Origin of the sequence: Rhizobium aethiopicum, assembly GCF_900094625.1 — a bacterium.
Taxonomy (GTDB): domain Bacteria; phylum Pseudomonadota; class Alphaproteobacteria; order Rhizobiales; family Rhizobiaceae; genus Rhizobium; species Rhizobium aethiopicum.
Map to the genome: position 1 here is coordinate 55,740 of NZ_FMAJ01000005.1, position 57,671 is coordinate 113,410.

51 protein-coding genes (1 of these 51 only partly in view) are annotated in these 57,671 nt (G+C 57.6%); 29 read left to right on the forward strand and 22 right to left on the reverse strand.

The genetic code is table 11. From position 1 onward, the window contains the following. Positions 1–207: 207 nt before the first annotated feature. Positions 208–423, forward strand: a complete 216-nt coding sequence (locus GA0061105_RS12380; protein WP_064692916.1) for a hypothetical protein — start codon at positions 208–210, stop codon at positions 421–423. A gap of 269 nt (positions 424–692) precedes the next feature. Here the strand turns inward: GA0061105_RS12380 and GA0061105_RS12385 are convergent, their stop codons facing one another. Next, positions 693–2,216, reverse strand: coding sequence for an aldehyde dehydrogenase (NADP(+)) (locus GA0061105_RS12385; protein ID WP_092750383.1), 1,524 nt, complete (start codon positions 2,214–2,216; stop codon positions 693–695). A 290-nt stretch (positions 2,217–2,506) separates the two neighbouring features. Continuing rightward, the gene (locus GA0061105_RS12390) at positions 2,507–3,160 is read right to left on the reverse strand and encodes a response regulator transcription factor (protein WP_092750384.1); all 654 of its coding nucleotides are present in this window, start codon (positions 3,158–3,160) and stop codon (positions 2,507–2,509) included. Positions 3,161–3,395: 235 nt separating this feature from the next. Between GA0061105_RS12390 and GA0061105_RS12395 the strand changes: the two genes are divergently transcribed. The 3 genes from GA0061105_RS12395 (at position 3,396) to GA0061105_RS12405 (ending at position 8,992) form a co-directional block, all read left to right on the forward strand. After that, positions 3,396–6,233: an ATP-binding protein gene (locus tag GA0061105_RS12395; protein ID WP_092750385.1), complete on the forward strand. Its 2,838-nt coding sequence runs from the start codon at positions 3,396–3,398 to the stop codon at positions 6,231–6,233. Positions 6,234–6,649: 416 nt separating this feature from the next. Continuing rightward, positions 6,650–7,441 (forward strand): Cof-type HAD-IIB family hydrolase, encoded by a 792-nt coding sequence (locus GA0061105_RS12400; protein WP_092750386.1) that lies wholly within the window; start codon positions 6,650–6,652, stop codon positions 7,439–7,441. A 201-nt stretch (positions 7,442–7,642) separates the two neighbouring features. Beyond that, entirely contained in the window at positions 7,643–8,992 is a 1,350-nt protein-coding gene (locus GA0061105_RS12405) for a glycoside hydrolase family 32 protein (RefSeq protein WP_092750387.1), read from the forward strand. Between the two features lie 380 nt (positions 8,993–9,372). On the opposite strand, the gene GA0061105_RS12410 is transcribed toward GA0061105_RS12405, so the two are convergent. After that, entirely contained in the window at positions 9,373–9,510 is a 138-nt protein-coding gene (locus GA0061105_RS12410) for a DUF1127 domain-containing protein (RefSeq protein ID WP_092750876.1), read from the reverse strand. A 407-nt stretch (positions 9,511–9,917) separates the two neighbouring features. Between GA0061105_RS12410 and GA0061105_RS12415 the strand changes: the two genes are divergently transcribed. Next, on the forward strand, positions 9,918–10,301 hold the full coding sequence (locus GA0061105_RS12415) for a VOC family protein (protein WP_092750388.1): 384 nt from the start codon (positions 9,918–9,920) through the stop codon (positions 10,299–10,301). Between the two features lie 257 nt (positions 10,302–10,558). On the opposite strand, the gene GA0061105_RS12420 is transcribed toward GA0061105_RS12415, so the two are convergent. The 7 genes from GA0061105_RS12420 to GA0061105_RS12450 all read right to left on the reverse strand — a co-directional run bounded on the left by GA0061105_RS12420 (position 10,559) and on the right by GA0061105_RS12450 (position 18,515). Next, positions 10,559–11,221, reverse strand: a complete 663-nt coding sequence (locus GA0061105_RS12420; protein ID WP_092750389.1) for an HAD family hydrolase — start codon at positions 11,219–11,221, stop codon at positions 10,559–10,561. A 19-nt stretch (positions 11,222–11,240) separates the two neighbouring features. Then, the gene (locus GA0061105_RS12425; RefSeq protein WP_092750390.1) at positions 11,241–12,689 is read right to left on the reverse strand and encodes an aspartate ammonia-lyase; all 1,449 of its coding nucleotides are present in this window, start codon (positions 12,687–12,689) and stop codon (positions 11,241–11,243) included. A 93-nt stretch (positions 12,690–12,782) separates the two neighbouring features. Continuing rightward, the gene (locus GA0061105_RS12430) at positions 12,783–14,270 is read right to left on the reverse strand and encodes an aldehyde dehydrogenase family protein (RefSeq protein WP_208601642.1); all 1,488 of its coding nucleotides are present in this window, start codon (positions 14,268–14,270) and stop codon (positions 12,783–12,785) included. Between the two features lie 28 nt (positions 14,271–14,298). After that, positions 14,299–15,384, reverse strand: coding sequence for an ABC transporter ATP-binding protein (locus GA0061105_RS12435; protein WP_092750391.1), 1,086 nt, complete (start codon positions 15,382–15,384; stop codon positions 14,299–14,301). 11 nt (positions 15,385–15,395) lie between these two features. Beyond that, complete coding sequence (locus tag GA0061105_RS12440) at positions 15,396–16,235, reverse strand: carbohydrate ABC transporter permease (RefSeq protein ID WP_092750392.1); 840 nt, start codon at positions 16,233–16,235, stop codon at positions 15,396–15,398. 11 nt (positions 16,236–16,246) lie between these two features. Continuing rightward, the gene (locus GA0061105_RS12445; protein ID WP_092750393.1) at positions 16,247–17,194 is read right to left on the reverse strand and encodes a carbohydrate ABC transporter permease; all 948 of its coding nucleotides are present in this window, start codon (positions 17,192–17,194) and stop codon (positions 16,247–16,249) included. Between the two features lie 58 nt (positions 17,195–17,252). Further along, on the reverse strand, positions 17,253–18,515 hold the full coding sequence (locus GA0061105_RS12450) for an ABC transporter substrate-binding protein (protein ID WP_167358545.1): 1,263 nt from the start codon (positions 18,513–18,515) through the stop codon (positions 17,253–17,255). 234 nt (positions 18,516–18,749) lie between these two features. On the opposite strand from GA0061105_RS12450, the gene GA0061105_RS12455 reads away from it, so the two are divergent. From GA0061105_RS12455 to GA0061105_RS12535, 17 genes are all read left to right on the forward strand, one after another. Next, complete coding sequence (locus GA0061105_RS12455; protein ID WP_092750395.1) at positions 18,750–19,796, forward strand: LacI family DNA-binding transcriptional regulator; 1,047 nt, start codon at positions 18,750–18,752, stop codon at positions 19,794–19,796. Between the two features lie 73 nt (positions 19,797–19,869). After that, positions 19,870–20,904 (forward strand): proline racemase family protein, encoded by a 1,035-nt coding sequence (locus GA0061105_RS12460; protein WP_092750396.1) that lies wholly within the window; start codon positions 19,870–19,872, stop codon positions 20,902–20,904. Positions 20,905–21,000: 96 nt separating this feature from the next. Continuing rightward, positions 21,001–22,659, forward strand: a complete 1,659-nt coding sequence (locus GA0061105_RS12465) for a choline dehydrogenase (RefSeq protein WP_092750880.1) — start codon at positions 21,001–21,003, stop codon at positions 22,657–22,659. An 11-nt stretch (positions 22,660–22,670) separates the two neighbouring features. Continuing rightward, positions 22,671–23,177, forward strand: coding sequence for a cupin domain-containing protein (locus tag GA0061105_RS12470; protein WP_092750397.1), 507 nt, complete (start codon positions 22,671–22,673; stop codon positions 23,175–23,177). 16 nt (positions 23,178–23,193) lie between these two features. After that, the gene (locus tag GA0061105_RS12475; RefSeq protein WP_092750398.1) at positions 23,194–23,982 is read left to right on the forward strand and encodes an alpha/beta fold hydrolase; all 789 of its coding nucleotides are present in this window, start codon (positions 23,194–23,196) and stop codon (positions 23,980–23,982) included. Between the two features lies 1 nt (position 23,983). After that, entirely contained in the window at positions 23,984–24,793 is an 810-nt protein-coding gene (locus tag GA0061105_RS12480) for an aspartate dehydrogenase (RefSeq protein WP_092750399.1), read from the forward strand. A 10-nt stretch (positions 24,794–24,803) separates the two neighbouring features. Beyond that, a complete protein-coding gene (locus GA0061105_RS12485; protein WP_092750882.1) occupies positions 24,804–25,556 on the forward strand; it encodes an SDR family oxidoreductase in 753 nt (250 codons plus the stop codon). A 14-nt stretch (positions 25,557–25,570) separates the two neighbouring features. Then, the gene (locus tag GA0061105_RS12490) at positions 25,571–25,891 is read left to right on the forward strand and encodes an NIPSNAP family protein (protein ID WP_245304296.1); all 321 of its coding nucleotides are present in this window, start codon (positions 25,571–25,573) and stop codon (positions 25,889–25,891) included. Positions 25,892–25,904: 13 nt separating this feature from the next. After that, positions 25,905–26,324: a heme-binding protein gene (locus tag GA0061105_RS12495; RefSeq protein ID WP_092750400.1), complete on the forward strand. Its 420-nt coding sequence runs from the start codon at positions 25,905–25,907 to the stop codon at positions 26,322–26,324. Positions 26,325–26,903: 579 nt separating this feature from the next. Then, the gene (locus GA0061105_RS12500) at positions 26,904–27,785 is read left to right on the forward strand and encodes a dihydrodipicolinate synthase family protein (RefSeq protein ID WP_092750401.1); all 882 of its coding nucleotides are present in this window, start codon (positions 26,904–26,906) and stop codon (positions 27,783–27,785) included. Between the two features lie 85 nt (positions 27,786–27,870). Beyond that, on the forward strand, positions 27,871–29,451 hold the full coding sequence (locus GA0061105_RS12505; RefSeq protein ID WP_245304298.1) for an ABC transporter substrate-binding protein: 1,581 nt from the start codon (positions 27,871–27,873) through the stop codon (positions 29,449–29,451). Between the two features lie 69 nt (positions 29,452–29,520). Beyond that, on the forward strand, positions 29,521–30,492 hold the full coding sequence (locus tag GA0061105_RS12510) for an ABC transporter permease (RefSeq protein WP_092750402.1): 972 nt from the start codon (positions 29,521–29,523) through the stop codon (positions 30,490–30,492). 17 nt (positions 30,493–30,509) lie between these two features. Continuing rightward, positions 30,510–31,346, forward strand: a complete 837-nt coding sequence (locus tag GA0061105_RS12515; protein ID WP_092750403.1) for an ABC transporter permease — start codon at positions 30,510–30,512, stop codon at positions 31,344–31,346. Next, positions 31,339–32,949, forward strand: a complete 1,611-nt coding sequence (locus GA0061105_RS12520; protein WP_245304300.1) for an ABC transporter ATP-binding protein — start codon at positions 31,339–31,341, stop codon at positions 32,947–32,949. Before GA0061105_RS12515 ends, GA0061105_RS12520 begins: the two co-directional genes overlap by 8 nt. 13 nt (positions 32,950–32,962) lie before the next feature. Next, positions 32,963–33,763 (forward strand): IclR family transcriptional regulator, encoded by an 801-nt coding sequence (locus GA0061105_RS12525; protein ID WP_092750404.1) that lies wholly within the window; start codon positions 32,963–32,965, stop codon positions 33,761–33,763. Next, positions 33,760–34,698, forward strand: a complete 939-nt coding sequence (locus GA0061105_RS12530; RefSeq protein ID WP_092750405.1) for a Gfo/Idh/MocA family protein — start codon at positions 33,760–33,762, stop codon at positions 34,696–34,698. The genes GA0061105_RS12525 and GA0061105_RS12530 overlap by 4 nt, the downstream gene beginning before the upstream one ends. Before the next feature lie 234 nt (positions 34,699–34,932). Then, on the forward strand, positions 34,933–35,757 hold the full coding sequence (locus GA0061105_RS12535; protein ID WP_245304301.1) for a hypothetical protein: 825 nt from the start codon (positions 34,933–34,935) through the stop codon (positions 35,755–35,757). Positions 35,758–35,773: 16 nt separating this feature from the next. On the opposite strand, the gene GA0061105_RS12540 is transcribed toward GA0061105_RS12535, so the two are convergent. After that, positions 35,774–36,598 (reverse strand): helix-turn-helix domain-containing protein, encoded by an 825-nt coding sequence (locus GA0061105_RS12540; protein ID WP_092750406.1) that lies wholly within the window; start codon positions 36,596–36,598, stop codon positions 35,774–35,776. Between the two features lie 24 nt (positions 36,599–36,622). Here GA0061105_RS12540 and GA0061105_RS12545 point away from each other — a divergent pair, with 24 nt between their 5' ends. Together GA0061105_RS12545 and GA0061105_RS12550 are read left to right on the forward strand one after the other, a co-directional pair. Beyond that, on the forward strand, positions 36,623–37,753 hold the full coding sequence (locus tag GA0061105_RS12545) for a Gfo/Idh/MocA family protein (RefSeq protein WP_245304303.1): 1,131 nt from the start codon (positions 36,623–36,625) through the stop codon (positions 37,751–37,753). Then, positions 37,750–38,622 (forward strand): sugar phosphate isomerase/epimerase family protein, encoded by an 873-nt coding sequence (locus tag GA0061105_RS12550; RefSeq protein WP_245304305.1) that lies wholly within the window; start codon positions 37,750–37,752, stop codon positions 38,620–38,622. Before GA0061105_RS12545 ends, GA0061105_RS12550 begins: the two co-directional genes overlap by 4 nt. A 353-nt stretch (positions 38,623–38,975) precedes the next feature. Here GA0061105_RS12550 and GA0061105_RS12560 read toward each other — a convergent pair whose 3' ends face one another. From GA0061105_RS12560 to GA0061105_RS12595, 8 genes are all read right to left on the reverse strand, one after another. Continuing rightward, positions 38,976–40,625: a GMC family oxidoreductase gene (locus GA0061105_RS12560; RefSeq protein ID WP_167358546.1), complete on the reverse strand. Its 1,650-nt coding sequence runs from the start codon at positions 40,623–40,625 to the stop codon at positions 38,976–38,978. Then, positions 40,625–42,121, reverse strand: coding sequence for an FAD-dependent oxidoreductase (locus tag GA0061105_RS12565; RefSeq protein WP_092750410.1), 1,497 nt, complete (start codon positions 42,119–42,121; stop codon positions 40,625–40,627). The genes GA0061105_RS12560 and GA0061105_RS12565 overlap by 1 nt, the downstream gene beginning before the upstream one ends. Positions 42,122–42,135: 14 nt before the next feature. After that, positions 42,136–43,236: an ABC transporter ATP-binding protein gene (locus GA0061105_RS12570; RefSeq protein WP_064692908.1), complete on the reverse strand. Its 1,101-nt coding sequence runs from the start codon at positions 43,234–43,236 to the stop codon at positions 42,136–42,138. 4 nt (positions 43,237–43,240) lie between these two features. Further along, positions 43,241–44,119: a carbohydrate ABC transporter permease gene (locus GA0061105_RS12575; RefSeq protein WP_092750411.1), complete on the reverse strand. Its 879-nt coding sequence runs from the start codon at positions 44,117–44,119 to the stop codon at positions 43,241–43,243. Beyond that, complete coding sequence (locus tag GA0061105_RS12580) at positions 44,109–45,005, reverse strand: carbohydrate ABC transporter permease (RefSeq protein WP_092750413.1); 897 nt, start codon at positions 45,003–45,005, stop codon at positions 44,109–44,111. The genes GA0061105_RS12575 and GA0061105_RS12580 overlap by 11 nt, the downstream gene beginning before the upstream one ends. A 68-nt stretch (positions 45,006–45,073) precedes the next feature. After that, positions 45,074–46,324, reverse strand: coding sequence for an ABC transporter substrate-binding protein (locus GA0061105_RS12585; RefSeq protein WP_092750415.1), 1,251 nt, complete (start codon positions 46,322–46,324; stop codon positions 45,074–45,076). Positions 46,325–46,391: 67 nt separating this feature from the next. Next, positions 46,392–47,708 (reverse strand): histidinol dehydrogenase, encoded by a 1,317-nt coding sequence (gene hisD / locus GA0061105_RS12590; protein ID WP_092750896.1) that lies wholly within the window; start codon positions 47,706–47,708, stop codon positions 46,392–46,394. Positions 47,709–47,810: 102 nt separating this feature from the next. After that, positions 47,811–49,613: a thiamine pyrophosphate-binding protein gene (locus GA0061105_RS12595; RefSeq protein ID WP_064692904.1), complete on the reverse strand. Its 1,803-nt coding sequence runs from the start codon at positions 49,611–49,613 to the stop codon at positions 47,811–47,813. Positions 49,614–50,267: 654 nt separating this feature from the next. On the opposite strand from GA0061105_RS12595, the gene GA0061105_RS12600 reads away from it, so the two are divergent. The 5 genes from GA0061105_RS12600 to GA0061105_RS12620 all read left to right on the forward strand — a co-directional run bounded on the left by GA0061105_RS12600 (position 50,268) and on the right by GA0061105_RS12620 (position 55,210). Next, positions 50,268–51,620 carry a glucoamylase family protein gene (locus GA0061105_RS12600; protein ID WP_092750417.1) on the forward strand — a complete coding sequence of 451 codons (1,353 nt, stop codon included), beginning with the start codon at positions 50,268–50,270 and terminating at the stop codon, positions 51,618–51,620. Beyond that, complete coding sequence (locus tag GA0061105_RS12605) at positions 51,617–52,603, forward strand: aminotransferase class IV (RefSeq protein ID WP_245304307.1); 987 nt, start codon at positions 51,617–51,619, stop codon at positions 52,601–52,603. The genes GA0061105_RS12600 and GA0061105_RS12605 overlap by 4 nt, the downstream gene beginning before the upstream one ends. 149 nt (positions 52,604–52,752) lie before the next feature. After that, positions 52,753–53,958 (forward strand): MFS transporter, encoded by a 1,206-nt coding sequence (locus tag GA0061105_RS12610; RefSeq protein ID WP_092750419.1) that lies wholly within the window; start codon positions 52,753–52,755, stop codon positions 53,956–53,958. Positions 53,959–53,994: 36 nt separating this feature from the next. After that, positions 53,995–54,783, forward strand: coding sequence for a sugar phosphate isomerase/epimerase family protein (locus GA0061105_RS12615; RefSeq protein ID WP_245304309.1), 789 nt, complete (start codon positions 53,995–53,997; stop codon positions 54,781–54,783). A 40-nt stretch (positions 54,784–54,823) separates the two neighbouring features. Continuing rightward, complete coding sequence (locus tag GA0061105_RS12620) at positions 54,824–55,210, forward strand: VOC family protein (RefSeq protein ID WP_092750421.1); 387 nt, start codon at positions 54,824–54,826, stop codon at positions 55,208–55,210. A gap of 60 nt (positions 55,211–55,270) precedes the next feature. Here the strand turns inward: GA0061105_RS12620 and GA0061105_RS12625 are convergent, their stop codons facing one another. The 3 genes from GA0061105_RS12625 to GA0061105_RS12635 all read right to left on the reverse strand — a co-directional run. Beyond that, entirely contained in the window at positions 55,271–56,278 is a 1,008-nt protein-coding gene (locus tag GA0061105_RS12625) for a glycoside hydrolase family 3 N-terminal domain-containing protein (RefSeq protein WP_167358547.1), read from the reverse strand. Positions 56,279–56,387: 109 nt separating this feature from the next. Then, complete coding sequence (gene hisN / locus GA0061105_RS12630; RefSeq protein ID WP_092750423.1) at positions 56,388–57,173, reverse strand: histidinol-phosphatase; 786 nt, start codon at positions 57,171–57,173, stop codon at positions 56,388–56,390. A 255-nt stretch (positions 57,174–57,428) separates the two neighbouring features. Then, on the reverse strand, positions 57,429–57,671 hold the 3' end of the coding sequence (locus GA0061105_RS12635; RefSeq protein ID WP_245304311.1) for a DUF1349 domain-containing protein. 282 nt of this gene lie beyond the right edge of the window; 243 of the gene's 525 nt are visible here — the last part of the coding sequence; its start codon lies off the right edge, out of view; it ends in the stop codon at positions 57,429–57,431.

Consider the following 57,671-nt stretch of genomic DNA (forward strand, 5'->3'; position numbering starts at 1 on the left):
AAAATATGCGCACCAGCAAGCCTTCCGGAGGAGAGGCTGCGGCACGCGCCGTTGACGGAAAGAGTGTGAAGGGCGGCACAAGGGGTCGCTACTGAACGAAGGTATCGGTCATACCAAGGTGTAGGCGATACCTATGTGCAGCTGCGAGGCCGGCAGCCCATCGACATACTCGTCTTCAATCTTTGACGCGGAGCACAGGAGAGGACGATGTACGATGATGACCAAGGACGGGGCTCGATCTTTCCGGGCTTCGCTATTCTGCTTGCGATGGCAGCGCTGATCGCCGCATTGGTGTTCGTGGGGCAGCCCGTGCAGGCGACCCGCGTCTGGGTTCCGGCAGCGCCAGCCGACCCCGAGCAGACGCAGGACAAAGAGGGGACGGCGTGCTTTTCCGGTTGCATCGTCACACGCAATCCAGCCTGATCCTCTATGGGACACAGATCCATGTATCGGGAATTTGATTGGGGTGGCCGTCCGCTCGGACCGGAGACGATCTCAATGATCCGGGACCTCCTCAGGGAATACTGCAAAGCCAGAAGCTGCCAGCATCAGGGACCTGAGGCTAAGGACGCGGCGCGTCGCCTGGTCGTCTTATATCAGAATGGAATTGACGATGCCGGCGAGCTTCGCCGTCTTCTGCCAGGCAATTAGCGGCGGTCGCCTGTCGAGACAAACGACCGCCGCTCCTGTCGCTATCGAAGCGCTGCCGGCAACAGGGCCTTCGTGAAGTCCTGATAGGACACCGGCCGCAGGAACCGATAAATCGCCAGCGTTCCCACGGATGTCGATCGTCCGTCAGCCGTTGCTGGATAAGGTCCGCCATGGACCATGGCGGGAGACACTTCCACCCCGGTTCCGAAACCATTGACGAGCAGCCGGCCTGCGAGCATTTCCAGCGTGGGGATCAGTCGGCGTGCTGCGGCTTCGTCCTCGTCCGCGATATGGAGCGCGACGGTGAGCTGGCCTTCCAGCTCTTCCAGCACTGCCTCGAGCTGCTGGAAATCCCTGCAACGAACAACGAGGCCGGCGGCGCCGAAGACCTCGTCCTGAAGCTCGTGATGCGCGAGGAAGGCTTCCGCCGACGTCTCGAACAGAGCCGCCGTGCCTTCAAATTCGCTGCCGGGCCTGCCCGATGCAACCGCCCGCACCTCTGAATGCTGCCTGAGCTTGGCAACGCCGTCGCAATAGGCCTTTGCGATCGACGGCGTCAGCATTGCCTGAGGCGCGACATCCGGAAGCAGCTCGGCTGTCCGTGCAACGAAGGCGTCAAGTCCAGCGCCGTCGACGGCGAGGATCAGGCCTGGGTTTGTGCAGAATTGGCCGGCGCCCAGGACGAGCGACGTCACGAAACTGGCAGCAATATCGATTGCCCTGGTATTCAGCGCGCCGGGAAAGAGGATGACCGGGTTGATGCTGCTCATTTCGGCATAGACGGGGATGGGTTGCTTGCGCTTCGATGCGATTTCCATCAGTGCCGTTCCACCGCGGCGGGAGCCGGTAAAGCCGACCGCCCGGATCCTGGGATCCGCCACCAATTTCTGACCGACTTCGAAGCCGGTGTCGAACAGCAGCGAGAAGGTTCCCGGATGGAGGCTTGCGCTTGCGACTGCCCGCTGCACTGCCCGGCCGACCAGCTCCGAGGTGCCCGGATGCGCCGAGTGGGCCTTTACGACGACCGGACAGCCAGCGGCCAGCGCGGACGCCGTGTCGCCGCCGGCAACGGAGAAAGCGAGCGGAAAATTCGAGGCGCCAAAGACCGCCACGGGGCCGAGCGGTACGTTTCTGAGCCTGAGATCCGGCTTCGCAAAGGGTTTGCGGGAAGGATCGCCCGCATCGAAACGCAGCTCCTGGAAACGGCCTTCACGCACCTCTCTGGCGAACAGGCGGAGCTGGCCGGTCGTGCGCGCCCGCTCTCCCTCCAGCCTTCCCCGGGGAAGCCCGGTTTCCGCCATCGCGCGGACAACGAGATCATCGCCAATGGCTTCGATTTCCTCGGCGATTTTTTCCAGAAATTTTGCTCTGACTTCCAGATCGGTCTCGCGGTAGGAGGCGAAGGCCTGCCATGCCTGCTCGGCGGCCTGCTCGACATCTTCGGGCGAAGCGCCACCGAAGGAAACCGGAAGTGGCTTTCCGGTGGCCGCTTCGATGCCATGAAACTCACCGTTTGAGCCACGGTTTTGCGTTCCCGCAACGAGCAGGTTTCCGTTGATTGTCATGATCGATTTCCTTTCAAACTGTCGGGGCTGATATAGGAACTGAAAGCGTCCCTGTCACTATGGCCCGCTATCGCGGGCGCGCGACTGACGGCCGCATGAAGAAAAGGCCGTCTCCGGGCGGACGGAGACGGCCCCTGGCGGACCTTGAGGATCCGCGCGCTCCGGCGGAGGGGAGGACGCGGGAGCACTGTCGCTGTTCAGGCGCATCGCCTGGTCGAGGAGGGCGACGTAGAAGAGATTATACTGATCGGCGCGCGTTTATAACTACACTTAAGTATCCGTGGCGGCATTCAGCATGCGGCGCAAAGGCCCGGCTCAATCTTCGCCGCCATATTAACCAGCTCCGGCAGCGAGCGTGCCTTCATCTTCCTCATGACCTGTCCGCGGTGAGCTTTTACCGTGATCACGCTGATATTCAATTTATATGCGACTTGCTTGTTCAGCAGGCCTTCGACGACGAACTGCATGACCTGGCGTTCGCGCGCCGAAAGTGTCTGATATCGGCAATCCAGCTGGCTCATCGAGATGGTCGCCTCAACGGAAGAGCTGATCAGTTCGAGGACATTGTCCGTGCTGGACGGTCTCGGCAGAAACGTCACCGGATAGCGCGTGGCAGTCAACGTCACCTGGGAATCGCCCTCGGACGTCAGCACGATCACTGGGTGACGAACTGCCTGCAGGCAAATGAGGAGGGTAAGGACGTCCACGTCGAGATCGGGCACGGCAGTGTCGATGATAACGCAGGCGAAGCGCGCATCCCGAGCATGGGTGAGGAAAGCCCGTGCAGAACTGAAGCTAGCCGGCCGCCAGCCGAGCCCTTGGATCTCTTCCTCGAGAGATCGGTGGGATAGCGGATCATCGCTCACGAGGCATACGACGGGTGCGTCTTCCGCCGGCGATGCTATCTTTTTTGCGGGGAACTGAAGTAGACTGCCACTATACATGCCATCCTCCTTCTCTTTGTGATCTTGGCGGTCCAGGAATGTTGCGCCGATGCGGTGCGGGACCTGTCCTCTCTTCTAGAGCGGGATGACTGCGAACGCGACTTAAGTCGCTTGAGCGAATCTGAAATATCCTGAAATATATCTGCTTGGGCAGCAGGCATTGTTGTACAAGCAGGCGCGTTCTCCAGTTCAAGCGCCTCTTTTTCGCGGCTTTGGCAAGAGAGATCGGATAAGCTTGGGACAGATAGAACGAAGTCTATTCGAGTTCTCGGGCTGGGAGCTGGATCTTGCAAAGCGGGAACTCCGTGCTCTCGGGGCTCCGGTGCCTCTGGGCAGCCGCGCCTTCGACATCCTGGAGGTGCTGGCGACAGCCTCGGGAGAGGCCGTCACCAAGGACGATCTCATGCGACGCGTCTGGCCTGGCCTTGTTGTGGAGGACAATACGATCCAGGTCCATATTTCGGCGATCCGGAAGGCGCTGGGGAAAGACCGGGACCTGCTGAAGACAATCTCGGGCCGGGGTTATCGGCTGATCGGTCAGTGGAAATCCGATCGTCCATCTGCCGCGGCGCAGATTGCGACAACCGACACGCCGTCACTGGAAACCCGGCCTGTGTCGAACATTCCAGCACTCACCTCCGAACTGGTTGGGCGCGAGAGTGCCCTGCGCAGACTTCTGACGCTGACCTCGGCATATCGCGTCGTCACGCTGACCGGTCCTGGCGGCATCGGCAAGACAGTGCTCGCGTCTGAGTTGGCGCGTCATCTGTTGCCGCAGCTCGGTGGCGACGCAATCTTTGTGGAACTTGTCTCGCTGGCGGAGCCTGGGCTAGTTCCGACGACCGTCGCCCAAGCTCTCGACCTGAAGCTTCAGAGCGATCAAATCTCGGCAGAGGCGGTCGCGCGCGCCGTCGGCGCACGCCGGGTTCTGCTTGTCATCGACAACTGCGAGCATGTCATTGACGCAGCCGCCGCCATGATCGACACGATCCTGCGAATATGCCCAAATGTGACGGTTATTGCGACGAGCCGAGAATCGCTCCGAATAGAAGGAGAATTCGCCTACCGTGTGCCGCCATTGGAGGTGCCGGACAGTGGAGAAGCGGTCAGTGCCGCAGAACACAGCGCCATCCAGCTGTTTGTTGCTCGCACACGGGCGCTTCAATGGGATTTCGAGCCAGACCAGCAGAAGCTCTCAACAATCGCCGATATCTGCCGGCATCTCGACGGCATCCCGCTAGCAATCGAACTGGCGGCGGCCCGCGCTGCCACCCTTGGAATACAGCAGATCGCCGGGCGCCTCGACGACCGGTTCGTTCTTCTCACGGGCGGTCGCCGGACCGCCTTGCCCCGTCATCAAACGCTGCGAGCAGCCCTGGACTGGAGCTATCAGCTCCTGCCGGAGTCCGAGCGCCAACTATTGTGCAGGTTGGCGGTGTTTTCCGGGGGCTTCACTTTGGATGCCGCCGTGGCCGTGAGCGGTGAAGGGGATGCGGAAACGGCGCTGGCCATATCCAACCTCGTCAGCAAATCCCTGATCACATTCGACGGATCGGAAAATGCACCGCGCTGGCGTCTGCTGGAGACGGTACGCGTCTATTCGCTCGAGAAGCTCGGCGACGGCGAAGATTTTCGCCGGACGATGTGCAAGGTTGCGAAGCATTTTCTTAAATTCTTCAAACCGTTTTCGGAGCGGCGCACGCTTTCGGCGGCCATCGAGAACATCACGCACTATCGACGCGAGATCGACAATTTGCGAGCGGCCCTGCGATGGGCATTGTCCGAGGGCGGCAAGGGTCCGCTTGGCGCCAAGCTCGCTGCGATATCGAGTGACTTCTGGACGGCGATCTCGCTGGTATCGGAAGCCGGCGACTGGGCAGAGCGTGCACTCGCCCGGCTCGGTGATGAGAATGGAAGCCGCACCGAGATGGTCTTGCGCTGTGCGCTCGGTTACGCCCTGATTTACACGCAGGGGATGAATCCCCGCGGGAAAGAGGTGCTCATCGGCGCGCTGCACCTGGCAAGAAGCCTCAACGACCCTGACTACCGCCAGCGCGTCACCTGTGGCTTGTGGCTCTTTTCTGCGAGGTCGGCGAGGCTGGAAGACGCGTTGACATTTGCGCAGGAATACGAGGCCACGCTCGACGAGCGAGACCTGCACGGACGGACCACCGCTTCATGGTTGGTTGGTATCCCGCAAACTTATCAGGCGCGGCACCGGGAGGCAGGCGATCGATTGAGTTGGGCCGCGGCGAACTATCCCGTCGAGCACCGCAAGACCGATCTGCTGAGACTGGAAGCGGATGTCCGCACCTCTTCCTTGTCTCACAACACGGTCAACCTCATCTCCCGCGGCCAGCTGGAGCAGGCGGCGGAAACCGCGGAGCAGGCAATTGACGAGGCCCGGCAAACCGGGCAGCCCTTTGTCCTGTGCGTTGCGCTCGCTTGGTCCGCCTCGTTCGTCGCGCTCAGCCTCGACGATTTAGACCGGGCGAAAGCCTGGGGCGAAGAGCTGTCGCGGCAGGCATCCCAACATGGCCTTCGGCCCTTTAAGGCCGTCGGCACGAGCGTCAGGGGAGCAATTGCGCGCAGGCTCCGGAATGCCTCCGCGAGCGTTGAAGACCTTCGCGCCGGCCTCGCGGAGATGCGCGAAGCTTCATACCTATTGTTCTACCCCACTTTCCTTTGCGAACTCGCCGCGGCGCTGCAGGCCTTGGGACGATACGATGAAGCGCTCGATGAGCTCGGAAAGGCATCGGTGTTTGCGCGCGAATGCGGTTACCTCTGGATGAACCCGGAGATACTGAGGAGAAGGGGTGAGGTGCTCAGGGATCTAGGGTCGAGCGCGCCGGCGACGATAGATGACCTCTTCCTGCGAGCCATGTCGGAAGCTTCGCAGCAGGAAGCGATATATTGGGAACTGATTGCGGCCCTGAGCCTTGTCGACTTCCGTAAGGCGAGACAACATGACGGGGACAGCAAGAGCGTTCTCTTCCCTATCGTTCAACGGTTTACAGAGGGCCTTACCAACCCGATCTTGCGCAGGGCCAAAGCGTTGATCGACTCGCCTTAGGGAACGACCAGCTCATCCTGAGCCGCCCTTGGGGCTGCCAAGAGTGTATCGAAACACTTGCCTCAATTGCTCCTGATAAAAGCAGAATCAGTGACTCTGTCATTCTGCGTTCCATGCAGTTGAAGGGACCGAAAAATGCCCAGGCGATTCCCTCGCACGGCATATCGATGTTTTATGGAACCAAAACTTCAATGGAAGGTCTCGGGAGCGATGACAATGTCAAAACTCCGTCTAATGAGAAAACGTTTACGTCGGAATTTCTAGTTCGGACAACAAATAATGGCAATTTGATTGCTATATACCCGCTCATGCTCATAAATGTGCCGGCGAGGGCGCCAGTTTGGTAAACGTTTTCGCTTGCGCTTACTGTGATTGCAGCATAGGCATGCTCACACGGCTCTAATCACGTAGGCAACATGATCTCAACCCTCTTTTCAGATGTTGATCGAACCCTTCTGACCACCGACTATGCTCTTCCCGAGCCAGTCGTGCGTGGTTTCGCCGACGCACGCAAACGCGGTATCCAAGCCGTTCTCGCGACCGCGCGTTCACCGAACGGTGTTGCGCCGATCTGCCGTGCACTCGGCATCGATTATGCCATCTGCTTCAATGGCGGGTGGATCGGAAGACCGTTGGAGCAGGCTGCCATCTCGGAGGCAAAGATCGCGCGGAGGATTGCATTGTCAGTGATGGCGGAGACGCGTCGTCTTGGGATAGCAAGCATGTGGTATCGGGATGATGCCATCTTTACGCTGGACAACTCGCCTCTCGTACGGCGGGAGGCCGAAATCACCGGCGAGAGCGTCTTTGAAGTGGTCGACCTCAATGATCTTCCCGGCCAGCCTTTCAAGATCATGTGCGCACGGCCCTTGCCTGAAGGGGGAGGCTTCGATGCCCTTCGGGCTCGTTTTTCGCCGTTATGCGAGATGACGGGCTCGAATTGGAGGCTTCTCGAAATTACTCCGACTGGCGTCTCGAAGGGCACAGCGGCGCGGCAAATTGCCGACCACCTGAAACTCGATCCGAGATTCTGCGCTGCCGCGGGCGACGCCGAAAACGATCTCAGCCTGCTACGATGGGCCGGTACGCCTGTTACCGTGGCGAACGCAATTATCGAAATTAGGGACTTTGCTCATTTTATCGGCCCGCATGCAGACGAAGGTGGAATGGCCGTCGTGCTCGACTGGTTGATGGCGAGAATGCATTAAGCGGCTCGACTCCATTTTCCGGCCGATGCTGTGGCTTCGCCACCGGTCGTCCGGATGATGAGCGCTTATTCGAAGTGCCGGCGCCGGGCTTGCAATTCCGAAGTCAGGCGACTGCCTTGCTGGCCCTCTCCGTCATCTGCTTTCCTCGTCGCCAATCAGCAATTCATCGCTGGATGACGGCTCCAATGTAAACGGATAAATATGTCAACGTCGCTCACCGAGAAATTTCGTCCAAAACTGCACCTGACGGCCAAGTACGGATGGATCAACGATCCGAACGGCTTAATTAAAGTCGATGGTATCTACCACGTCTTCTACCAGCATGATCCGAACAGCATCCATCACGGGCCGATGCATTGGGGCCATTCCAGTTCGCGCGACCTGGTAAACTGGGAGCAACATGAGGTGGCGCTCTTTCCTGACGGGAACGGGACATGTTTCTCCGGCTGCGCGGTTGAAACAGACGACGGCAAGATCAAGCTGATCTATACATCACACAGGTTGGATGAAGCCGGAAAGGATTTTCAGCAGCAATGCCTCGTTCATGCCGACCGCGCGCTTTCGAAATTCGAGAAGGAACCAAGCAACCCGATCATAAAGAATTCAGGCCTGGGATGCTTCCGCGACCCGAAGGTCTTCTGGCACGCAGAAGGCGGCCGCTGGATCATGGCACTCGCCCATGGGGAAACGATCGGACAGTCGATCGGCTTCCACTCGTCAGAGGACCTGATTAACTGGACCTTCGAGAGCGAATTCGGCAACGAAGACGGCCGTCACGGGAGTGGCCCGTGGGAGTGCCCCGACCTGTTGCCGATGGTTGCACCAGATGGCAGCAAGCATTGGGTGTTGGTGGCCGGCATTGGCGATGAGGCTTATGCCCCGGGGTCCGGCACGATGTATTTCATCGGCAAGTTCGACGGGAAAACCTTCACGAATTCAAACCCTCGAGAGACAGAGCTATGGCTCGATTACGGCCGCGACTATTATGCGGCTCAGAGCTTTTTCGGCGCCCACAAGGATGCGCCGCTTGCGCTCGCCTGGTCGAACAACTGGAAATATTCCCAGCAGACACCGGCGGAGGAATTCAGCGGGCTGATGTCGCTGCCCCGCCACCTCCGCTTGGTGGAAACACCGGACGGCCTGCGTCTCAGCTCCCTCGTGCCGGAATCCGTATCGAGTGCGTTTTCGACGATCGACCTGTCTTCCGGGCAAGCGCAGCCGGCTTCCGGAACCTATCGTCTCGAAGAGACGATTTCTCTTGCGCCAGGCTCACAGGTGACACTGAGCTTGTTCGGGGCCGATCGTCCCCAGTTTACATTTGTTCGCGACAAGAATGGGCGCACGCGCATCCGCCAGGTTCGCGACGCCTATGGCGACATGAACGAGTTCGCGCATGATTATGATATCGACGCCGGTAATCTCGGGGCGTTTACACTTGAGGTGTTCGTCGATAATGGCCTCGTCGAGCTTAACCTCGACAAGCTTATCTGGACGACAAACGTCTATTATCCCGATACGCCGGCGGGCGCGGTCACTCTTACTGAAATTTAAGACCGACTGGGAGCCGTCCGGCTTCGATTTAAAGATCGCAGGATTATTCGGCTTCGTCGACGCGATTTCGAAACTTATCCGACGATAGAGAACGGGACCTCTACCGTTCAGGTCGAGCCTTCCTGATGCGGCAAGTCGACGATGCTGAGCATGATTGCGGCATTGGGGGACGCAATTTCAGGCCAGATCGTGAACGCCTTCGACACGATCGAATAAGTTGCGGCATGGCGTTCCGCATCGGTTGTCGAGCTGGCGATGAATGAGCTTGGTTATCCATCGCACTGAGATCCGACGGCAAGCCAGCAGCTCGCCGCTCAGCGCTTGTTACGGCACGAAAAACTCCGCCGAGGCGGAGTTTTTTAGAAATCAGTGGCTCGAGATCAGCGGCCCTGCACTGCGCTGCGGATATCTTCCCGCCGCAGGCCCACATCTGCCAGCGCATGGTCGTCAAGGACGCTCAGCTCGCGGATAGCGCGGCGCTTGGCTGCATAGTTTTTTACGCGTTCACGAATATTCATGCTGATCATCTCCGTATGGTGTTGATGAACATATAGGCATTTTTCTGCCCATTTTGAACGCATTGCTCTGCATTAGAGGCATGCGTTCGGCGCAGGCCACGCTTGATTGATGGTGACCTCTTCGCCGCACGTGACGCTCAACCCAGCTGCAATAATTCACCAGCAGCTGCGTCATTGTTGGTGCATGCCTAGTCGAGCTAGAGGTGGCTGGCGCGTCCCGAATGACGCCGCGCAACAACCGAACACATTTCGCTATTTTACATTCGTCTCTATGGTGGGTGAAAGAGAGGCGTCGTGTCGCTCGACGGATGTGCACGAGGCATTCGCTAAAGACTCCTGTGCACCGGCCTTCATGCGCCCGCTCATTCGTACGCTCGATGCAAGTTTGAAACTTGAGAGGAAATAAGTTGCATATTGCTCATGCTGCCCTTTGGACTCCCGATCTCGATCGACAGGTCGCATTTTGGGAGAGATATTTCGGTGCTGAGATCGGCGGGGCCTACCATAGCAAGCGTCGGGAAGGCTTTGTTTCCAGATTCATCAGGTTTGCAGGCAATGGGGCCGAGCTCGAGCTTATGACCGGGCCCTGGATCGAAGCCGACCAGGACCGGGAAGCGTGCGGATGGGATCACATCGCCGTCTCTCTCGGAAGTGAGGGGGCGGTTGATGAAATGGCCGAAAGGTGCAGAGCCGACGGGATTCTGATTTCAGGTCCACGAATGACGGGCGACGGCTATTATGAAGCTGTCATCGCCACGCCCGACGGCTCGCGCGTCGAGATAACCGCATAAAGCCACAAATCCGGTATGCGAACGCGTCCCACGCAGGGCATCGCGGTCGTTCTCCATTGATCAACTGCGGCCACTGCCGATTCCGAAGGAAGTGAGATCCTCCAAGGATGCCTTCGCGACGGCGCGCCAGCCGGCAGCGCCGCCAACGTGAGTACCAAAGCCGGGCATCAGGGTCCCTCCCCTTTCGGGGTCGGTCGCGATGCTTCGTCAAGTTCGCAGGCGACCGTTTGCTGGCACGATGGTAAGATGGCGATGGTTTACTCTAACGGCACAAGCGACCGGAATTCTGTAAGATCGCGGCAGCGCACAGTCCCTGGTGGGAAGAAATCAGGCGCATCCGGAGCGACCACAGCCAGGAAGGGAATGCCGAGTTCGACGGCAGCGTCAAACTCGGTTCGGGAGTCGCCGACCGCCAGCACCTCTGCGGGAGCGCATCCCTCTCCTTCGAGGATCCTGCGGAATTCGTCGATCTTGGTCTTTGGCGAACCGGCGACCGATGCGAAACATCGGACGAGGCTGCGATGCTCAAGCACACGCTTAAGATCGAGGTCCGGCATGCCCGAAACAAGGTGAAGAGGCACACGACCGTTCAGGCGTTCAAGAAGCTCTTCTGCGCCCTTGACGAATGGCGCCTCGATCATCGCGTTGTCGATGATCGAGGCGAAGCGTTCGCAGAGATCGTCGATCCGCTTTGGATCCACACTCCTGCCGAAAACATGTTGTTCAAAATATTCGAATTTCTGCCGTCGGCCTATACCACCGTTTCGCTCCTGATAGTCGATGACACACTTGATCTTGCGCTCGTCCTCGCCTTCGTAGCACGAGGCAAATGCCAGGGTTTTCGCGCGTGCCGAATCTAGGATGACGCCGTCGAAATCGAATATGATCGCTGCGGGTTGCCTGTCGATTGCCTTGCGCAATATCAGCCTCGCTTCACGGTTACTTTGCTTTCGGCTTAAGCCGCAACCTTGAGGGGCGTGTCAGTGCCTTCGGGTCCAGTATCTGGTCAATCAATTCTGGCGACAGTGTATGGTCGGCTTCCAGAACTTCGCGCATGGTCCGGCCCGTCGCCAGGATCTCCTTGGCAAGTGCCGCCGCACGCTCATAGCCGATCAGTGACGTCAGGGCCGTCGCAAGCGCGGTGCCCGCCTCGAGGTTCTGACGGCACCGCTCCTCATTGGCAACGATGCCGCGTACGCATTTCTCATCGAGCGTTCGCAGAGCATTCGTCATCAGCGTCATTGACTGCAAGAGATTAAAGACAATGACAGGCTCGAACGCGTTGAGCTGCAACTGGCCGGCCTCAGCCGCCAGGGTGACGACCAGATCCGCGCCGATGACTTGAAAGGCAACCTGATTGACGACTTCGGGAATGACTGGATTGACCTTCCCCGGCATGATCGATGAGCCGGGCTGCATCGGCGGGAGGCTGATCTCCCCCATGCCACCGCGGGGGCCGCTCGAGAGCAGCCGAAGATCGTTTGAGATTTTTGAGACCTTGACAGCTGTTCTCTTCAAGGTGCCAGAGAAGAGAACGAAGGCGCCGGTATCCCAGCAGGCCTCGACGAAATCACTTGCAGGTTTGAGCGGCACGTCGGCAATCTTGGCGAGTTCGGCGATTGCAAGAGTGGCGTAGCGGGGATCGGCGGTGATACCGGTGCCGATTGCAGTGCCACCGAGATTGACCTCCTGAAGCAGGGCAGCAGCATCTTCAAGCCTCTGTATATCCTCGCGTAGCGTCACAGCGAAGGCCATGAACTCCTGCCCGAGGGTCATCGGAACGGCGTCCTGCAGCTGAGTGCGACCGAGCTTAACGACCTCACCGAACTCATGCGCCTTGGCCTCGAAAGCATCGGCAAGAGCCGAGATCGACGATGAGAGCTGCTTGTAGCTTAGGAGAACGGCGAGCCTTATAGCTGTCGGATAGACATCGTTGGTCGACTGCGAAAGATTAACGTCATTATTAGGATGAACGACGTCGAAGCGACCGCGCGGCAGGCCAAGATGCTCGAGCGCCCTATTGGCGATGACTTCGTTCATGTTCATGTTCGTGGACGTTCCCGCACCACCTTGAAAGACGTCGAGGTTGAACTGATCCATCAGAAGGCCGGCAGCGATATCGTCGCAGGCAAGTGCGATGGCATTACGCTTGTCCTCCGGCAGGTCGCCAAGCTCGCAGTTTGCAACGGCAGCAGCCTTTTTTACGAAGGCGAGTGCCTTGATGAACAGCGGGTAGTGTCCGATCGGGATCCCGGAAATCTGGAAGTTGCTCATCGCGCGGGCCGTCTGCGCTCCGAAATAAGCGGCCGCCGGCACGTCGACGGAACCGAGCGAATCGTATTCGCTTCGCGTCTCGGCCGAGGTTGGAACAAGTGAACTTTCTTCCATGCAATATCTCCGATGCCTGATCACAAAGGCTGGTGACGAGGAACCGTCCGTCACCAGCTACAACCGCCTGGGAGGTGCAACGCTTCAAGGCGATTAGTTCACCGTGTGCGGCAGGGTGTGTGGCCTCTTGCCGAGCTTGATAAAGATCGATTTCACCTCGGTGAACTCAAGAAGACCGTCCATGCCGTTCTCGCGCCCAATGCCGCTCTCCTTATAGCCGCCGAACGGCATCTGCACGACGGTCTCCAGGAAAGTGTTGACCGAGACCGTGCCGCTCTTGAGTTCGCGTGAAACCTGAATTGCTTTGTCTATGTCCTTGGTCCAGAGGCCATTGCCGAGACCATAATTGGTGTCGTTAGCAAGCTCGATCGCCTCGGCAACCGTCCTGAACGTGGTGACGGCAAGAACCGGTCCGAAGATTTCCTCGCGGAAGATTGTCATGTTCGGCGTGACGTTCGAAAAGATCGTCGGACCAACGTAGAAGCCCTTTCCGAACTCGCTGTCGGTGAGGCGCTTGCCTCCGATTTCTAGCTTGGCACCTTCCTTTAGACCGGACTGGATATAGGATAGAACTTTCTCCATGTGCTGTTCATGGATCAAGGCGCCGAGGTCCGCTTCGGGGTCTTCCGGCAGACCGATACGGATCTTCTTCGACCGTTCGACGAGCTTTGCGACGAATTCGTTGGCGATCGACTCCTCGATCAATAGGCGGGTCCCCTGAACGCATTCCTCACCCTGGTTGAGGATGTAGCCCAGGAGCACGCCGTCCAGGGCAGCATCGATGTCGGCGTCGGCGAAGACGACGTTGGCTGCCTTTCCGCCAAGTTCGAGACCAACACGTTTCATTTGTTCGGCTGCGCGGGCGGCAATGTGCTTGCCGACCGCCGTTGATCCAGTGAATGAGATCATGTCAACGCCGTGATGACCAGTCAGCGCCTCACCAACGGCCTTGCCCGAGCCGGTCACGACATTGATGACGCCGTCCGGAATCCCCGCTTCCTTGGCAAGGGCAGCGATCTCAAGCGTGGTGCTGGAGGTCAGCTCGGACGGCTTGATCACCACCGTGCATCCCGCCGCGAGCGCGAACGGCAACTTCTGGAACAACGTCACAAGCGGGAAGTTCCAAGGGGTGATCATACCGATGACGCCTCGCGGCTCACGTACCACCATTCCGAGATTGGCATCGCCGGCATTGTTGACGAGATCGCTCGGGATCTGCCAGGCAAGCGCGGCTGCATAGCGGGCAAGCTCGATCGACCATTCCGTTTCGCCCTTGCCGAAACGGATCGGCTTGCCGACTTCTTCGGCTTCCATCTTCGCGAGTTTGTCGATATCGCGAACAAGCAGCTCGATCCAGCGACCGATGGCCTTGGCGCGTTCGCCGCCCGGCAGGGCAGACCAGATCGAGCGATCGTCGAAGGCTCTTCTGGCGGCCTTTACGGCAAGGTCGACTTCTTCCTCGCCACTGTCTGCGAAGCGGGCGAGAAGCACGCCATTAGCGGGAGAGGTCCTCTCGACCATGGCTGAGGCCTTCAGCCAGGCACCGTTGATCCAGTTCCCATACTCGCGGACGTTCATCATCGTCTTTCCCTTTAGTTCCGAATTTCGATTACTGGCGGACTACTACGTCATCATTGGCAACGACACGCAGCAGTTCGGAAGGGGCAACGACACCGATCGTGTCGCCGGCCCGGACCTCAGTGCGATCGGTGACAATCACGAATTTGACGTCACCAACGCTCACATAGATGTTGGTCGTCTGACCGAGCGGCTCCACAAGCTCCACGAGTGCATCGGTCGAACCTGCCTTGCCGGCGGTCGTGACCGCGAGATGTTCCGGGCGGATCCCGAGCAGAAGGCCACCCTTGGAATCAACGACATTGGACGCGAAGGACCGTTCCTGCTCCGACAGGGAGTGGGCAAAGCCGGGGATGACGCAGGTCACCGCCGAGCCGGATTTGAGCTGCGCCGGAAAGAGGTTCATCGGCGGCGAGCCAATGAATTCGGCAACGAAGCGGGTCTTCGGACGGTCATAGACTTCGAGCGGAGAGGCAACTTGTACCATGTTTCCCTTGCTCATGACGGCGATCCGGTCGGCCATCGCCATTGCTTCGATCTGGTCATGGGTAACATAGATCGTTGTGATGCCAAGATTGGTCACGAGCTTCTTGATTTCCGTCCGCATGACGGCGCGCAGCTTGGCGTCTAGGTTCGAAAGGGGCTCGTCCATCAGGAAGACCTTCGGGTTGCGCACCAGAGCACGGGCGAGCGAGACACGCTGACGTTGGCCACCCGACAATTGCGATGGCTTGCGCTGAAGATATTCGTGCAGTCCAAGCTTCTCCGCGGTTTCCTCTACCTTGCGGCGGCGGCTCGTCTCGTCGAGCTTGCGGATCTTCAGCGGAAATTCGATATTCTTGAACACCGTCATGTTCGGGTAGAGACCGTAGTCCTGGAATGCCATCGCGATATCGCGGTGGCGCGGCTCGGCATAGGTCATGTCCGCGCCGTTGATGCTGATGCGTCCTGACGTCGGCAGTTCAAGGCCCGCGACCATACGCAGCGTCGTCGTCTTGCCGCAGCCCGACGGGCCGAGCATGCAGAAGAATTCGCCGTCTTTGATGTCGACGGACACGCCGTTGACGACCCGCAGCGGACCGAATTGCTTGGTGACGGTATCGATATGAATAGCCATGATTGGGCTCCTTAACCTTTAACCGCGCCGAGCGTCAGACCGCGCACGAGGTAACGTTGCATCAGAAGGACGAGAACGACGACCGGTAGCGACATCACCACCCCGGCAGCCGAAGCAAGACCCCAGGCGATCGCCTTCGGCTTGATCGCGTTGGCTGCAATGACAGGCAGGGTCTTGGCTTCCTGAGAGGTCAGCATGCTGGCCAGAAGGAACTCGTTCCAGGCGAACATGAAGACGATGACCATAGTTGCCGCAAGACCCGGCAGCAGCAATGGTAGCGTCACCCTCCAGAAGGTCTCGAAACGGCTGCAGCCGTCAATCATCGCGGCTTCCTCGATAGACTGCGGAATGTCCTGGATAAACACGCGCATGACCCAGACGACGAAGGGCAGGCCCGAAAGCGCATAGGCAGCCGTCAGCAGCCACGGCGTGTCGAAAATGCCCAGCTGCCGGGCAATGATGAACATCGGGATGACGGAGACGATCGGCGGAAGCATACGGATCGACAGGATCTCGAAGGCGAGAACTTCCTTGCCCTTGATCTCGAACCTGGCGAGTGCGTAGGCCGCCATGGTGCCTGCGGCCATCGCTATTCCCGTCGACATGCCGACGATCAGCGCGCTGTTGATCAGCGCATCCCAGGCGTTAAGCTCGGTAAAGAGCTGCCGGTAATTGTCGAGGGTCGGACCAAAGGACCAGATCGGCGGGAAGGCGGAGATGTCCACTTCGGATTTGAACGAAGACGAAGCCATCCAGTAGATCGGAAACGCGAAGAACAGTGCACCGGCGATCGCGAGTACATAGGCGGTGATACCGCTCAGACCCTGCTTGACGAAACTTGCATTTGACATCGTCGCGCTCCTCAACGGTTTTCTTTGTCGGCAACCAGCTTGAGGAAGCCGGTCACATTGACGAAGACGATGACAATCAGAAGGATGATCAGCAGCGCGATCCACGACAGTGCTGAACCGTAGCCGAGATCGAAGATGCGGAAATTGACGCGCTGCAGGTAAACGCTGAGGAGGTCGGTCGCGAAATCCGGGCCGCCACGCGTGATGATATAAACAGTGTCATAGGTGCGGAAAGCATCGACGATGCGCAGCAGCGTAGCGATGACGATCACCGGCTTCAGCATCGGCAAGGTCACATGGATAAAGGTGCTCAGATGGCCGGCGCCATCGATCTGGGCAGCCTCGAAAGGGCTTCGGGGCAGCGAACGAAGGCCTGCGAAAATGATGATGAACATGAACGGCGTCCACTGCCAGACGTCGACGAGGATGACTGATGCCAGCGCCCCGCTCGGCGAGCCGGCCCATGCAAGCGGCGCGATGCCGATGAAGGACAAGAGGTAATTGAGGATACCGAGATCGGGCATCATCATCGTGCGCCAGACAATACCGACGGCGATCGGCGTAATCAGCATCGGAATGAGCAAAAAAGTCCGCAGAAATAAGAAGCCGGGCCTGTTCTGGTTGAAAAGAAGCGACAGCAGGACGGCCAGCGTCAGCGAGATGCTGACGCTGACAGCCGTGAACAGGAGCGTCAGGGTGACCGAATGCCAAAACTGACCATCGCTGAAGGCGCGGACATAGTTGCCGACGCCGATGACGGAATAGGTCGTGCCGAACGTTGGATTGTAGTTCGTCAGCGAGATGTAGAGCGAATGCAGCAGCGGGTAGAGCCCGACCACATTCATGATGATAAGGGTCGGCGCGAGCAGCAGCCACTGCACGTTCTTCTCGCCTGCGCGAACTGCTTTTGTTGCACCGATCGCCGCCGGTGCAATCCCGATGGAGCCAGCCTTGGCCATAACAGATTTCCTTTTGGAGGGTCACGGCACGACGATGCCGTGACCGAAAAGTTGGCAGTTAGGATCGGATGACGGAGGCCAACGCCTTTTCGGCATCATCCATGGCTTCCTGTGGCGTCTTGCGCCCATTCACACCCGCGAGAATGTTCTCGTAAAGCACGCGCTGGACTTCCACGGCATTGGTGAGCCGGTACGGAGGAATGCTGACGGGCGAGGTTCCACGTTTGTTGAAATCGCGGAACGCCTGGAGCATCGGCACTTTGGCCAGAACCTCGTTGCTGTCGATATCGGACTGCAAGCATAGGGAGGACTCGCCGCCCTCGCGGAAGAGCTTGTAGGCTTCACCCTCGCTCATCCACTTCAGGAACTTGTAGGCTTCAGCCTTATTTTCAGACGCGGCGTTGATGAGGATCGACCAGCCGCCGATCATTGACTGCTGAAACTTTTCCGTCGGAGCGACCGTATAACCGAACTTGCCCTTGTGCGGGCCGTCCTCGATGCCAACGATAACGTCTGACCAAGTGACCATCATCGCAGCCTTGCCCTGCTGCATGGTAGAGGATCCCTCGGCATAGTCGAAGCCTTCGACACCTTTCGGCGTGAACGGCAAGACTTCGCGCAGCCGTTCGATCGCCTTGGCGCCCTGGCCTTCCGAGTTGAAGACGACCTTGTTGTTTTCATCAAGGACTCCATCATCATGCGGCTCGATCTTGGTCATGCCCATAAGGCGGCTGCCCCAGTCGCCGCTCATATGTGCATCCTGGCCACCGAGCATCAGAACGTTGCCGGCAACCTCGCTGGAATGCAGCTTCTGGGCTGCGTCACGGTATTCGTCCCAGGTTTCCGGAACCTTGGTGATGCCGGCCTTTTCGAACAGGTCCTTGCGATAGACGAAGACCGGTGTCGTCATTGCCACCGGCAGGCCCCATCGTTTGCCTTCGTATTCGGTGTATTGGGTGGAAGCGGGTGAGAGCTTGCCGACGGCAATTTCCGGCAGCGACGCATCCTCGGCCCGAATGTCCTCGAATGCGCTTGCCCAGCCGTTGCGCAGCGGCTGGCGGATCCAAAGATTGTCCGTGGTGAAAATATCAAAGGTAGTGGAGCCCTGGCTGAGCTCGATCAGTAGCTTCTCGTAATGGGCTTCGTAGGCGTTGGATTCGCCCGTGATCTTGGCGCCGGCATAGGCGTTTGCAACGCTGCCCGTCAGAGCGTTCGACCATGCGACGTTGCTGTTCAGGACATTGACAGCTGCGGCGGCGGCAAAGCTGCGACGTGCCGGGAGCAGTGCGTATGCCGCAGCCCCCGCGGCCAGCGTCCGCATCAAGGCACGCCGAGACAATTCACTGGAAAAAGGCCCTTGTGTCATATCAGTTCCCCTTATTTTGAAGGACGCTCTCGGCGAGTTTTCTTCCGTGCCGAGTAAACGTTTTCACAAAAACACCGGGCTTCCGCTTTGTCAATGCGGTTTTTGTGGACGCATTGAAATTGCGCAAATATAAATAAGCCAAACCTGGGCCGGCCCAACGTGCTCAGATGCAAGGAGCCATGAGCTATTATGAAGAAAATGCCAGAAAATTTGCGACGCGCGACGATCCATGACGTCGCCAGGGCCGCAGACGTATCGATTGCAACGGTGTCGCGGGTGCTGAACAAGCCCGAAAGGGTGAATCGAGAAATGCACGATCGGGTAATGGCAGCAGCCTCTGAGCTCGGCTACACCACAAATTCTGCAGGAAAAGCCCTGAAAATCGCTCGAACACGCACGATCGGAACGCTTCTGCCGCGGCTTGACGATCCGATCTTCTCGGAAATTGCCCACGGCGTTCAGGAGACACTGTTCGCCCATGATTACGTCGGCTTCCTGCAAACATCAGGCTATGACAATAGTCAAATATTTGATGCGGTCTTTCGGTTATTAAATCGAGGTGCCGAGGGAGTACTTGTCTTCGGTCGAATAGATGATGAAAAATTACTTGCGTTTATTAAGAATAATCACGTTCCAATCCTGCAGATCTATTCGTATCTTGAGGGCAATCCCCTTCCTTCTGTCGGAATCGACAACTATGCATCGACCCAAAAAATCGCGCAGCTGATGTTGCAGCTCGGGCATCGGGAGATTGCTCATATTTCGGGGCCGACCAAGGGCAACGACCGTCAGCAATCGCGGCGCAGGGCCTACGAGGACACGATGCAGGCCAATGGACTGAAGACAACGATGCAGATGGTGCAGCCTGGCTACACCATCAATGACGCCGGGCAGGCGTTCCGGAGAATTCTTGAAGAAAACCCAAAGGTTACGGCTGTTATATGCGCTACAGACCTGCTCGCCTGTGGCGTCCTTGCCGAATGCCGAAAGCTCGGAATCGGCGTCCCTAATGACATCTCAGTCTCGGGCTTCGAGGATGTCGCCTTCGCCTCGCTGCTTTACCAGCCACTGACGACGCTTGCGGTTCCCTCAGGCGATATGGGCCGTTACGCGGCGCGCGCAATGATCGCGAATCTCGAGGAGGGTCAGAAGCTCACCTCGATGCAGTTCGAAACAAGCCTCATTCTGCGCGACTCAATCGCGCGGGCTCCGAGCGGTTCAAACAGAGCCGCTTGACGCTTTTCGAGAAAACGTTTACTCCTTTTCTGGTAAGAGAGCCGCGGGTCAAGTTGCGGAAAAGGGGTTATACATGCGTTTCAGCAGAATGGTGACTGTCGTCGGCGCCCATGCGGCCGGCGAGCTTAACGAAGTCATCACCGGAGGCGTGCTGCCGGTGCCCGGCGACACCATTTTCCAGAAGATGCAATATCTGGAAAAACATGGTGACGAGTTGCGGCAATTCCTGCTTCATGAGCCGCGCGGCAAGGTCACCCAGTGCGTCAATCTGGTGCTGCCTGCAACCCATCCGGAAGCCGATGCCGGTTTCATCATCATGGAAGCGGAATATTACGTGCCGATGTCTGGCACCAACACGATCTGCACCGCAACGGTGCTGCTTGAAACCGGCATGATCCCGATGGTCGAGCCGGTCACCCAGCTGACGCTAGAGGCCCCTGCGGGTCTCGTGAAAGTCAGGGCGGACTGCAAGGACGGCAAGGTAACCGGCATTACCTTCGCCAATGTGCCCTCTTTCGTCATGGCTCTCGATCGCAAGGTGGAAGTGCCAGGGCTCGGCACCATCACCGCAGACGTTGCCTATGGCGGCATGATCTACGTGCTCGTCGATGCAAACGCACTGGGCTACGATATTACTCAGGACGAGGCGGCCGAACTCGTCGACGTCGGTGAAAAGATCAAGTTGGCCGCTGCAGAGCAGATCCCCGCCATCCACCCGGAAAATCCGGAAATTCACACGATCAACCAGACCCTATTTGCCGGTCCTATGCGCACGGAAAATGGCGTCAAGCGATCGAAAAACACTGTCATCGTGTCGCCCGGTCGCCACGATCGCTCACCCTGCGGCACCGGCACCAGTGCGCGCCTTGCCGTGCTACATGCCAAGGGTCAGATCGGTGTCGGCGAGCGATTCGTACACGAGTCAATCATTGGCACCGAATTCATCGGTGAGGTCATCGAAACAACCACGGTCGCCGGCCGGCCGGCGATCCGACCCGCCATCACCGGCACCGCCTGGATTTCCGCTTTTCATCAGTATGTCCTCGATCCAACCGATCCGTTCCCGACCGGCTACAAGCTCGGCGATACTTGGAAGACCTCGAGATAGGGGCCGGCGCAGATGGTCTTCTCACTGGTGCTGACAGAGGCCCGTTACAGCATCCGTCAACCGACAAGCTCCGCGAACACAACTACGGTGACAAAAATGGGAAAGATTTCGACCGTGCCGTCACGCTCATCCTATGATTACGTGATCATCGGCTCCGGTTCGGCAGGCAGCGTGCTCGCCGGCCGCCTCTCCGAAGACGGCAAGAACCGTGTGCTTCTCCTGGAAGCGGGACCTTCCGACCAGCACATACACATCCGCATGCCTGCAGCACTTCCGCTGCCACTTGCAAACGACCGCTTCAACTGGTTCTACACCTCGGAACCCGAGCCTCACCTCAACAACCGAACCATCCTTGAGGCGCGCGGGCGAGTGCTCGGCGGGTCTTCATCGATCAATGGGATGAATTGGGTGCGCGGCAGTCCGTGGGACTACGACAGCTGGGCGGCCATGGGTCTTGAAGGTTGGAGCTACAAAGACGTTCTCCCCTATTTCCGCCGTGCCGAAACGTCAGACAAGGGCAGCAGCGCCTACCGCGGCGGCAAGGGTCCGATGAAGATCGAGACCTGTAAGGCCGACAGCCCGCTCTACCGCGCCTTTATCAAGGCTGGCGTACAAGCTGGCCATCCCCTTATCGAAGATCACAACGCCTACCGTCAGGAAGGTGTGCATATCACCCAGCGCAATATCGGGCATGGCATACGCTGGAGCTCCTCCCAAGCCTATATCCATGCTCAGCCGCAGCGCGCCAATCTCGACGTCGTCATCAAGGCCAAAGTGCTGAAGATCGAGTTTGAAGACAAGCGTGCCGTTCGGGTGCGCGCGCGCATCGATGGCAAGCATTTCTCGATCGGCGTCGACAAGGAAGTGCTCCTGGCGGCCGGCGCGCTTAATTCGCCACAACTGCTGATGCTGTCGGGCATCGGTGCTGCCGAGGAGCTTCGCAAGCTCTCCATCCCGGTTGTCCAGGATCTTCCGGGTGTCGGCAAAGGTCTGAAAGACCATGTCGCCGCTCCCGTGCAATATCGCGCGACGAAGCCCGTCTCGATTGTCGGAAAACTGACACGTTTCGGCAAATTAAAGCTTGGTCTTCAGTGGCTGGTTGCCAAGAAGGGCCTCGGGGCAACGAACTTCTTCGAAGTCGGTGGCTTCCTGCGGACCAACAACAAGCATCCTGTCCCGAACGTCCAGTTGGAATTCGTTCCGCTCATCGGCGAGATGCAGCACGGCAGCGTCGCACTGGAAAACGGCTTCCAATATTTCTTCAGTCTGATGCGTCCGAAAAGTGAAGGTCGAGTCTGGCTTGCAAGCGCCGATCCCGATGTTGCGCCCAAGTTCGTGTTCAATTTCCTTGAGCACGAGGATGACCGCAAGGAGGCAATCGAGGCCGTCCGCGCCATCCGCCACATCGTGTCGCAGCCGGCCTGGAGCGACATCCGCGGCGAGGAGGTAACGCCCGGTAAGGCCGCGCAATCCGACGAGGACATCCTGGCGTTTCTGCGCAAGGAGGCCGGGACAAACTATCATCCCTGCTGCAGCTGCCGCATGGGAACCGATAGCATGTCGGTCGTCGACGCCCGTGCCAGGGTCCATGGCATCGACAACCTGCGCGTCATCGATGCCTCGATTATGCCTGCCATCGTCAGCGGCAACTTGAACGCCCCGGTCATCATGATGGCCGAAAAGCTTTCGGACGACATTCTCGGCAAAAGGCTTCCGAGCGAATTGGCCGACTACTACCTGCCAGCGGCAGAGTGAAGGAGTTCCACATGACTGCAAACACTGAACGCAAAGGCGATGTCTTGATCCTGCGTCCAGAAGAAGGCAGGAATTTCTGGCAGCCAATGCCTGCCAACGGTCATATTTCGGTGCGCGTTGCGCCCGGCTTCGTCAAGGTCGAGACCCCATTCAGCTTGGGCACGCAGACCTTGCCGCCGCAGGGCTATGTCCGCGAACATGCCCATCCGGTCCATGATGAGGTCCTGCATTTCATCTCCGGCAAGGGCAAGGCCGTCGTCGAAGGCGTGGAGTATGACGCCCTGCCCGGCACGACGATTTTCGTCGGCCGCAATCGCAAACACAAATTCATCAACACCAGTGCGGACCAAGACCTGCATTGGCTCTGGTTCATCCAGCCCAACGGACTGGAGGACTTCTTTGAGGAGATCGGCCGTCCGAGGGAGCCGGGTCAGCCCGATCCGACACCCTTCCCCCGACCGGAAGACGTGTTGGAAATCGAGCGGCGCACTGCGTTCGTCGCAGCCAAGCCGGAATAACGCCTAGGGGATCGAAATGCCTACGATAGTGGCGTCGGATGGATGCCGGGTGACCTACGACGTCTCCGGCAACGGCGAAGTATTGCTTCTCATACCGGGGCTCGGCGGCCAAGCTAGCTTCTGGTCGGCGATCGCTCGCCGCCTTGCCGAGAACTATCAGGTTGTCTCCTTCGACCACCGCGGTACGGGCCGCAGCGATCGGCCAGACGGAAAGTACTCGATCGCGCGTATTGCCGAGGATGCGTGCCAGATCCTGCACGATATCGGCGCGGCAAGCGCCGGCATCATAGGCCATTCGACCGGCGGAATGATCGCGCAGTATCTGTCACTCGACCATCCCGAGCGGGTCAATCGGCTTGTCATCAGCGGCAGCTGGGAAAAACCCGATGCGCGTTTTCGCACGATGTTCGAAGCCAGGCTGGGCGTGCTTCTGGAGGCGGGGCCAAAAGTGTATCAGCGCCTGACGCACGCAATGGGTTACCCTGCCGACTACCTCGACCGCCATCGGATCGAGCTCGACGCCGTTATCGAAGCTTCCCAGTCTGCCTTGTCGCCTCTGGCGGTGGCCAGTGCCCGGATCGACATGCTGTTTTCCGATTATCGATCCGACGAACTGGCTAGGATTGGGGCGCCGACGCTCGTCATTGGCGCAACGGACGACGCTCTCATTCCCTTTTATCACTCGCAGCGGCTTGCCGCGATGATCCCAGCGGCGAAGCTGACAGTGCTCGATGGCGCTCATTTCTTTCCGAAGGTGCACCCTGACAGGTTCGTAAAGATCGTCCGCCAATTTCTGGAGTACTGATATGCCTAAAGACCCACAGAAAATTGCAATTATCGGCTTCGGGGCGATGGCACGCAGCCTGCAGGCTTCCCTGACCAAAACGCAGAGCAGACTGGCGATCAGGGCAACGCTGCTTCCGCGGGAGTTTCATGCGAGCGCGGAGTTGCCGGACAGTATCCACCTCTGCGGCACCGTCGAGGAGCTCATCGAATGGGCACCGTCCCTTGTCGTCGAATGCGCGAGTCACGAGGCGGTCCGTCATGCCGTGCCGGAGCTGCTGCGGGCAGGTATCGACGTTGTTGTCGTCTCGGTCGGCAGCTTGTCTGATGGAGCGCTCCTGGCGGACCTCGAAAAGGCGGCCCAGTCGGGCAAGAGCCGTCTCACGGTCGCCTCTGGTGCCATCGGTGGTCTTGATGTTCTTCGCTCGGCAAAGAGCGCCGGTCTGGATACGGTCATTTATACCGGCAGCAAGCCGCCGGCTGCGTGGAAAGGTACACCTGCCGACGACGAATTCCTGCTGTCCGATCTGCGGGAAAGGACGGTTATCTTCGAGGGCACTGCCCTCGACGCCTCGACCCTTTACCCCAAGAACGCGAACGTCACGGCTGCCGTCGCGCTTGCCGGTATTGGCTTTGAGAGGACCAAGGTGACGCTCATTGCCGATCCGACTTCGACAAGCAACACGCATCAGGTGGAAGCTGGCGGTGCATTCGGACGCTTCTCCATCCTGCTGGAGAACCGTCCGCTTCCCGATAATCCCAAGACGTCGTGGCTTGCTGCACTTAGCATCGAGCAGTGCATCACTCGCCACTTCCAGAACATCGAACTTTGAGGAAATGAAGATGCGTCTCATCAATAAAGTAGCAATCGTCACTGGCGCAGGTGCCGGTATCGGCGCGGCGACCGCTGAACTGTTCATCCAGGAAGGGGCAAAGGTGGTCGTGGCGGATTTCAACGCTGACGCGGTCAACGAAGTGGTCCGCCGTCTCGGCGAAGATGCCATCGCCTGCAGCGTCGACGTGCGCGACAGCGCACAGGTCAAGGCGATGATCGACCTCGCCGTGAAAAGGTTCGGCGGCCTCGATATCATCGTCAACAATGCCGGCCGCGGCAGCCTCGGCACTGTCGAGACGATGGAAGAGAACGACTGGGACGACATCATCGCCGTCAACCTCAAGGGCGTTTATCTATGCTCGAAATATGCCATTCCGGCACTGCGCGCCCGCGGCGGCGGAGCAATCGTCAACACAGCGTCCAATATTGTCCAGTTCGCAATCAAGGATCGGGCGGCCTATGTGGCCGCCAAGGGAGGGGTTGCGGCTCTGACCCGTGCGATGGCTCTTGATCACTCGGTCGACAACATTCGCGTCAATTCCGTCGCGCCTGGCGTCATCTGGTCGAACTACTACAACAAGATGCTGACGCAGGTTCCGGATCCGGACGCATTCGTCAGCGGGCTCAAGGCGCGTGCCCCAATGGGCCGCTACGGCGAGCCTCGCGATATCGCCAATGCGATCCTGTACCTCGCCTGCGATGAGTCCGGATTCGCGACGGGATCGATGCTTACAGTCGACGGAGGCGCGGCCGCCTGGTGAGGAGGCCGCGAGCCATGACCATGATCTTGGAAGAGAGAGACTATCGGATCAAGGCCGGCTATGTCGCCGACTTTCTCGAAAAATACCAAGCGCTGGGTCTGCCAGTTCAACGTGAGCATCTCGGCGAACCGCACGGCTTCTTTGTCTCCGACGTCGGCGAACTGAACCATGTCGTTTCGATGTGGCGTTACGCAGACATGATCGAGCGCGCGGAAAAGCGTTCCAGGATGCTGACCGACCAGCGCTGGCCCGGATATCTCGCCAGCATCAAAGGGCTGATCGACGTGCAGACTATCCGCATCCTCATCCCAACGACGTTTTCGGCACTTCGATAGGCAGTGATCAGACATGCCCGCTTTCAAGGAAACGATCTCAATAACCCATGATGGTGCTCTATCGGCGATTGCTGCTGGCGTTGCGGAAGCGATGTCAATAGGTGTTCCGCAATGTATCTTCATCGTCGATGCAAGCGGCGAGACGATTGCGAGCCTGCGCATGGACGGAGCGAAATACCTCAGCATGCACACGGCACGCGCCAAGGCGCGCACGGCTGCGTCGATCAACAACGCGACAGGTTCGATGCCATACGAATTCGGGACCGCAGCAGGCATCGCATCCCAAGGCGGCGTCACACCGCTGCCGGGCGGCCTGCCCGTCCGTTTCAGCGGCCGGCTAGCCGGAGCGATCGGAGTCGGCTCCGGCACAGGCGACCAGGATTTCCAGGTCGCGCGCGCGGCGCTCGCGGCGATCGGGGCCGACGCGGTCTGATGGATCACCGCAGCGCCAGCCGAAGCGAGAGCGAAAGGACCATACGCGGCCGGCCCGAGCAGATCGCCACGAGGGTCGTCTTCTTCGTTCTCGATTTCGGCATGGCCGCGTCCTGCCCTCGTCGGTTTCATTGCCCACGCAAGCAATCTTTCCACCGCCTTTTTCACAATTGCTGGATTGCTCCTCCTAATCTCAGTCGCCGGAAAGAGCGTTCGCTGACCCTTCGCAGACGGCGCAGGTTTCGAGAGCGATGAAGATGTGGTCCTGAACGGAGCGCGCTAGCACCGTACCAGACGAGCCGCTGTTCAGGCGACGAAGGTTCATGGCTGCAAGGCGGTGAACTCCATTTGTCGAGCGACAAACGATCCTTCTGACAAGGCGCACAGGTCGTCGAAGCCACAGGCCCCACTCTCGGCCCCTCGTATGCCCGAATGACTTTCCCGGAGAAGCCTTCGCATTGAATCGATAAGTGACGCGATGTGACGCATCTGCTCTCAATGAAAGTTGACAGAGGGTGTCAACTGCTGAAGAATTTCATTGTACGAACGTTACTTTCACTGAGTGAAAAAGGAAATAATCATGTCGAGACACACGCTACGCAAGGAAGAGATAAGCGGCGTCATTCCGCCACTCGTTTCGACGTTTGCGGCGGACGGAAGCTTGGATTTCGAGCTTTTCCGAAACGAGTTGCGCTTCATGGAATCCGTCGGCGTCACACTTGCTGTCGTTGGCGGCAGTACAGGGTCGGGGGATGAGATTACCGCTGATGAGCTGGAGCAGCTCGTCTCTGAGGCGGTGCAGAACAGCTCCATTCGCATTATCGCCGGCGTGATCACGACAACAACGAAGGATGCGATCCTGCGCGGCCAGAAGGCAAAAGAGGCAGGGGCGAGCGCGCTCATGGTCGGCCCGCCGATTTATACGACGCCGTCGCAGGAGGGTCTCGAGGCATTTGTACGGGATATCCACGATGCGACGCAGATGCCGATCATTTTCTACAATCACTTTTTCAGCCCTCCTTCGGTCATGCAGCGCATCGCCAAACTTCCCGGGGTGATTTGCGTGAAGGAGGTCGCACTTGAACCGGTCGCGGAGCTCGTTCAGACGGTTGGCGACCGCGTGGCGATTGCTGCCGGCGCGGATAGTGTGAACATTGCAAGTTTCCTGTTGGGCGCAGACGCCTCGATCTCCGGCGTAAATACTGTCATCCCGAAAGAGTACGGGGAAATCTACCGTGCTCACGTCGAAGGCGATTACAGACGGGGCAGAGAACTGACCGAAAAAATCGCGCCTCTTGCGCGAGAGATGATCAAGCCGGCCAACTTTCCCGCGCGCGTGAAGTTCGCGATTAATCTCCTTGGTCGCCGGGTGGGCGAACCGCGGAAGCCCAGCGGCGATCTAGCCAGAGAAGATCAAGAAAACATCCGCGCTGCGCTGCGCCACGCAGGCCTTATCGCATAGCTCGAAGACCTTACGAGGTGTCGGACCACCGACTTTCGGCACCTCATCCGCTTGCCGATACAAACACAAAAAGGGAGCAGCTGTTATGAAAGAGAAGAGCATCAACATCTTTGCATCGGCGACGTTGCCGCGTCGCAATTTCCTTAAAGCGGGTCTGGCGATCGGATCCTGCGTGGCACTTAGCCCAGCCATTGTCGATCGAGCGCTCGCAGATGAGCCATCCCGCGGTGGTATTCTGCGAGTGGGTCTGGGCGCAGCAGGGGCCAAGTCATCGCTGAACCCGTTTATCTCGACGGGAGACATGGATTTTGCCGTTGCCCAATCGATCTTCGACCGGCTGACCGATTTCGATGGCAACGGAAACATCTACAACAGCCTGGCGGAGGATTTCAGTCACAACAAGGAAGGCAAGGTCTGGAAAATCCGAATTCGCAGCGGCATTGTCTGGCATGATGGGACGCCATTCTCTGCGAAAGACGTGGTCTACTCGCTGCAGTACATGCTGACGCCGGAAAACAAAGCGGACGGCTATACCAACCTTTCAACCTTGATGAAGCCGTCTGACGTTCGGGCGCTTGACGATAGCACGGTTGAGGTCTCTCTCGCCAAGCCCTACGCGCTTCTGCCCCAAGTTCTCGGCAGCAAAGTGATGTTTCTGGTGAAGGAAGGCACGAAGGACTTCAACCAGCCGATCGGGACCGGGCCCTTTAGCTTTGTCGAGTGGAGCCAAGGTCAACGGGTGACCCTGAAGCGCAATGACGCCTTCCGGAAAGCGGGAATGCCGTATCTCGATGGTGTCGAGTTCATTGCCATCAATGACCCGACGGCACGAATGAACGCGCTGATTGCCGACCAGGTCGATGTTGTCGCACAACTCGATGGCAACCTTGCCCGCATCGTCGCAGCAAATCCAGCGATGGCTTTGCTGCGCTCAAAGAGTGCCGCCACCACAGACCAATTCATGATGGTCGCGCAGAAGCCGTTCACCGATGTTCGAGTACGTCAGGCGATGCGGCTCCTTGTCGATCGCGAGCAACTGGTGACCAATGCTTTGGCCGGCTACGGCAGGGTTGGCAACGATCTTCATTGCATAACGGATCCCGACTACGCTTCGGCGCTGCCGCAGCGACAGCACGATCCGGATCAGGCCCGGGCGCTCCTGAAGAAAGCAGGATACGACAATGATCTGGCGTTTGAGCTCTACACCTCGGACGCGGCGCCAGGAATGCTGGCGTCCGCGACCCTTATTGCGAACCAGGCAAAACAGGCTGGCGTGAAAATCGACCTGAGTGTTGTCCCGCCGGACAGCTATTACTCAGGACCGAAATTTAAGAAGACCGCAATGGCCAGCTCCGACTGGGGACAACATACGATCGAGTCAGTGTTTGGACAGGCATATGCCCGAGGTGCCTATTGGAACGAACCAGACTGGACCAACGACACGTTTGACAAGTGGGTTTCCATGGCTCGCACCACGTTCGACCCAGCTCAACGGAAGGAGTATCTCTTCGAAGCACAAAAGATCATCTGGGAAGACGGCGGCTATATCATCTGGGGCTTTAGAGACCTCCTGGACGCCGCGAACGTCCGCGTAAAGGGGCTTCTTCCCTCCAGCCAACGTAATCTTGGCTACTACCGCTTCGAAGGGATTTCCCTCCAAGCCTAGTTCAGCTTTTGCCCTGCCTACCGATGCTCCGCCTGGTGATGAGGCGGAGCAGAAAAAGAGGGAACACGGATGATTATTGCACGCTTCGCCAGGTTGCTCATCGGAAGACTAGCGCTTTCGATACTGACACTGGTAGCTGTCTCGGCGGTGGTCTTCACTGCGACGCTCTACCTTCCAGGAGATCCAGCAAGGGCCGCGCTCGGCGCAAAAGCGGATCCTGCCGCCGTAGAGGCGCTGCGCGCTGAGTTCGGCTTGGACCGACCGGCTTTTACTCAGTACGTTTCGTGGGCGTCAGGCGTCGTATCCGGGGATTTTGGAAAGTCGATTCCGTCAGGTCGTCCAGTCTGGGAGATGATCCGACCGAAGGCGATAAATACGGTGATCCTGACAGCCTCTTCGCTTCTGCTGTTGATTCCTCTCTCGTTTTTACTGGGAATCGCAGCAGCGATATGGAAGGACCGATTTCCCGACCACATCATCACCGTTCCGACGATCGTCCTCGTGGCGCTGCCGGAATTTGTTGTCGGCACTGTGCTGATCGTTGTCTTCGCAGTTGGCCTACACCTGCTCCCGCCGGTATCGCTCATCCAGGGGAACAGAACGCTGCTGTCACAGTCGACCCTCTTTTTTCTGCCGGTTGTCACTCTCCTGTGCACCACACTGGCCCAAGTCGTCCGTATGGTGCGGGCCGTGGCGATCGAGGTGCTGTCGGCAGAGTATGTGTATATGGCTCGTCTCCGTGGCCTTGGCCCAGGCCGCGTGCTCATGCGCCATGTCTTCCCCAACGTCGTGACCCCATCAATCCAGACCATTGCGCTGAACGCGGCTTGGCTTGCGGGTGGAGTCGTCGTGACGGAGGCGGTATTTCAACTGCCCGGCATCGGCAGTGCGTTCGCAGACGCTGTCATCAACCGGGACATGCCGACGGTCTTGGCCGTGACCCTGTTGATCACGGCAACATATGTTTTGATCAATCTCATCTCTGAGGTCCTGATCATGTTTCTCAATCCGCGTTTGTGGGCACAGCACGCCGTGCTTTGATTTCGTGAGGAAGATCAATGCTTCGAACTTTGCGCCTTATGTTTTCAAATCGCGCCTCATGGACATCTTTGCTCCTCATAGTAGCGGTTGTCGGCGTCGCCACCATTGGGCCCTGGCTGGCTCCTTACGCGTACGATGAGATCGTTGGCCCTCCTTTTTCACAGCTATCGCGCGATCACATCCTGGGGACGGATTTTCTAGGGAGAGACGCTTTCAGCCGGTTTCTCAACGGCGGTCAAACCATCTTGATGATCGCCGTGCTTGCAACGACGCTGGCGTTTATGATCGCAGTGCCGATTGGAATATTATCGGGTCTGAGGCGCGGCTCTTTTGACCACGCTCTCGTAGCGCTGTCGGACATCGTCTATGCCTTGCCGCCCGCCATCTTTCTGCTCGTGCTCCTCGCAGCAACCGGGCCCAGCCTGACGACCGTGATTTTTGGCATTGTGTTTATCCACGTACCCCGCGTCCTGAGAATCGTTCGGCTGATTACGATCGACATATCTCGAAACGAATATGTCGAGGCAGCATTCGTCAGAGGCGAAAGCTGGCTGGCAGTGTGTCTCAAAGATATCCTGCCGAATATCCTTCCTCCGATATTTGCTGACTATGGCGTCCGGCTTTGCGGATCGATCATTCTTTATGCCTCGCTCAGTTACCTTGGCCTGGGACTGCCGCCACCTGCCGCCGACTGGGGAATGATGATCAGCGAGAATCGCCTGGGCATCACGATCTCCCCCTGGCTTGCCGTAGCGCCGGCCGCCGCGATAGCGATCTTCTCGGTCGCCGTGAACGTCCTGACCGACAACTTTGCGCGTTCCATCGGCCATTCGAAAAGGCAGCAAAATGCTTGATTCTCCATTGATCGTTAAGAACTTGTCGATGCGCGACACCGAGGGCCGCATCATCGTGGACGACGCCTCGATAACCGTAAGCGAAGGCGAAGTGCTCGCTATAATCGGGGAATCAGGGTCCGGAAAGACCTCATTGGCTCTTGGCCTGCTGGGTTTTGCGCGGCCCGGTATGCTGATCAGCGCCGGCGAAGTGATTATCGATAATGAAGATATCCTGAGTGTCTCGGAGCAAAAGCTGCAATCATACAGGGGAAGCAAGGTTTCGCTCGTCCCACAGAATCCGACGACGAGTTTCAGCCCGCGCATGAGAATCGGCGATCAGATCGCAGAACTGCTGAGCGTTCACGGCTACTCAGCGGCGCAGACCCTAGCCTTGAGGCGGGACATGCTCGAGAATGTCGGCTTACCCACAGATGGTGGCTTCCTGCGCCGTTACCCGTTTGAACTCAGCGGCGGCCAGCTGCAAAGGATCGCGATCGGGATGGCGTTCATTACTCGCCCTCGCGTGATCGTCATGGACGAGCCCACCACGGGGCTCGACGTCTCGACCCAACAAACCATTTTGAACTTGATACGCGAACTGGTCCAGACATCGAAGGCGAGCTTCGTATATGTGACGCACGACCTTGCAGTCGTGCATAATATCGCCGACAGCGTCGCCGTGATGCTTGGCGGAAAGATCATCGAAAGGGGTACGAAAGAGCAAGTCTTCAGGGAGCCCGCAACTGACTATACGCGCACCCTGCTCAGCACAATTCCGCACTTACCCGATCGGTGTAACGTCGCCGAGGACGATGGCGCTTCCAACAGGGTACTCCCCGCTGTGCTTAAGATTGAAGACCTGAGCGTCTCCTATGGTGATGTCAGGGTCGTCCACGGGATTTCATTTTCAATCGATCGTGGAGAATGCCTGGCTCTTGTCGGCGGGAGTGGCAGCGGCAAGACAACGACCGGGCGGTGCATTGCCGGTCTTCATGCAAACGGGCATGGCCGAATGACTTTTCAGAATGCGGCGCTGAGCTTCGGCTACCGTAACCGTTCGCGGGCGCAACTGGCCGCGCTTCAAATCGTCTTTCAGAACCCTGATCGTTCTCTTAATCCGCGTGAATCCATCTATAATGCGGTGGGTCGCGCAGCAAGACTCGCGGGCGCGGACGAAGGCTCAATGGAGTCTAAGGTGACACAGCTGCTCGACAGAGTGCGTTTGCCACGACGGGTTTTGACCTTGTATCCGCCGGACCTATCAGGTGGGGAGAGACAACGTGTTGCGATTGCCCGGGCTCTTGCAATGAACCCCCACCTGCTGATCTGCGACGAGATCACCTCGGCCCTCGATGTTTCCGTACAGGCAGCCGTTGTCGATCTCCTTATGGAGCTGAAGCGTGACGGATTATCAATGTTGTTCATAACGCACAACCTGCCATTGGTCTCCGAGATCGCTGAATCTATTGTCATAATGAAGAATGGTCTGGTGACCGAATGCGGGAGTACGACCCAGGTTTTGCGTTCACCCCAGGACGAATATACGCGATTGCTCTTGGAGGCAGCTCCGAGGGTTCAGGCGCAACACCTCGCATCTCGCGTGGTTCGGTTTCAAAGTTAGTAAGGGCGGGCGGATGGAAGCGGAAAACGGAAAGCCGACACGATTTGACGCTGTCGACCGGGCGGCGGCAATTCTCGCGGTTCTCGGCGCTGCCAACGGACCCAGTTCTTTGTCGCAAATTGCGCGTGAGGTAGGGTTGGGGCAGCCGACAACGTCGCGCTATCTAACGAGCCTGGTCGGCCACGGATACGTCGAACGGGACGAAAATGGGCGATACGTGCTCGGCATTGGGCTTTACCTTCTGGGGCAGAAAGCCCTCCAACATCGTGACGTACGCAATCTGGCGCGTTCCCACCTTGAAGCGCTTCACCGCCGCTACAACGAGACCGTCAGTCTCGCGCTGTGGGTTCATAACGAACTTGTTGTAATTGATTGTATCGAGGCCACCCAGGCACTCAAACAGGGAGCAACCGTCGGATTGCCAAATCCGTGGCACGCAAGTTCGCTTGGGAAGTCGATTTTGGCTTGGCTGGACGAGAAGGCGCTCAACGTTTTGCTGCCCACGCCGGCGCTGGAGGTCTTCACCAAGAATACGCTGTCGACCAGATCCCTGCTACAGGCTCAGTTCCAAACCATCCGTGCACTTGGCTTTGCAGTCGATGACGAAGAATCGTCGCTTGGGGGACGTTGTATCGGCGCGCCTGTATTCAATGCGACAGGGCGCCCTATCGCAGCAATCAGCATGAGCGGCCCCGTTAGTCGCATCGTTTCGGAGGACATTGCAGCGATCGGTGATGTTATCTCGGCGGCTGCAAAGGAGGTTTCCCGCGCTTTAGGCTATCAGGAATCGCTACAGCAGAGGATGCCGGCATGAAAATCGGACTTGTCGGTGCCGCGCACTGGGCATCGGAAATTCACGCCCCCGGGCTCGCCGGTGATCCTGATGTGACCTTCGTTGGAGTTTGGGCGAGAGATCGGGCCAAAGCAGCAGCGCTGGCCGACACCCACACCGTCGGGGCATTCGACAATTTTGATGAGTTATTGGACGAAGTTGATGCCGTCAGCTTCGCCGTCGCGCCCGGCGCTCAAGCCACGTTAGCAAAAAGGGCCGCAGAACGGGGAAAACATGTGCTCCTCGAAAAGCCGATAGCGCTCAATCTGGACGACGGCATTGCGTTGAACGATGCAATAGGCAATAGCGGTGTACGCTCTGTCGTTTTCCTGACGCGCCTGTTTCACCCGAGGCTCCGATCGCAGCTTGCATCGGCTGCTCAAGCACGGGGTTTGATGCATGGAAAAGTGAGGATCGTCGCGAATTCAATGAGAGTTCTATCGCCGTACAACAACTCGCAGTGGCGCCATGATCCGCATGCTGCCCTTTGGGACTTGGGCCCACACGCACTTTCTGTCTTGCAGTCCGTCCTCGGTGGTATCTCAGACGTTTGCGCTAAGTTCGATGCCAAGGGCCATGTTTTGCTGTTCGCTCGCCACGAAGGCGGCGCTACATCATATGCGGAACTCGCATTAACCGCGCTCGACGCTGACCTCGCAAGTGACACCGCTTTCGTCGGAAGTGAAGGCAAGATTGAGCTTCCGCAGATCGACATGATCAACGGTGGTGCAGCGGAGGCCTATCGTGAAGCAATTCGTCAACTGGTCAGCGGAAACCAGGAAGAACCATATTGCGACGCTTCTTATGGTTTGCAGCTTCTGCGGCTCTTGGCGGAATGCGATGAACAGTTACGCAATGCGCATCGCGCTTCAACCCTGACGCTCGGCGGTGGGGATCAAGGTCACCATGCCGGCTAGCTTATTCTGACGCGCGTCAATGGGTGGCACGTTGCACGCCCACGAAACTCCACCACTGTCTGCGTAGCCGGGTGAGCTCGATCTTGAAGGGAAGCTGATCGTCCGACGAGCGCATTATAGTAGACGGACAATTCCCACAGAAGCTCGACGCCCACTAGGCCCGCATTGACCGGCCGGCGACAGCGCGGCTCCGCCATCCGATCGGTTTGCCGCCGACTGAGCAAGCTCGTCCCCATGCCGATTTCTGACGCAATGTGGCGCAAACAAAGCGGCGTGTCACTTCAGAAAAGAGGCGCCCGCGCACTGTTTTCGAGTGCCTATCCGTGGCTTGATATGCTTGAGCCTTGGAACTTTTGGGATCCGACCACCGTGAAGAACGCAACAAGAAATCTCGCATTCGCAGATGAATTCATATCCGCTAAGCTGGTGGAGGACGTTGTCGACTATGAGGTGAGCGACGCGGTCGTGGTCAACCTCGGCCCCTCGCCGATGGTAACGGGTGCAGAGCACCCCGCGATTGTTCCCCCTTGGAAATCGACCTGGCTGAAAGGCGGGAGAATCAAATCGGCGGAACGCGCAGCATTGATCAAGGTCGTCAAAGCCACGAACCTTGGCGGCGCGCAGTTCCGCGGGTGGGATTGGCTTGGAAATCGTATCCGTAGCTTCCCCCGTGACACACCCCTCTTCATTTCCGCTCAAGACGAAATCGGCCAGGTGAGCGTGGACCCCCGCGTTTTCACCAACGAAGCCGCCGTGTCTACCGCCCAGCAAACTTTCACGCTGAAGTTGAACCTGTGGTGGTCCCCTGGCGATACGGACTGCTTCATTCACAATGAGCATCCGTTTCTCGAGGTACACACGCAAATTCACGGCCTGGGGCGGATGCAGAAATTCACTGAGCGTGATCAGTCAACACTTTATGAGGATGTCGTCATGCCGATCGGCTATTCGCACGACCCGTTTTGCAGGGTGACAGGACACAATCAGTGGACCTATCCCTGGCACAGATATTACGCAGACACGGACTCCGTCTGGTTGGCAGTGGAACTGCATCCCTGACAATCAACGATGAGGCTCAAGACATTTGGATCATGTCGGAGCCATCTCCTAGATACTGGAGTGCTTCGCGAGGGATCGCGGGGTCGTTCTTGTCCATGACCGTAATTCCCTTAATTTGCTCTCTCCCCAGCAGCCCAGGCCCTCGATAGTGAAGGGCGACTTTGGTTGAGTAAGGCTGGCGGAAGACGGTTGCGGCGATGCCGCTTGAAATCCCGAACATGAACTTCTTGGAGTTTCGCTTCACTTGAGCATAGACGCCGAATGTCAATTCGTTTGACTGGATTCCTTCAAAATCCGCTGTGAACAGGCGGTCTGCGATAGGAAAGCAAAAGCCATAATATTTGAAAACATACTCCATCTTCTTCGGGTCATCGAAACTGGGGAAACGTTCGACGTAATAGTGCTGCAAAAACTGGTTGGCTCGATAGATGCAGAATGCGGACTTCAGCACAAAGCCTTTATAGATCGACGAGAATTGGTATCGATCATAAACGCCGATCAGGTCGCTATCGGGCACCGAGTTTTCCACCAGCATGTTCGACACAAATCGCGAAAACTCGGGCAACTGCCGCGCCGCTGACATAGCATGAAAGAAATTGCCGTCGACCAGCGTTCTGAACTCCTCGGGATCGGAGAAAAGAATGGGGACGCTCAGCCCAAAGTAGTTTGCAATGATCCTCATGTTTGCCGCCGATGGCACATGAGCACCTGAAAGATATTTGTTAAACTGCTGTCGGTTTACTTTTATTTTCCTGCACACGGCTGCCACCGAACCCTGTTGATTACAAAGGGTTCGAAGATTGGCTGCGAAAGAAGCCGTATCGCTAATAAGATGGTTCATTGCCCGCCCATCAGATGACGCATATTGACGCTACAACTACGCTATATCGCGAAAACCTTTAAGGCAATGCGAAATTGCTCCGACGACCGTTCGCCTTACATTTATCGGAAATATGAAGGGACTCGATCATTGGCACCGAACGCCGAAATCGGTTGGGCGATCATGGGCACGGAAACCATTGCTACCGAGCACATGGTATCCGCGATCCGGTCGATCGGGCATTTGCCTCTGTGGGTATTCAGCCGCAACCTTCAATATGCGGAGGCTTTTGCAAGCGATCTGGATATCTCGAACGCTACCAATGATCTAACATCAGTGTGGGCTGCCCCCCAGGTCCGGTTTGTCTATGTTAGCGCGACCCGAGATCGACGCCCCTATCATGTGGCTGCAGCAGCTCGAGCGGGAAAGCATATCCTCTGCGATGGCCCCCTTTGCGATGACCGAGAGCAGGCGGCGCAATTAGTGAAACTCTGCCATGACATGAAGGTCACCCTAGCAGTCCATCACGTCGCCCGCGCATCAAACGTGCACCAGACGATGAAGAGGCTAATCCGCGACGGCGATATTGGCCAACTGCAATCGATAATCGTCGTTCGGGGCGGCCCCCACCAACCACCTCCGCAGCGGCGCGGTCAGGGCGAGAGCGCTGCCGGAGACATCTTCTTTGACGCAGCCATCGAAAGCATCGACCTTGTGAGATATCTTACCGATGCCGAACCGCGCCAAATCAGCGGTCTCAAAAAGGTAAAGGACGAGCTCCCACTGCATCTCGCGTTTCTATTGCGCATGAACGACGGCTGTATCGTTCAGTCGCATGAAAGCTTCGCGACCTCCGACATCGAGGATATGGTGCTGGTGGCCGGCAACAAAGGCTCGCTCATCGCGAATGGAACCTTGAACGGCCGCGGAGCTGGAACGCTTACACGACGGATCGCGGGCAAGAACGAACTGATACCGATACGCGAGCGCGATGTGCACGCCGCCGCGATGCATGATTTCATCACAGGGCTGCATGGAAGGCCGAGATGGCTTTCGACCGGAGAAGATAGCATCTCCAACCTTCACACCATCGAGGCGTTGCAAACATCGGTGAAAACGGGCGAGCTCGTTGATTTGCACTATATGTCGGCAACCGGCACAGGAGCACCGTCGTGACAATTCGTCAAAAGATCATCCTTCACTCGCTGGTGGCAAAACACTCAACGATGGCAATCGATCTGGAGATCGCGAAGCAGCTCAAATTCGATGGACTGGAGGCATCGGGGGCGAAAATCAGCGAATGCCTGGCTGGCGGAGTTTCTAAAACATCGCTGCGGGAGATGGTCGATGGCATGTGGATTCCTGGTATCGGCTTCCTGGTTGACATCGAGCGTCAAGACGGCGAGCGACCCCAGTTGTTCAGCGACGCGGCACGCCTCTTTGAGTTGGCAGCGACAGTCGGCGCAAAGGGTGTCGAGGTTATAACCGGGCCGCTCAGTCTCGAGGCTGTCAGATCAAAAGCTCCGCGCAACGGACTGTATCGTGGCCTGCTCGATCGACCAGAACAGGAACAAATCGACCTCACTGCAGCGAATTTGCGGGAGCTCGCCGACAATGCCGCATCTCATGGGCTTATCCTGTACCTGGAATCGCTTTCGTGGACGCCGCTGAATACGATCGACAAGCAGCTCAAGGTCATCGAGAAGGTAGGGAGAAGCAACCTAAAGCTTCTGATCGATTACTGGCACTGCTACACCTCCGGCGATACTCCGGAAAGAGTTGCAAAGATCGACAAGGATCTCATCTACGGTGTGCACGTGTGCGACTCTCTGGAGTTCAAAGGAGGCATACCCGACGAGCCGGTGTTGCGCGATGTACCGACCGGTGAGGGAGTTCTAAACCTGCAGGAATGGACAGACGCCGTGAAGTCAACCGGATATGAAGGCTGGTGGAGTTGCGAGCTCTTCTGCAATCGAAATCACCAGCAAAATAGCTTCGAAGTTGCAGGACAGCTCAAATCGCTGATGCAATCCCTTATTGGCTAGCCGCTTCAGATTGAACGCTGAAGCTGCCTTACCTTTTAAATCGGAGTCGTTTTGCCATCACGGTTGGTCCTGCTCTTCTCCTTCGTGATGAAGGCTGGTTTCAAGCCGTGGCTGGAATCCTATTGGCGCCATGTGCCATCGATGCGGCCTCGCGGCATCGTACTGAGTTGGCCCGGCTATTTCTCGAACGGCAGCCGAGGGATTGCCAATCGTGATCAATCCCAGCATCATCCGTGGATCAAACGCTGATCTAGACTATTGCGAGGCGGACCATACGCGACGGAGGCTTTTCGACGCCCGAACTTTGAATCTATCCATAGTTTCGGGAGCCGGTCGGTTTTTCTGCCAATGCGCTACGCGCGAGCAAGCAGGAAATCCGCGGCTCGCTCGCCGATCATGATGCATACGGCGTTTGGGTTGCCTGAAATCAAAGTAGGCATGACTGAAGCATCAGCAACCCGAAGTCTTTCGATTCCCTTAACGCGAAGCTTTGGATCGACAACGGCCATTTCATCCTTGCCCATCCGGCAGGTACCCGACGGGTGGAGGGCTGCATGTGCATTACGCTGGCAGAACGCCCGCACCTCATCCCGCGTCAGGACGTTCTGGTCAGGCACGTGTCTCGCGTGAATGTACCTCGCGATTGCAGGTTTGGACATGATGTCCATCGCCTTCATCGTGCCTTCCGTAATCGCATCCAAGTCATAAGGATCTGAAAAATAGTTGGGAGAGACACGCGGATCAGCGGTGAAATCCGAGCTGGTCAACGTAACCTCGCCGCGTGACTTTGGCCGAATTTGCCCGAGGTTGATGGTGCATCCATTGCCACCCGGCACAGCATCGACTCCTTCCTCGATACCGGCACCCACGACCATGAAATACTGGATGTCCGGAACTTGTTCGTCCCTGTTTCCCCACCAAAAGGCCCCTCCCTCGATGAGGTTTGAAGAGGCAGGCCCTCCCCTGAACAGGGCATAGTTGAGACCCGCTGCGGCTTTCCAATGCAGTTTCTTGTATTTGTCGTAACTGTGGGGCCCATTCAGTTGGTAAATCAGCGAGATTTCGACGTGGTCCTGAAGGTTTTTGCCAACGCCAGGAAGGTCCGCCTGTATCGCGATGCCGTGACGGTCCAGTTCTTTTGCGGGACCAATTCCGGATAGCATCAACAACTTCGGGGTGCCGATAGCCCCGGCCGAAATGATAATCTCTCTCTCGGCCCGAAGAACATGCTTCTCGCCGTTTCGAATATACTCAACGCCGACGGCTTTGCCGTTTTCGATGATGATACGGCTAACGAGCGTTCGCGTAACAACCTGCAGATTTGGTCGCCCTCGCGCAGGCTTAAGATAGGCAACAGCCGCGCTGCTTCGTCGGCCGCCCTTTGCAGTGATTTGATAGAGGCCGCAACCGGCTTGATTTCCAGAATTGAAATCCGCGTTGTAGGGCATCCCTGCCTGTTGACAAGCTTGAAGCCAGCCTCGGGTTAGCGGGTGAATGTATTCGATGTCAGAGACACCTAACGGCCCGCCAACTGCGTGGACCTCGTTGCAAAATCGATTGTTGTCTTCAGCGCGAAGAAAATAGGGCAGAACCTCATCATATCCCCACCCCTCAGCGCCGAGCTGAACCCATCGCTCGTAGTCAAACGGTATGCCGCGAATATAGATCATCGCGTTCACAGAGCTGCCGCCGCCCAACACGCGAGCCTGAACCATTGTCTGTTTTTCGTTTCGAGCCAACTCAGGACCGGCTTCCCAGTTTAACCGCTTGAGCAAGCTACCTTGCGCTGTTTTGTAGTAAGCTCCAGGTATGTGTATGTATGGACTGGCATCAGGCGGCCCCTCTTCGAGAAGCGCCACTTTGATGGATTCGTCCTCAGAAAGGCGCGATGCAATCACGCAGCCGGTCGAACCGCCCCCGACAACGATATAGTCATAGCGGCTTCCCTTGCCTGAGGCCGGCTTCACGCCGTAACGGGCAGATCCGAGGCAATTCATGAGCATCAGCGCTTCCTCATCGAGGCGCCGGCTTTGATTGCTAGGGCAGCAATGGTGAGTGCCGGGTTGACGGCTGCCGAGGTCGGCAATACCGAGGCGTCAGTGATGTACAAGTTCGAAACATCATGGCTGCGGCAGTTCAGGTCGACAACCGAGGTTTTCGGATCGCTTCCAAGCCTGGCAGTTCCGCACTGATGGGACGTCGTCTTCCTTCCGAACGTATGGGTCAGAACTACTGGGAAGCCGGCCTTGCGCATCACCTGCTTCGTCTTCTTGATCAGTGCCTGATGCGCGCGCACGTTTGAGCGCACCCAGTTGACGACGATCCGATCGTCTTTGACCATGACCCGGCTTTCCGGATTGGGAAGATCTTCGCTTGTAAGGAACCACCCATATGCATGTCTCGCGATGATATTGATGAGCCAGGATGGAGCCGGTACGGGAAAATTCGCTTTAAGGATATTGCCGGTGACGTGACCAAGCAGCTGCACGTTTCCTAGCGGCGCTCTGAATTCGTTGTTCTCATTGTAGAAATCGTTGAACGCCAAAGTCTTCTGATAGACTGAAGCGTTTCGCTTGTAGTCCAGTACGAGCATCGCGGACGTGTTGTGGTTCATGAAATTTCGGCCCAATTGGTCCGAACTGTTTGCCAAGCCGCGAGGGTGAGCCGCGTTCGCGGATCGAAGAAGCAAGGCGGCTGTCTGAACGGCGCCGGCAGCCACAGCGAAAATCTCCGCCGAAATCGTTTGTACCGTTCCGTCCTTGGTGAACGTCGCTGATATAATGCGCTTGCCTGTTTCATCGGTCTCCAGGCGCGATACGCTTGCGCCGGTGATGACGCTCACGTTCGGATGTCGAAGGGCTCGACTTAAAGGTCCGACTTCCGCGTCTATCTTGCCCGACCCTGTATTTGGAAAGGCGTCCCAGCCGGTTTTTGCACGCCCGAGCCACGCCTCGAGATCGATGGCAAGAGGAAGGCTGGCGGGATGGATACCCGCATTTTTAAGACGCGCTCGGACCAATGCGATGGACGGCTCATCCGGAACGGCCGGATAGGGATAGGGTCGGCCATGGGGAGGTTCCGTTGGATCCTGCCCAATGGCACCACGCACGCGAAACACCTCTTCAGCGCGCTCGTACCATGGCTCAAGGTCCTCATATGCCATAGGCCAGCCCGGTGAGTTCCCGTCGAGGTGGGGACGGGGTAGAAAATCTTCCTTCCGGTAACGGTACATGACCGCCCCAAAGAATTTCGAGTTTCCGCCGACATAGTAGTAGTTGTTGGCCAGAAAGCTCTCACCGTCTGTCCCGAGCCACTCCTCGGCCGGCCGGTAGAACCCCTTTTGGAAAATCGCAACGTCGTCCCGAGCTTCGGCACTGTCTTTGAGGTAGTCGCCGCGCTCCAGGATTACGATCCGTCGCCCCGATTCGGCCAGGCTGTAGGCCAGGGAGCTGCCGCCAACTCCGGAACCAATGATCACAATGTCTGCATTGTGTTGCATGGCTGCGTAAATCCTCAATCGATCCGCGCTTCAGTTTGTGCATCGAACAGCACGATTTTCGAGCCGTCGACAGACAAACAAGCTTCAGCTCTCGACTTGGCGCTGTTGGGGGGGAGTCGTGCTGTGACCTCCACGCCCGCAAGCTGGAAAACGACAAGCGCGTCCGGCCCGGTGGGCTCGACGACGTCGATATCGACCGCAAGGCAATTCGCGCCTGCAGTCGATGCGGGGCTGAAGTTTTCGGGTCGGATACCGATAAGCACGTCCTTGGTTGAATATTTCTTCAGCGCGGATGCGGAGAGCTGAATGCCCGAGATGCGAGCGGGTGCCCGGTTCGGGATCTGCACGACCGCGCTCACATCGGAACCGTCGGCTTCAAGTCTTGCAGGTACAATGTTCATGGATGGAGAGCCGACGAATTTTGCGACATAGACGTTGGCCGGCCGATCATAAACCTTTTGAGGTTCATCCAGGTGCTGGACGATCCCGTCCTTCATGACGGCAACGCGGGTCGCGAGTGTCATTGCCTCGATCTGATCGTGCGTGACGTAAACAATCGTCGTTCCCAAGCGCTGATGGAGGCGCTTGATCTCCGTACGCATGTCAACGCGAAGCTTTGCATCGAGGTTCGAGAGGGGCTCATCGAACAGAAAGAGCTTTGGCTGGCGGACAATGGCACGTCCCATTGCGACGCGCTGACGCTGTCCCCCGGAAAGCTGTGATGGCTTTCGATCCAGCAGGTGGCTGATCTGGAGCAGTTCGGCTGCTGATCGCACGGCTTTGTCGCGATCAGCAGGGGAGACTTTGCGGATCTTCATGCCGAATTCGATGTTTTCACGCACGGTCATGGTCGGGTAAAGCGCGTAGGACTGAAACACCATCGCAATGTCGCGATCCTTTGGCGACAGATCATTGACCACGTTGTTGGCGATGCGAATCTGGCCTCCGGTGATCGTTTCGAGGCCAGCGATCATATTGAGGAGTGTCGATTTTCCACAGCCAGATGGTCCTAGCAGCACGAGGAAATCGCCGGCGCCAATGGAGATCGAGACCTCCTTCAGCACTTCGAGCTCACCATACGCTTTGCGGACGCGATCGATTTCAAGAGTAGACATTGTATCAGCCTTTCACGGCACCGGCAGTCAATCCGCGGACGAAGTAGCGCCCGGCGATGACATAGACGACAAGGGTTGGAATCGCGGCAATCATTGCTGCAGCCATATCGACGTTGTATTGTTTTCTACCCATCGTCACGTTGACGATGTTGTTGAGTGCTACGGTGATCGGGGATGATTCACCCGCAGTGAACGACACGCCAAAGAGGAAGTCGTTCCAGATCTGCGTGAACTGCCAGATGCACGAGACCACGATGATCGGAAGAGCAGCTGGCAGCATGATCGAGAAGAAGATCCGAAAGAATCCGGCACCGTCGATCTGAGCTGCTCGCGTCAGTTCGTCCGGAATCGTAATGAAGTAGTTCCGGAAAAATAGGGTGGTGAAGCTGATCCCGTACACCGTATGAACAAGGACCAGCCCCGGGATCGTGCCGGAAAGTCTCAGTGCTCCGAGCAACTGAGCCATTGGAAGGATCACCGCCTGAAATGGCAAGAAGCAGCCAAACAACAACATTCCGAACACGAAATTTGAGCCCGGAAATCGCCATTTCGTCAGAATGTAGCCGTTGATTGCGCCGATCATGGTCGAAAGAATAACGGCAGGGACGACCATCAGGAGAGAGTTGACGAAGTATGGCTTGAGACCGCCGCACGCGGTGCCGATGCACGCCTCACCCCAGGCTTTCTGCCAGGCTTCGAAGGAGATTACCTTCGGAAGCCCAATGAATGAGCCGGAGTAGATCTCATCCAGAGACTTCAAGGAAGTAACGATCATCACCCACAGCGGCATCAGATAAAAAGCGGCAAGTGCGATGAGCGAACCGTAGATAAATATCCGACCAAGCTGCAAGGAAGGTCGCGCTGACCTGGCTTCAGTGTGCATTGCGGTTCTCCTTCAGCTCCGAATACAGGTAAGGCACGATGATTGCCGCGACGGTCATCAACATCATCATCGCGCTGGCCGCCCCAATGCCCATCTGGTTCCGCTTGAAGGTGGCGGAGAACATGAACGTCGACGGCATTTCGGTCGCGCTGCCCGGGCCGCCGCCTGTCAATGCCAGGACAAGGTCGAAGCTCTTGATCGATATATAGCTGAGCAAGACAATGACGCTGAGAAACGCCGGTCGCAGCATGGGGACGATGATGCTCATGTAGATGCGCGGCAGCGTTGCGCCCTCGATCTGAGCAGCCTTGATAATCGACGTGTCGATGCCGCGGAGACCGGCGAGGAAGATCGCCATGGCAAACCCCGTTGACTGCCACACCGCTGCGATCACGACGCAATAGATTGCGTATTCTGGGCGCGTGATCCAATCGAAGACGAAGCCTGTCCAACCGAGTTCGTTGACGACCTTCTGGACGCCCAGCTCGGGATTGAGGATCCACTTCCATGCCGTGCCCGTTACGATGAACGACAGCGCCATTGGGTAAAGATAGACAGCCCGAAGAAAGCCCTCTGCCCTCACCTGTTGATCAAGCAGGATCGCAATGAACAGACCAAGGGCAATTGTGATTGCAAGGAACAGGACGGTGAAGATGAACAGATTTGCGACAGCTGTCTCCCACCGGGGTGTGGCCCAGAGGCGCACGTATTGTTCCAAGCCAACAAAGTCGAACTTTGGAACCATTTTCGAAGACGATAGGGAAATCCCAGCCGTCCAGGCGATGAAGAGATAAACCCCGACGAAGACGACGACTAGGCTCGGCGATAGAACGATCCGAGGTAGCCATCGCGTCAGTTTATCTTTTAGCGAAGGTGTCCTGTGCATCACAGTAATCCGGCGTTGAAGTGTTCGGTTCAGGGCGCCCGCGTAATGGCCGGCGCCCTGACGATCGGTCAGCGGGCGTTGTCAATGCCGTCTACAAGGGCCTTGACGGCATCCTTTGCCGACATGTCTGTCACGAAGAACTTGCCGACCACGTCACTGAACACGCCGGAAAACTGCGGCTGAGTGGCGAAACCTTCCGTGAGGCCCCCGAGCATCGCATTGCTGGCGATAGCCGCTTCTCGATCGGTGAAGCTGCGCTGGGCACACGCATCAAAATCGGCAACCGAAACGTCGGAGCGAGCCGGAATGGATCCCTTAATCTTGTTGAAATCCTTCTGGACTTCCGGGTCCATGATCGATTCTGCCCACGCGTCCTGACCGGCGGCAACGGCTTCATTATCGATCTTGAACATCCCGAATGCATCGATGACGAACTTGTAGTTCGGCGTGGCCGACGGGGTCGGGAAGCACAGGAAGTCAGTACCGGGCTTCATACCTTTCGCGAGAAATTCGCCCTTCGCCCAGTCGCCCATGACCTGCATCGCAGCTTTCCCACTTGCAACCATGCCCGTTGCAACAGCCCAGTCGCGGCCAGTGAAGCCGTCGTCGACGAGGCCACGCACCTTGCGAAGCTTTTCGAAAGCGTCGACCATTTTGTCGCTGCCGAGGGCCTCTTCATCGAGGTCCATGATCGCCTTTTTGTAGAAATCGGGGCCGTTCACGTCGACAACGATCGCTTCGAACACCTCGAGGATTTGCCATGGCTCATCGCCCATTGCGAGTGGAACCACACCTGCAGCCTTTAGCTTGTCGCCATAGGCGATCAACTCATCCCAGCTCTTCGGCTCCGCAAGGCCAACTTTGTCGAATACGGCCTTGTTGGCCCAGACCCAGTTCTGCCGGTGCATGTTGATCGGCACGGAGATGAACTCATCGTCGCTCTTGACGAAAGCCAGCAGCTGCGGAGCGAGTGTCTTCTCCCAGCCGTTTTTCTCGTACTCATCGTTCAGGGAGCGGAGGACACCTTCTTTTGCCCAGTCCAAGCCTTCAAAGCCGAGAAACTGCATTGTTGCGGGGGGGTTGCCCGCCGCCAGGCGCGTCCGTAGGGCCTGCAGCGCATTGCCGCCAGACAGGCCCCCGACTGCGCTGTCCTGCCAGACGTAGCCCTTGGTTGCGAGCTTATTGGTGATTACCTTGAGCGCGTTCACTTCGCTCTCGGACACCCAATGATGGATGCCTTCGATTTTCGTCTTTTCCTGAGCAACAGCTGCTATCGGGAGAAGTGCTATTGACGCTGCGAGCAGAGTTTTGAGTTTCATGGTAGTTCCCCTTTTTGGTTAGAGATGATGCGGCGGCCCAGCGATCGACGATGAAGCCGCCAAGGAGTTATGCTTTGGCGGGCGACGCCCCCTCGGCATAAGGGATATTCCGTCCGCCATATCGACGGACGCGAATGTTTGCTTGTTCCGCGTGACCGGCGAAGCCTTCCATGATGCAAAGCCGTGAGGTGTACCCGCCGATCAATGCTGATGCTTCATCGGTCTCGATGCGCTGGTAGGTGCAGGTCTTCAGAAACTTTCCGACCCACAAGCCGCCGGTGTACCGAGCGGCCCGATTTGTTGGGAGCGTGTGGTTGGTGCCGATCACCTTGTCGCCGAAAGCGACGTTCGTGCGGGCGCCTAAGAACAGGGCGCCATAGTTCGTCATGTTGTCTAGGAAATAGTTGGGGTCTCGGGTCATGACCTGGACGTGTTCCGAGGCGACGCGGTCAGCTTCCGCAACCATTTCCTCCAGTGTGTCGCACAGGATGATCTCGCCGTGGTCGGACCATGCCTGACTTGCGATAGCCGAAGTGGGAAGGATCTTGAGAAGCCGTTCGATCTCGCGAAGCGTGTCTAGAGCGAGCTTTTCCGAATTCGTAATCAGAACAGCCGGCGAGTTTGCACCATGTTCGGCCTGGCCGAGAAGGTCGGTTGCGACGATCTCGCCATCGACGCTGTCATCAGCGATGACTAGCGTTTCCGTCGGTCCGGCGAATAGATCGATGCCCACTCTTCCGAAGAGCAAACGCTTTGCCTCGGCGACATATGCGTTACCCGGACCGGCGAGCATGTCGACGGGTTGGATGCTCTCAGTCCCGTAGGCCATCGCGGCAATCGCCTGCACACCGCCTATGCTGTAGATCTCGTCTGCTCCAGCGAGCGCCTGCGCGGCTACGATCTTGTTCGAAATCTGGCCATTGAACGGTGGCGCGCAGGTTATCACCCGATCGCATCCCGCTACCCGTGCTGTCAGAACAGTCATATGGGCAGACGCGAGAAGAGGATATTTTCCGCCCGGGACATAGCAGCCTACGTTCTGCACCGGTACGTTTCGGTGGCCGAGGACCACGCCTGGGATTGTCTCGATCTCGAGATCCTGCAGGGCATCTTTTTGAGCCTGAGCAAAACGGCGAATTTGGTCCTGGGCAAAGTCCAGATCCTCTCGCTCTTGTCTCGTCAGCGAGTTTACCGCGTTTGAGATTTCCTCTTTCGAGAGACGATAGGACTCCCGATCAAACCTGTCGAACTTTACCGAAAGTTCCCGAACAGCCTTATCGCCGCCCGACTCCACCTTCGCGAGAAGCGTTTCGACTGCCTTGGTGACCGCGGCGTCGCTGCCGCCTGCGTTGGATGCCTTGGCTGTTTTGATGTGTCTGATCATGACATAGCTCTTCGTTCGCGGAAGCAGCACGCTCCGCAGTCGCGATTATTAAAAACTTAGGGTCTTGGGGCGCCTGCCCGGCGCCCCGAGGATCAGTACAGCCTAGAGATGCTGCTCGCGGGCACGCATTTCCGCATAAGCCGCCTGCTCCTTTTCGTAGTAAGCTGGCGACGGGAAGTCCCACCAGCCGGTTGCGAACGGGCCGGCCGCGTCACGCGAAACAATCACTTCGACAAGCGCCGGGCCACCGCATTCAAGAGCTGCCTTGAGGCTGGATTCCAGATCCTCGTCCCTTTCGACGCGCCAGGCTTCAAGGCCAAACGCACGAGCCGACGCAGCAATGTCAGCAGAATAAGGGTGGCCGTTGCCGGCGTGATGGTTGAATTCCGAAGCAACATGCCGCCCCATGAACTTGCGCTGCCCGCCGCGGATCGACATGTAACCCTGATTGTTGAGAACGAGGAACACCACGTTGATGCCGTTCATCGCGGCCGTACCCATTTCTGGCAACGACATCATGAAATCGCCGTCGCCAACGATCGCCACCACCTGCTTGTCGGGGCAGGCGAGCTTGGCGCCGAGAGCCGCCGGCACTGCCCAACCCATCGGCGAATAAGAACCGGATGTCAGATGGGTTCGCGGCTGATATACGGGGAAGCTTTGCTTCACTGAACCTTGTGTATTGCCGGAACCGACAACGACGATACCGTCACGATCGAGAACCTTGCGAAGCGCCATGAGTGGACGCTGCGAGGTAAACGGCGTTTCGCGGCTGTTTTCACGGGGCTCGACCTGAGCACGCCAATCGGCTTTCGCTTTCTGAACGTCCGACAGGAACTTTTCGCGACGCGACAGCAGCTTTTGAGAGTCACTGTCTGAGATAAGCGACAGGATCGCTTCGAGCGTAACCTTCGCGTCGGCAACGATGCCGACTTCCGTTTCGTAGTTTTTGCCGATCTCGCGCGGATCCAGATCAATATGGATCAGTTTCGCAGACGGAATGGAGAAAGACACGCCCTTTGCATACGAAGATGCAGACCAATCGGTGAAGCGGCAGCCGACTGAGACAACGACGTCTGCTGAAGCAGTAATCTTGTTGCCGCACGTTGTTCCGGTCTGTCCAACCGCGCCGATGAAGAGTTCATGATCCTCTGAAATCGCGCCCTTGCCGTTCCAGGTGATCGAGACCGCCGCACCCAGCTTCTCAGCTAGGCGAGTAAGCTCCGCAGATGCGTTCGCGGTGATCGCGCCGCCACCGGCCACGATAACTGGCCGCTCAGCGGTCATAAGAACCTTAACCGCAGCTTCGATTGCTTTCGGGTCCGGATAGGCAATACCGATGGGAAGGCGCTTTTCGAGCGGGTGGATGGTGACATCCGCAGCTTCAACCTGGACATCCATCGGAACTTCAACGTGGACTGGTCCAGGGCGCCCCGTCATCATCGCGTTGAAGGCACGGTGCATGATGCTTGGGAGGACCTGCACCGAATTGGCTTGCCATGCACGTTTCGTGACTTGCTCGGTCACGCGCGGAAATGCGTTGTCTTGATGGCGCTCCAGCTCCTGCATCGTTCCATGTCCGTGCATGTAAGTCTGGGGGGAGCCGGAAACGTAGAAGAGCGAAGTGGAGTCGCAAAGGGCGGTAGCAAGACCGATGATGGTGTTTGCGGCGCCCGGTCCAACGGAGGTCGAGCAGGCCATCGGCTTTCCAGAAGCGCGATAGTATCCGTCGGCCATATGGACAGCGCTCTGCTCGTGCATGACCTGGATGAACGGAATCTCGGATCCTGTTTCCAGGAACGCGTCGAACAGCGCCCAGATCCCATGGCCGGGCACGCCGGCCACGTACTCTACGCCATATTCTTTCAAGGCCTTCGCAACGACTTGGCCACCAGTGAGCTTCATTTGTTCAACCCTCGTTCCTTGCTTAAGACAGGTTGAAGGCCGTCGGCATTGCCGCCACTGTCCTCCAACAGTTGAATGAGTGTGCGCCCTCGCCCGACAATTTCGCAACTTCGCAGGCATCGAATCGCTGATGCACTGTGAAGCGGCAACAGCTGTAACCTGCTTCTGCCCGTCGTTTCGTAAGTGAAAACCCCGGCCTCTTAGAGGGAGTAGGCCTGTAGCATCTGGCTAGGGGACGTGCGAAGAAACCAGTGGTCCATGCCGCATATCTGGCCAAAGACAGTTATTCGGAAGCCTGCCCGCGGGGTCTTGATCCACTATGGCGCTTGAACGGCGTCAGTTTGCGCATGGGTGCGGCAGCTGGCGGTTGGGCGTCGATCACAGATGATTGCCCGCGGAGTTGTCATATGCTGCCGAAAGCCCTTTGGCTAGCCGCCGATGTTTGAAATAGCCAAGCCGCAATGTGACGCGGATTCTGCGCCATGTAGACGCTGAAAAGTGCGTATTGCGAAGTGCAAAAATAGCGCTGCGGATGCGATTCTTCTGACCGCTGGCGTCTTCGTCGATGCATGTCCTCAAAAACGATTATCCCTGTAAACCCCGCGCAGCAGAGACTCGCTGCAGAGCGCTAATGTTTCAACGACGCGAACTGAAATGGCGGATGTGATTTCTTTCCTGGAGACATATGATGGGGCGGACCAGACCAGGTCCACCGCTCAACCGCCTAAGCCCCAGCACCCATCGCTTTCAAGCCTTCTCGACACGATACAACGACAGCACGCCACGTATTTCTGGGATGGTGCCGATACGACCACCGGGCTCCCCTATGACAGGCGGGGAACCAAAGGTCAGATAATATCGGATCTGGTTTCTCTTGGAGGCGTTGGCTTCGGGCTGATGTCTATAATCGTGCTGGCCGACCGCGGCTGGGTGGCGAGAGAGCACGTTGTTGCGCGCGTCTCGGCGATACTTGACGCACTGGACCAGATACCTAGGCATCGGGGAGCGTTTCCCCATTTCGTGACCGCGAGCGATCTCAAGACCGTCCCGCTGGTGCCAATGGACGACGGGGCAGACCTGATCGAGACATCGCTACTCGTCCAGGGGCTTCTGTGCGCGCGGGAATATTTCGACGGGGAAGCGCAGGCCGAAGCGAGCATCCGGCAGCGAATACATCAGATTGTCACAGCAATTCAATGGAGCGGCTTCGTCCGTCCGGGAGCCCGGCCATCGCTGTTCTGGCATTGGAGCCCGCAGTACGAGTGGTCCCTCAACGTGCCTATCACAGGGTGGAACGAAGGGCTTGTTGCCTATGTCCTGGCTGCAGGCTCGCAGTTCCATTGTATCGATCCACAAGTCTTCCATCTTGGATGGAAAAACGCGGGCGCCTATCGCAACGGCGGAAGTTATTACGGATACACCCTTCCCGCTGGCTCGCCATACGGCGGCCCGCTATTTCTATCTCAGTACTCGTTCTGCGGCTTGGATCCTCGCGGCTTGTTCGATGAACATATCGATTATTGGGAGCAGGCCGTGGCTCATTCCCGCATCAACTATGAGCATTGTCGTCGGAATCCAAAGGGACACATTGGATACGGAGTATATGGGTGGGGACTGACAGCATCAGACGGCCCCAGGGGTTACCTCGTGAGCTGCCCAATGAATGATGTCGGCGTCCTTGCACCGACCGCCGCGTTATCAAGCTTTCCATTCCTGCCCGCGCAAGCTGAAGCGGCGGCACGCGCGTTTCTTTCTTATGGAAACGGGCGTTTGTGGGGAACGTTCGGTTTTGCTGACGCGTTTGCCCCGGCTGAAAATTGGGTTTCCGGTTGCCACCTTGCGATCAACCAGGGACCGATCGTTGCGATGATCGAGAACTATCGCACGGGATTACTATGGCGCTTATTCATGAAAGCGCCGGAAGTAAGGGTCGGACTGGCGCGCTTAAGAATCGCGAAACGGCAACGAAGCCCGGCGCCGCAGTCGGTGGGAGGAAGACGATCGTGAGCAATAAGCTGGTTTGGCCTGCCTATAGGACAGGTATGCCGGATCGCGGCATAGATCCCGCGTTCGAGAAGGGCTCCGCGTATGTCGACGGGACAATTGTACCGATCGAGGAGGCGAAGGTGCCCCTGTTGGACTGGGGCTTCCTGCGCTCGGACGCATGCCAGGAGACCATTTCGGTGTGGGACGGCAGCTTTTTCCGGTTGAGTGATCACCTTGACCGGTTTCACAGGTCTATCCAGCGCCTGCGGATGGATACAGCTCCTGTCGAAAGGGCCGACGTCCTCAGAGTGGCCCACGAACTCGTGGCGGCATGTGGTTTTCGGGACGCCTATGTCCAAATCATCATGACGCGGGGACGTCCGCCAATCGGTAGTCGAGACCTGCGCCTCTGCTCTAACCGCTTCCAAGCGTTCTGCATGCCGTATATGTGGGTCGCTGACCCCAAAAAACAGGAAACTGGCATGGCGCTTCATATAAGTCGACGCGTCAGAGTCCCGGCCCAGTCTGTCGATCCATTGGTGAAACACTACCACTGGCTCGATTTCGAGATGGGCTTGTTGGAAGCTTATGAGAACGGCGCCGACACGGTGGTTCTGAGTGATCTCAACGGCAACATCACTGAAGGACCCGGTTTCAATGTCTTTGCGGTCATTGACGGCTCGCTGAGGACTCCCTCCTCCGGCATGCTGGACGGGATGACAAGGAGGACAGTCATGGAGCTCTGCAGTGAGCTGAATGTCGCTGTCGTCGAGGAGAACATTTCCTTCGAGCGGTTTCTGAAGGCCTCAGAGATCTTCCTGACGACGACGGCAGGCGGGATCATTCCGGTGTCTTCGGTGAACGGAACCACGGTCGGCTCCGGCGGCGTCGGCGAGCAAACCCGTCGCATCCACCACTCGTACTGGCATAAACGCAGCAATGGCTGGTATGGCGAACCTGTCGTCTACACCCACAAAGCATCCTCCGTGCGTAAGTCACATTGAAGATATGTCACATTTTGACGGAGGTCGGAGTCGTTGAAGCTGCCATGGCGGTTAGGCGTCAGTTATTCCGTCAGCGTCTCGGAGATTTGAATTCTCTCAGTGCGTTCTAGCCCACTTTAAAGCGTCTTGGCCCACCGGAAATACAGCAATTGGAAGCTCTCGAAAAACCATCCACGCTGAGACAGGTTGCTTCGTCGCCGCTTTATTTGGGCGCAGCAATCGCGATGTTCCTATCAGGCCTCGGGACGTCTGCCGCAGCTCCGCAAATTGTGTTGTTCCTCGTGAAGGAACTTGATACGCCGATGGCGGCTGCCGGCCTGTTTTACTTGACGAACCTGGCGGCGCCGTTAGCCGGTTATGCGATCGGCAGCTTCTCCGATCGAACTGGCGACCGCCTCGACCTGTTTCGCTTATGTGCTCTCATGGGCTTCATCGGTTGGGCCGGGATCGCGCTTTCGACCAGCAGCTGGATGCCCTTTGTCGTAAATACGTTTGTGCTGGCATTTTCGGGAGCAGCCGCCTCGCAACTTTTCGCCGCGATTCATGACGACATTCAGTCCAGAACAATATTGGCGAGTGACGACATTGTTTCCATTGTGCGTATGGCCCTGACAGCGGGCTGGGTTATCGGCCCGGTAGTGGGAACGTGGATAACGGCGCAGTTTGGAATTCGCGAGATGCTATGGTTTACCTCCCTCTGCTTTCTCCTCCAAATTGCACCTCTAGGCACGCTCGCCACACCGCGGCCGCTCGAAGCGCCAGGATTGGCAGAAAAACAGCGGCGCCAGCCGAATTTAAGCAAGATGCTGCCCCTCCTTGCTTTTACTGGTCTGTTCGTCCTCGTCTACGCGGGAGAGTCAATCAAATACGGCTTCCTTCTGTTGTACATGGACGAGAGCCTTCGTCTTGACGCTGCTACGCGCGGGGCCGTGATTGGAATTCAGCCTCTCGTCGAGCTGCTGATTATGCCATTCAGCGCCCTCCTCGCTCGAAAAACCGGTGTGTTTTGGCTGATGTGTGTTGCCGCAGCACTCGGGGTTCTTGCCAACATCTGCTTTGCGACGTGGAGCAGCGCCATGGGCATGTTCGCGGGGCAGGTCCTCATGGGCGGCGTGTGGGGCGTATTTGCAGCCTTGGGAATAATCGCCGCCCAACGACTGCTCCCGGAAGCGGTGGCAACTGCGTCAGCCATATTTATGAGTTCCACGGCGCTCAGCAGCGCACTTGGCGGAGCCGCGGGTGGGTTGGGTATCACCTTACTCGGTCTTCCCTATGTGTTTTTCCTGCCGGCAGTCTTTTCGACCGTCGCTGTTGTAGGACTGGCATGCATGGCTAGATCAATGAAGCTCGTTTAGCCCTGCTCAGGAGTCGTCGAAGAGTGTCATAGTCGAATGTGCCGCGAGAATGTTGAGAAGATGATGAGGAACGTTATAGCGCTGCAGCTGTATTCGGTGAGATCACTGGGTTCTCTTCAAGACCAAGTGGCTGGTGCGGCGAGTGCGGGGTTCAAGGCGGTCGAACTTTTGCAAGAGCATTTGGCCGAGCCTACTGTTCTGAAGACTTTACTCGACGATCATCAGATAGCGGCGCCGTCCGCGCATATCAGCCATTCGGCACTGCGCGATGATTTCACGCGACTCATCGAAGTATGTGAATATTGCGGGATAAAGCAGCTCTTTGTTCCCGGCGTTGCATTCAACGCGTCAAAGGATAAGGCCGGCGGCTGGCGTTTCATGGGATTGGAACTGGCCCGTTTGGCCGAGAGGTTGGACCGCGCCGGGATCACGCTCGGCTACCACAATATGCGTCAGGACTTTTTGCCCCTTGCAGACGGGCGCTTTGGCTTCGAAGTCTTGATTGCCGCCGCCGGAGGAAGCCCTTTGAAGTGGCAGGCAGACATTGCTTGGATGAACCGCGCTGGAATCAACCCAGCAGATTGGTTGAAGAGATATCGGGGCATTCTCGTATCTGCCCACATTAAGGACGAAGCTCCCGTTGGAACCCACGAGGACGAAGACGGTTGGTCTGATGTTGGTGGTGGTACCATCATTTGGCCGTCGCTGTGGAAGACCGCCACCGAATGCGGGGCCCGGTTGCTTGTTGTTGAGCACGACAATCCGCGACAGCCACTGGAATTTGCCAAACGAAGCTTGAGCTACCTCAGGCGATTCAACGCTTAAGTGGCTATACGCCCATTCTGAGGACGGAGGACATTCTATTATGGATCTGGAATATCGGATTGATCATTTTTCACTCTTGGTGAAAGACCTAGCGCGGAGCATCAAATTTTATACCAACGTCTTCGGCTTCGAGATCATTGAGGACACCAACAATGAGAAGATCCGCTGGCTCAGAATAGGCGGCACGGACACGATCCACCTGAGTGAAGGCGACACAAGCACCACTTCGCTGCGAAAGGATACGCACTTTGCCTTGCGTGTGAGAGCTTTCGAAGCATTTCTCGCCGACATGGAAAACCGGGGAATCGCGTATTACGATTGGCCCGGGAATATCAACAAGGTTGGCGAACGGTTCGACGGGTATCGACAGGTTTATATCCAGGATCCCGATGGGTATTGGATCGAAGTCAACAATCACGGCTCCTGATGCCGCGGACCGCGCGAGCGCCTATCGTCAAGAAGACATGCCGCCGCAATCAGAGCAAGATTACTGGCTCTGGGACGCGATATGCCGTACGCGGTTGGCGGCTTCGATTAGTCGTTTCTCAGGCAGTCGCCCCTTCCGGACGGCATCGATTATACCGTCGCAGAGCTCAGGCAGATGTGGACCACCAGCAACTAACAGGAGATCGACACCGGCGCTGAGCGCTGTCACAGCAGTATCGATGAGCGATTGCGCGCGCATCGTGGCTGGCGCGTCGAGGTCATCGCTGATGACCAAGCCATCGAATCCAAACTCACCGCGCAAGAGCTCGATGACCTTGGCTGATGTACAGGCGGCGTTCTCCGGGTCAATGGCAGCAACGGGGGCTGGTCCAGCCATCACGGCTCTCGTCCCGGCCCTTATAGCTTCGCGGAAAGGCGTCGCATTCTCCAGGATGTCGCTCAGGCTGGACTGCATTGAAACATCGACGAGAGCCGGATCGCTCGCCAGATCAATGAACCCGGGAAAGTGTTTGGTAACCGCGGTGACCCCGGCTCGCTGTATCCCTCTTATAAATGCCGAAACTATACGTCCTACTTCTCTCCTGTCCGTTCCTAGGGATCGACCCTCAAGCCACGGATTTTGCCCGACAACGACGTCGCCGATAGGCGCAAGGAACATTGTTACTCCCAGCTCCTTGGCCGCTCGCGCTGTTTCGAAGCAACTGCCTTCGAGCTCATCGGCCGGCAGACGCGTTGCCTCGCGTAACGTAGGCAAGGGTGGAGTGAGCCCCTCAAGGCGCCTGATACCTCCGAGTTCTTGATCAACGGCAACAATCAAACCCGCCTGGTCACGGCGCAAACCATTGATGGCCGCGGTAACTGTCTGCCTGCTCTCTCGAGCGATACGGTCTCCCGACATGCGCCTGGCGACGTATTCGGAGCGGGTTTCTCCGATCAGGACCGAGCAGCCCCCGGCATCAATGAATGGAACCATTATGTCATGGAAATCCAATGTATCGAATGCAGGCAGAATCACAGCTCTCGCATCGCGGTGAATTGTCTCGCTCACTCGCCTTCTCCTAATTTGCTTCAATTTTCAATCAACGCCGTCAGGGCAAAAGGGGTGGTGCGGCACAACCTGGACCCTTGGCGCGTTGCGCTACAGAGGCGCTAATGTCTCACCTTCCGCGCATCAAGACACTGATCGCAGCAGCATGGAGATCCTTGTTCGCGGAAGCGATAATGCGGCCTCCATTTTCCGGACGCGAGCCGTCAAATGTCGTTACCACGCCCCCCGCCGCCTCGATGAGGGGGATCAACGGGACAATATCATAGGGCTGCAGGCTGTATTCGATGCAGATGTCAATGTGGCCGGCCGCCAGCATTGCGAAAGCGTAGCACTCGCCGCCGTACCGAGTCATTTTGACAGTCTCATCCAGGATATCAAATCGAACGTCGGGGTTCCTGCGAACACCCTCAGGCGAGTTGGTATGCAAGACAGCATCCGCAAGCCGCGCGCAGGCACTTGTCCTCAGGCGCGTTGTGGCGCTGGCAGTCTTGATCCAGCTCTCCCCGTTGTGGGCCCAAAACCTCTCTCTCGTGATGGGTTGACTCATCATGCCAGCGGTCGATCGTCCTTGCTCGCAGAAGCCGATCAAGGTGCCCCATACCGGAATTCCAAGCAGGAAAGGACGTGTGCCGTCAATCGGATCGAGGACCCATTGGCAGGCTCCAGTTCCGGTGATGCCGTATTCCTCACCGACAATGCTGTGGTCAGGAAACTCCGCGGAGATAAGCGCCCGCATTGCCAACTCTGCCGCTCGATCCGCTTCCGTCACCGGATCAAAACGGTATCCCTCTTTTGGTTTTGTCGAGGTCTCGAGCGTTTGCCGGAACCGGGACACTGTCTCGTGATCGGCGACGTCGGCCAGTCTGTGGAAAAAATCCGCTGTGGGAAGTTTCATTGTTATTCCTGTCTCGTAAGGCGCTCGTCGTGACGACAGTCGCTGCTTACATTGATCGGTGATTGCGATGGCTGTGCATCGGCATCGCTGGCAACACGCACAGGCTCATCTCTGACGCTGGGAAACCTTGCACAGGATGCGGCGCCAGTTCGCAAACTATCCGGTGGGGTAATCGTGAGCTTTATGCTTGGAGTACATGGTCTTGTGCCCCAGCTCAGCCGGGCATTGTACCCAGGCAAGAGCTTTGCCGCGCGGTTATGTGCCGTTCCGCAGGTCGGCAAGCTTTTCAAAACCTATGTCGATCTGGTCGAAGTGCGCCCTGGAGCCTTCTCCCGTCGGCGATTGAACGCCAAAGCCTACTTTGATCGGGCGGTTGCGAATGCCCGGAATAGCGAACCAGCGTAGAAACTGCCAGAATTTGCCGTCCTCGGAAAAATGGAATGCGATCGTATCCCCATCGCAGTAGACGCGAAGCCAAACAGCTTCTCCATGGTAATT

Coding starts and splice junctions, on each gene's coding strand:
- GA0061105_RS12380 (WP_064692916.1), top strand. CDS start 208: ATGTACGATGATGACCAAGGACGGGGCTCGATCTTTCCGGGCTTCGCT.
- GA0061105_RS12385 (WP_092750383.1), bottom strand. CDS start 2,216: ATGACAATCAACGGAAACCTGCTCGTTGCGGGAACGCAAAACCGTGGC.
- GA0061105_RS12390 (WP_092750384.1), bottom strand. CDS start 3,160: ATGTATAGTGGCAGTCTACTTCAGTTCCCCGCAAAAAAGATAGCATCG.
- GA0061105_RS12400 (WP_092750386.1), top strand. CDS start 6,650: ATGATCTCAACCCTCTTTTCAGATGTTGATCGAACCCTTCTGACCACC.
- GA0061105_RS12405 (WP_092750387.1), top strand. CDS start 7,643: ATGTCAACGTCGCTCACCGAGAAATTTCGTCCAAAACTGCACCTGACG.
- GA0061105_RS12410 (WP_092750876.1), bottom strand. CDS start 9,510: ATGAATATTCGTGAACGCGTAAAAAACTATGCAGCCAAGCGCCGCGCT.
- GA0061105_RS12425 (WP_092750390.1), bottom strand. CDS start 12,689: ATGGAAGAAAGTTCACTTGTTCCAACCTCGGCCGAGACGCGAAGCGAA.
- GA0061105_RS12430 (WP_208601642.1), bottom strand. CDS start 14,270: ATGATGAACGTCCGCGAGTATGGGAACTGGATCAACGGTGCCTGGCTG.
- GA0061105_RS12435 (WP_092750391.1), bottom strand. CDS start 15,384: ATGGCTATTCATATCGATACCGTCACCAAGCAATTCGGTCCGCTGCGG.
- GA0061105_RS12440 (WP_092750392.1), bottom strand. CDS start 16,235: ATGTCAAATGCAAGTTTCGTCAAGCAGGGTCTGAGCGGTATCACCGCC.
- GA0061105_RS12445 (WP_092750393.1), bottom strand. CDS start 17,194: ATGGCCAAGGCTGGCTCCATCGGGATTGCACCGGCGGCGATCGGTGCA.
- GA0061105_RS12450 (WP_167358545.1), bottom strand. CDS start 18,515: ATGCGGACGCTGGCCGCGGGGGCTGCGGCATACGCACTGCTCCCGGCA.
- GA0061105_RS12455 (WP_092750395.1), top strand. CDS start 18,750: ATGAAGAAAATGCCAGAAAATTTGCGACGCGCGACGATCCATGACGTC.
- GA0061105_RS12460 (WP_092750396.1), top strand. CDS start 19,870: ATGCGTTTCAGCAGAATGGTGACTGTCGTCGGCGCCCATGCGGCCGGC.
- GA0061105_RS12465 (WP_092750880.1), top strand. CDS start 21,001: ATGGGAAAGATTTCGACCGTGCCGTCACGCTCATCCTATGATTACGTG.
- GA0061105_RS12470 (WP_092750397.1), top strand. CDS start 22,671: ATGACTGCAAACACTGAACGCAAAGGCGATGTCTTGATCCTGCGTCCA.
- GA0061105_RS12475 (WP_092750398.1), top strand. CDS start 23,194: ATGCCTACGATAGTGGCGTCGGATGGATGCCGGGTGACCTACGACGTC.
- GA0061105_RS12480 (WP_092750399.1), top strand. CDS start 23,984: ATGCCTAAAGACCCACAGAAAATTGCAATTATCGGCTTCGGGGCGATG.
- GA0061105_RS12485 (WP_092750882.1), top strand. CDS start 24,804: ATGCGTCTCATCAATAAAGTAGCAATCGTCACTGGCGCAGGTGCCGGT.
- GA0061105_RS12490 (WP_245304296.1), top strand. CDS start 25,571: ATGACCATGATCTTGGAAGAGAGAGACTATCGGATCAAGGCCGGCTAT.
- GA0061105_RS12495 (WP_092750400.1), top strand. CDS start 25,905: ATGCCCGCTTTCAAGGAAACGATCTCAATAACCCATGATGGTGCTCTA.
- GA0061105_RS12500 (WP_092750401.1), top strand. CDS start 26,904: ATGTCGAGACACACGCTACGCAAGGAAGAGATAAGCGGCGTCATTCCG.
- GA0061105_RS12505 (WP_245304298.1), top strand. CDS start 27,871: ATGAAAGAGAAGAGCATCAACATCTTTGCATCGGCGACGTTGCCGCGT.
- GA0061105_RS12510 (WP_092750402.1), top strand. CDS start 29,521: ATGATTATTGCACGCTTCGCCAGGTTGCTCATCGGAAGACTAGCGCTT.
- GA0061105_RS12515 (WP_092750403.1), top strand. CDS start 30,510: ATGCTTCGAACTTTGCGCCTTATGTTTTCAAATCGCGCCTCATGGACA.
- GA0061105_RS12520 (WP_245304300.1), top strand. CDS start 31,339: ATGCTTGATTCTCCATTGATCGTTAAGAACTTGTCGATGCGCGACACC.
- GA0061105_RS12525 (WP_092750404.1), top strand. CDS start 32,963: ATGGAAGCGGAAAACGGAAAGCCGACACGATTTGACGCTGTCGACCGG.
- GA0061105_RS12530 (WP_092750405.1), top strand. CDS start 33,760: ATGAAAATCGGACTTGTCGGTGCCGCGCACTGGGCATCGGAAATTCAC.
- GA0061105_RS12535 (WP_245304301.1), top strand. CDS start 34,933: ATGCCGATTTCTGACGCAATGTGGCGCAAACAAAGCGGCGTGTCACTT.
- GA0061105_RS12540 (WP_092750406.1), bottom strand. CDS start 36,598: ATGAACCATCTTATTAGCGATACGGCTTCTTTCGCAGCCAATCTTCGA.
- GA0061105_RS12560 (WP_167358546.1), bottom strand. CDS start 40,625: ATGCTCATGAATTGCCTCGGATCTGCCCGTTACGGCGTGAAGCCGGCC.
- GA0061105_RS12565 (WP_092750410.1), bottom strand. CDS start 42,121: ATGCAACACAATGCAGACATTGTGATCATTGGTTCCGGAGTTGGCGGC.
- GA0061105_RS12570 (WP_064692908.1), bottom strand. CDS start 43,236: ATGTCTACTCTTGAAATCGATCGCGTCCGCAAAGCGTATGGTGAGCTC.
- GA0061105_RS12575 (WP_092750411.1), bottom strand. CDS start 44,119: ATGCACACTGAAGCCAGGTCAGCGCGACCTTCCTTGCAGCTTGGTCGG.
- GA0061105_RS12580 (WP_092750413.1), bottom strand. CDS start 45,005: ATGCACAGGACACCTTCGCTAAAAGATAAACTGACGCGATGGCTACCT.
- GA0061105_RS12585 (WP_092750415.1), bottom strand. CDS start 46,324: ATGAAACTCAAAACTCTGCTCGCAGCGTCAATAGCACTTCTCCCGATA.
- hisD (WP_092750896.1), bottom strand. CDS start 47,708: ATGATCAGACACATCAAAACAGCCAAGGCATCCAACGCAGGCGGCAGC.
- GA0061105_RS12595 (WP_064692904.1), bottom strand. CDS start 49,613: ATGAAGCTCACTGGTGGCCAAGTCGTTGCGAAGGCCTTGAAAGAATAT.
- GA0061105_RS12600 (WP_092750417.1), top strand. CDS start 50,268: ATGGCGGATGTGATTTCTTTCCTGGAGACATATGATGGGGCGGACCAG.
- GA0061105_RS12615 (WP_245304309.1), top strand. CDS start 53,995: ATGTGCCGCGAGAATGTTGAGAAGATGATGAGGAACGTTATAGCGCTG.
- GA0061105_RS12620 (WP_092750421.1), top strand. CDS start 54,824: ATGGATCTGGAATATCGGATTGATCATTTTTCACTCTTGGTGAAAGAC.
- hisN (WP_092750423.1), bottom strand. CDS start 57,173: ATGAAACTTCCCACAGCGGATTTTTTCCACAGACTGGCCGACGTCGCC.